The 56662-nt window shown below is 64.8% G+C and carries 57 protein-coding genes (2 of these 57 running past the window's edge); 40 read left to right on the forward strand and 17 right to left on the reverse strand.

Annotated features, from left to right (window positions below; translation table 11 throughout):
• On the forward strand, positions 1-424 hold the final stretch of the coding sequence (locus ACVWY6_RS08985) for a serine hydrolase (protein ID WP_317713797.1). Its footprint begins 449 nt before the window's first position; the window shows 424 of its 873 coding nt (coding positions 450-873); its start codon lies off the left edge, out of view; its stop codon occupies positions 422-424.
• Positions 425-528: 104 nt separating this feature from the next.
• Positions 529-2325 carry a penicillin-binding transpeptidase domain-containing protein gene (locus ACVWY6_RS08990; protein WP_457537498.1) on the forward strand — a complete coding sequence of 599 codons (1797 nt, stop codon included), beginning with the start codon at positions 529-531 and terminating at the stop codon, positions 2323-2325.
• A 14-nt stretch (positions 2326-2339) separates the two neighbouring features.
• Here ACVWY6_RS08990 and ACVWY6_RS08995 read toward each other — a convergent pair whose 3' ends face one another.
• Together ACVWY6_RS08995 and ACVWY6_RS09000 are read right to left on the reverse strand one after the other, a co-directional pair.
• A complete protein-coding gene (locus tag ACVWY6_RS08995; RefSeq protein WP_023957437.1) occupies positions 2340-2753 on the reverse strand; it encodes a thiol-disulfide oxidoreductase DCC family protein in 414 nt (137 codons plus the stop codon).
• A gap of 69 nt (positions 2754-2822) precedes the next feature.
• Complete coding sequence (locus ACVWY6_RS09000; RefSeq protein ID WP_457537500.1) at positions 2823-5381, reverse strand: hypothetical protein; 2559 nt, start codon at positions 5379-5381, stop codon at positions 2823-2825.
• A gap of 174 nt (positions 5382-5555) precedes the next feature.
• Here ACVWY6_RS09000 and ACVWY6_RS09005 point away from each other — a divergent pair, with 174 nt between their 5' ends.
• Entirely contained in the window at positions 5556-6164 is a 609-nt protein-coding gene (locus ACVWY6_RS09005) for a hypothetical protein (RefSeq protein ID WP_457537502.1), read from the forward strand.
• Between the two features lie 156 nt (positions 6165-6320).
• Here the strand turns inward: ACVWY6_RS09005 and ACVWY6_RS09010 are convergent, their stop codons facing one another.
• The 3 genes from ACVWY6_RS09010 to ACVWY6_RS09020 all read right to left on the reverse strand — a co-directional run bounded on the left by ACVWY6_RS09010 (position 6321) and on the right by ACVWY6_RS09020 (position 8925).
• Positions 6321-7787: a multicopper oxidase family protein gene (locus ACVWY6_RS09010; RefSeq protein WP_457537504.1), complete on the reverse strand. Its 1467-nt coding sequence runs from the start codon at positions 7785-7787 to the stop codon at positions 6321-6323.
• Positions 7780-8304, reverse strand: coding sequence for a hypothetical protein (locus ACVWY6_RS09015; protein ID WP_457537506.1), 525 nt, complete (start codon positions 8302-8304; stop codon positions 7780-7782). Before ACVWY6_RS09015 ends, ACVWY6_RS09010 begins: the two co-directional genes overlap by 8 nt.
• A 126-nt stretch (positions 8305-8430) precedes the next feature.
• Complete coding sequence (locus ACVWY6_RS09020; protein ID WP_457537508.1) at positions 8431-8925, reverse strand: hypothetical protein; 495 nt, start codon at positions 8923-8925, stop codon at positions 8431-8433.
• A 164-nt stretch (positions 8926-9089) separates the two neighbouring features.
• Here ACVWY6_RS09020 and ACVWY6_RS09025 point away from each other — a divergent pair, with 164 nt between their 5' ends.
• The 4 genes from ACVWY6_RS09025 to ACVWY6_RS09040 all read left to right on the forward strand — a co-directional run bounded on the left by ACVWY6_RS09025 (position 9090) and on the right by ACVWY6_RS09040 (position 12870).
• Positions 9090-9479 carry a RidA family protein gene (locus tag ACVWY6_RS09025; RefSeq protein ID WP_457537510.1) on the forward strand — a complete coding sequence of 130 codons (390 nt, stop codon included), beginning with the start codon at positions 9090-9092 and terminating at the stop codon, positions 9477-9479.
• Positions 9476-10660 carry a winged helix DNA-binding domain-containing protein gene (locus tag ACVWY6_RS09030; protein WP_457537512.1) on the forward strand — a complete coding sequence of 395 codons (1185 nt, stop codon included), beginning with the start codon at positions 9476-9478 and terminating at the stop codon, positions 10658-10660. The genes ACVWY6_RS09025 and ACVWY6_RS09030 overlap by 4 nt, the downstream gene beginning before the upstream one ends.
• Positions 10661-10750: 90 nt before the next feature.
• Positions 10751-11449, forward strand: coding sequence for a response regulator transcription factor (locus tag ACVWY6_RS09035; RefSeq protein ID WP_030173401.1), 699 nt, complete (start codon positions 10751-10753; stop codon positions 11447-11449).
• Between the two features lie 74 nt (positions 11450-11523).
• Entirely contained in the window at positions 11524-12870 is a 1347-nt protein-coding gene (locus tag ACVWY6_RS09040; RefSeq protein ID WP_457538557.1) for a sensor histidine kinase, read from the forward strand.
• A gap of 13 nt (positions 12871-12883) precedes the next feature.
• On the opposite strand, the gene ACVWY6_RS09045 is transcribed toward ACVWY6_RS09040, so the two are convergent.
• Positions 12884-13309, reverse strand: a complete 426-nt coding sequence (locus ACVWY6_RS09045) for an HIT family protein (protein ID WP_030173396.1) — start codon at positions 13307-13309, stop codon at positions 12884-12886.
• A gap of 192 nt (positions 13310-13501) precedes the next feature.
• Between ACVWY6_RS09045 and ACVWY6_RS09050 the strand changes: the two genes are divergently transcribed.
• The 4 genes from ACVWY6_RS09050 (at position 13502) to purD (ending at position 19595) form a co-directional block, all read left to right on the forward strand.
• Positions 13502-14776: a glycosyltransferase gene (locus ACVWY6_RS09050; RefSeq protein WP_457537515.1), complete on the forward strand. Its 1275-nt coding sequence runs from the start codon at positions 13502-13504 to the stop codon at positions 14774-14776.
• Positions 14773-16947, forward strand: a complete 2175-nt coding sequence (locus ACVWY6_RS09055; protein WP_457537516.1) for an ArnT family glycosyltransferase — start codon at positions 14773-14775, stop codon at positions 16945-16947. The genes ACVWY6_RS09050 and ACVWY6_RS09055 overlap by 4 nt, the downstream gene beginning before the upstream one ends.
• 81 nt (positions 16948-17028) lie before the next feature.
• Entirely contained in the window at positions 17029-18318 is a 1290-nt protein-coding gene (locus ACVWY6_RS09060) for a low temperature requirement protein A (RefSeq protein ID WP_457537518.1), read from the forward strand.
• A gap of 26 nt (positions 18319-18344) precedes the next feature.
• Positions 18345-19595, forward strand: a complete 1251-nt coding sequence (gene purD / locus ACVWY6_RS09065) for a phosphoribosylamine--glycine ligase (protein ID WP_457537519.1) — start codon at positions 18345-18347, stop codon at positions 19593-19595.
• 18 nt (positions 19596-19613) lie between these two features.
• Here the strand turns inward: purD and ACVWY6_RS09070 are convergent, their stop codons facing one another.
• Positions 19614-20579, reverse strand: coding sequence for an alpha/beta hydrolase (locus ACVWY6_RS09070; RefSeq protein WP_457537521.1), 966 nt, complete (start codon positions 20577-20579; stop codon positions 19614-19616).
• A gap of 90 nt (positions 20580-20669) precedes the next feature.
• Here ACVWY6_RS09070 and ACVWY6_RS09075 point away from each other — a divergent pair, with 90 nt between their 5' ends.
• The 7 genes from ACVWY6_RS09075 (at position 20670) to ACVWY6_RS09105 (ending at position 25594) form a co-directional block, all read left to right on the forward strand.
• On the forward strand, positions 20670-21821 hold the full coding sequence (locus ACVWY6_RS09075) for a pyridoxal phosphate-dependent aminotransferase (protein WP_457537523.1): 1152 nt from the start codon (positions 20670-20672) through the stop codon (positions 21819-21821).
• Positions 21822-21905: 84 nt separating this feature from the next.
• Entirely contained in the window at positions 21906-22505 is a 600-nt protein-coding gene (locus tag ACVWY6_RS09080) for a TetR/AcrR family transcriptional regulator (protein ID WP_084247990.1), read from the forward strand.
• 58 nt (positions 22506-22563) lie between these two features.
• Positions 22564-24012, forward strand: coding sequence for an adenylosuccinate lyase (gene purB, locus ACVWY6_RS09085; RefSeq protein WP_457537525.1), 1449 nt, complete (start codon positions 22564-22566; stop codon positions 24010-24012).
• Between the two features lie 279 nt (positions 24013-24291).
• Positions 24292-24639 carry an ArsR/SmtB family transcription factor gene (locus ACVWY6_RS09090; RefSeq protein ID WP_457537526.1) on the forward strand — a complete coding sequence of 116 codons (348 nt, stop codon included), beginning with the start codon at positions 24292-24294 and terminating at the stop codon, positions 24637-24639.
• Positions 24636-25085 (forward strand): SRPBCC family protein, encoded by a 450-nt coding sequence (locus ACVWY6_RS09095; RefSeq protein ID WP_457537528.1) that lies wholly within the window; start codon positions 24636-24638, stop codon positions 25083-25085. The genes ACVWY6_RS09090 and ACVWY6_RS09095 overlap by 4 nt, the downstream gene beginning before the upstream one ends.
• Positions 25082-25246 carry a hypothetical protein gene (locus ACVWY6_RS09100; protein WP_457537530.1) on the forward strand — a complete coding sequence of 55 codons (165 nt, stop codon included), beginning with the start codon at positions 25082-25084 and terminating at the stop codon, positions 25244-25246. Before ACVWY6_RS09095 ends, ACVWY6_RS09100 begins: the two co-directional genes overlap by 4 nt.
• 18 nt (positions 25247-25264) lie before the next feature.
• On the forward strand, positions 25265-25594 hold the full coding sequence (locus ACVWY6_RS09105; protein WP_457537532.1) for a hypothetical protein: 330 nt from the start codon (positions 25265-25267) through the stop codon (positions 25592-25594).
• Between the two features lie 67 nt (positions 25595-25661).
• Here ACVWY6_RS09105 and ACVWY6_RS09110 read toward each other — a convergent pair whose 3' ends face one another.
• Positions 25662-25952 (reverse strand): SelT/SelW/SelH family protein, encoded by a 291-nt coding sequence (locus tag ACVWY6_RS09110; protein ID WP_457537533.1) that lies wholly within the window; start codon positions 25950-25952, stop codon positions 25662-25664.
• Between the two features lie 87 nt (positions 25953-26039).
• On the opposite strand from ACVWY6_RS09110, the gene ACVWY6_RS09115 reads away from it, so the two are divergent.
• Genes ACVWY6_RS09115 through ACVWY6_RS09125 form a run of 3 tightly spaced genes read left to right on the forward strand, consistent with a single transcriptional unit; the run spans position 26040 to position 29490 of the window.
• A complete protein-coding gene (locus tag ACVWY6_RS09115; RefSeq protein WP_457537535.1) occupies positions 26040-26426 on the forward strand; it encodes a DUF1304 domain-containing protein in 387 nt (128 codons plus the stop codon).
• Positions 26427-26479: 53 nt separating this feature from the next.
• Positions 26480-27373: a phosphoribosylaminoimidazolesuccinocarboxamide synthase gene (locus ACVWY6_RS09120; protein WP_023957410.1), complete on the forward strand. Its 894-nt coding sequence runs from the start codon at positions 26480-26482 to the stop codon at positions 27371-27373.
• Positions 27370-29490: a S9 family peptidase gene (locus tag ACVWY6_RS09125; protein WP_457537537.1), complete on the forward strand. Its 2121-nt coding sequence runs from the start codon at positions 27370-27372 to the stop codon at positions 29488-29490. The genes ACVWY6_RS09120 and ACVWY6_RS09125 overlap by 4 nt, the downstream gene beginning before the upstream one ends.
• Positions 29491-29573: 83 nt before the next feature.
• On the opposite strand, the gene ACVWY6_RS09130 is transcribed toward ACVWY6_RS09125, so the two are convergent.
• Both ACVWY6_RS09130 and ACVWY6_RS09135 read right to left on the reverse strand, forming a co-directional pair.
• On the reverse strand, positions 29574-31037 hold the full coding sequence (locus ACVWY6_RS09130; RefSeq protein WP_023957408.1) for a DHA2 family efflux MFS transporter permease subunit: 1464 nt from the start codon (positions 31035-31037) through the stop codon (positions 29574-29576).
• Positions 31038-31067: 30 nt separating this feature from the next.
• The gene (locus ACVWY6_RS09135; protein WP_457537538.1) at positions 31068-31595 is read right to left on the reverse strand and encodes a MarR family winged helix-turn-helix transcriptional regulator; all 528 of its coding nucleotides are present in this window, start codon (positions 31593-31595) and stop codon (positions 31068-31070) included.
• Between the two features lie 117 nt (positions 31596-31712).
• Between ACVWY6_RS09135 and ACVWY6_RS09140 the strand changes: the two genes are divergently transcribed.
• From ACVWY6_RS09140 to ACVWY6_RS09160, 5 genes are all read left to right on the forward strand, one after another.
• Complete coding sequence (locus ACVWY6_RS09140; protein ID WP_099381367.1) at positions 31713-32201, forward strand: glutathione peroxidase; 489 nt, start codon at positions 31713-31715, stop codon at positions 32199-32201.
• 100 nt (positions 32202-32301) lie between these two features.
• Positions 32302-33006, forward strand: a complete 705-nt coding sequence (locus ACVWY6_RS09145; RefSeq protein WP_062795300.1) for a DUF2334 domain-containing protein — start codon at positions 32302-32304, stop codon at positions 33004-33006.
• A gap of 120 nt (positions 33007-33126) precedes the next feature.
• Positions 33127-33375, forward strand: coding sequence for a phosphoribosylformylglycinamidine synthase subunit PurS (purS, locus tag ACVWY6_RS09150; protein ID WP_030173357.1), 249 nt, complete (start codon positions 33127-33129; stop codon positions 33373-33375).
• The gene (gene purQ, locus ACVWY6_RS09155) at positions 33372-34052 is read left to right on the forward strand and encodes a phosphoribosylformylglycinamidine synthase subunit PurQ (protein WP_457537540.1); all 681 of its coding nucleotides are present in this window, start codon (positions 33372-33374) and stop codon (positions 34050-34052) included. Before purS ends, purQ begins: the two co-directional genes overlap by 4 nt.
• Before the next feature lie 8 nt (positions 34053-34060).
• The gene (locus ACVWY6_RS09160; RefSeq protein ID WP_457537542.1) at positions 34061-35332 is read left to right on the forward strand and encodes a M18 family aminopeptidase; all 1272 of its coding nucleotides are present in this window, start codon (positions 34061-34063) and stop codon (positions 35330-35332) included.
• Between the two features lie 85 nt (positions 35333-35417).
• Here the strand turns inward: ACVWY6_RS09160 and ACVWY6_RS09165 are convergent, their stop codons facing one another.
• From ACVWY6_RS09165 to ACVWY6_RS09175, 3 genes are all read right to left on the reverse strand, one after another.
• A complete protein-coding gene (locus ACVWY6_RS09165) occupies positions 35418-36737 on the reverse strand; it encodes a VOC family protein (RefSeq protein ID WP_457537544.1) in 1320 nt (439 codons plus the stop codon).
• Complete coding sequence (locus ACVWY6_RS09170) at positions 36734-37243, reverse strand: RNA polymerase sigma factor (RefSeq protein ID WP_457538559.1); 510 nt, start codon at positions 37241-37243, stop codon at positions 36734-36736. Before ACVWY6_RS09170 ends, ACVWY6_RS09165 begins: the two co-directional genes overlap by 4 nt.
• A gap of 120 nt (positions 37244-37363) precedes the next feature.
• On the reverse strand, positions 37364-38632 hold the full coding sequence (locus ACVWY6_RS09175; RefSeq protein WP_457537546.1) for an outer membrane protein assembly factor BamB family protein: 1269 nt from the start codon (positions 38630-38632) through the stop codon (positions 37364-37366).
• 75 nt (positions 38633-38707) lie between these two features.
• On the opposite strand from ACVWY6_RS09175, the gene ACVWY6_RS09180 reads away from it, so the two are divergent.
• On the forward strand, positions 38708-39724 hold the full coding sequence (locus ACVWY6_RS09180) for an esterase/lipase family protein (RefSeq protein ID WP_457537547.1): 1017 nt from the start codon (positions 38708-38710) through the stop codon (positions 39722-39724).
• Between the two features lie 16 nt (positions 39725-39740).
• On the opposite strand, the gene ACVWY6_RS09185 is transcribed toward ACVWY6_RS09180, so the two are convergent.
• Positions 39741-40667, reverse strand: coding sequence for an AraC family transcriptional regulator (locus ACVWY6_RS09185; protein ID WP_457538561.1), 927 nt, complete (start codon positions 40665-40667; stop codon positions 39741-39743).
• 71 nt (positions 40668-40738) lie between these two features.
• Between ACVWY6_RS09185 and ACVWY6_RS09190 the strand changes: the two genes are divergently transcribed.
• The 3 genes from ACVWY6_RS09190 to ACVWY6_RS09200 are packed head-to-tail and all read left to right on the forward strand — an operon-like array spanning position 40739 to position 42062.
• On the forward strand, positions 40739-41590 hold the full coding sequence (locus ACVWY6_RS09190) for an NmrA family transcriptional regulator (protein WP_457537549.1): 852 nt from the start codon (positions 40739-40741) through the stop codon (positions 41588-41590).
• The gene (locus ACVWY6_RS09195) at positions 41587-41904 is read left to right on the forward strand and encodes a hypothetical protein (protein ID WP_457537550.1); all 318 of its coding nucleotides are present in this window, start codon (positions 41587-41589) and stop codon (positions 41902-41904) included. Before ACVWY6_RS09190 ends, ACVWY6_RS09195 begins: the two co-directional genes overlap by 4 nt.
• 8 nt (positions 41905-41912) lie before the next feature.
• Entirely contained in the window at positions 41913-42062 is a 150-nt protein-coding gene (locus tag ACVWY6_RS09200; protein WP_457537552.1) for a hypothetical protein, read from the forward strand.
• Between the two features lie 54 nt (positions 42063-42116).
• Here ACVWY6_RS09200 and ACVWY6_RS09205 read toward each other — a convergent pair whose 3' ends face one another.
• Complete coding sequence (locus ACVWY6_RS09205; RefSeq protein ID WP_116917755.1) at positions 42117-42476, reverse strand: winged helix-turn-helix transcriptional regulator; 360 nt, start codon at positions 42474-42476, stop codon at positions 42117-42119.
• Between the two features lie 76 nt (positions 42477-42552).
• Between ACVWY6_RS09205 and ACVWY6_RS09210 the strand changes: the two genes are divergently transcribed.
• Positions 42553-43290, forward strand: a complete 738-nt coding sequence (locus tag ACVWY6_RS09210; RefSeq protein WP_457537554.1) for an NAD(P)H-dependent oxidoreductase — start codon at positions 42553-42555, stop codon at positions 43288-43290.
• 18 nt (positions 43291-43308) lie between these two features.
• Here the strand turns inward: ACVWY6_RS09210 and ACVWY6_RS09215 are convergent, their stop codons facing one another.
• Positions 43309-44163, reverse strand: coding sequence for an alpha/beta fold hydrolase (locus ACVWY6_RS09215; RefSeq protein ID WP_457537555.1), 855 nt, complete (start codon positions 44161-44163; stop codon positions 43309-43311).
• A 59-nt stretch (positions 44164-44222) separates the two neighbouring features.
• Between ACVWY6_RS09215 and ACVWY6_RS09220 the strand changes: the two genes are divergently transcribed.
• Both ACVWY6_RS09220 and ACVWY6_RS09225 read left to right on the forward strand, forming a co-directional pair.
• Positions 44223-44828 carry a TetR/AcrR family transcriptional regulator gene (locus ACVWY6_RS09220; RefSeq protein WP_023957392.1) on the forward strand — a complete coding sequence of 202 codons (606 nt, stop codon included), beginning with the start codon at positions 44223-44225 and terminating at the stop codon, positions 44826-44828.
• A gap of 283 nt (positions 44829-45111) precedes the next feature.
• Complete coding sequence (locus ACVWY6_RS09225; RefSeq protein ID WP_062795310.1) at positions 45112-47652, forward strand: ATP-dependent Clp protease ATP-binding subunit; 2541 nt, start codon at positions 45112-45114, stop codon at positions 47650-47652.
• 75 nt (positions 47653-47727) lie between these two features.
• Here ACVWY6_RS09225 and kstR read toward each other — a convergent pair whose 3' ends face one another.
• Positions 47728-48381 (reverse strand): cholesterol catabolism transcriptional regulator KstR, encoded by a 654-nt coding sequence (gene kstR, locus ACVWY6_RS09230; RefSeq protein ID WP_062795870.1) that lies wholly within the window; start codon positions 48379-48381, stop codon positions 47728-47730.
• Between the two features lie 235 nt (positions 48382-48616).
• On the opposite strand from kstR, the gene ACVWY6_RS09235 reads away from it, so the two are divergent.
• The 7 genes from ACVWY6_RS09235 to ACVWY6_RS09265 all read left to right on the forward strand — a co-directional run.
• Complete coding sequence (locus ACVWY6_RS09235; protein ID WP_457537558.1) at positions 48617-50821, forward strand: acyl-CoA dehydrogenase; 2205 nt, start codon at positions 48617-48619, stop codon at positions 50819-50821.
• A gap of 93 nt (positions 50822-50914) precedes the next feature.
• The gene (locus ACVWY6_RS09240; protein ID WP_116917751.1) at positions 50915-51973 is read left to right on the forward strand and encodes an acyl-CoA dehydrogenase family protein; all 1059 of its coding nucleotides are present in this window, start codon (positions 50915-50917) and stop codon (positions 51971-51973) included.
• Positions 51974-51975: 2 nt separating this feature from the next.
• On the forward strand, positions 51976-53139 hold the full coding sequence (locus ACVWY6_RS09245) for an acyl-CoA dehydrogenase family protein (protein ID WP_116917750.1): 1164 nt from the start codon (positions 51976-51978) through the stop codon (positions 53137-53139).
• A gap of 5 nt (positions 53140-53144) precedes the next feature.
• Positions 53145-54179 carry a bifunctional MaoC family dehydratase N-terminal/OB-fold nucleic acid binding domain-containing protein gene (locus tag ACVWY6_RS09250; protein ID WP_317713432.1) on the forward strand — a complete coding sequence of 345 codons (1035 nt, stop codon included), beginning with the start codon at positions 53145-53147 and terminating at the stop codon, positions 54177-54179.
• Entirely contained in the window at positions 54176-54646 is a 471-nt protein-coding gene (locus tag ACVWY6_RS09255) for a MaoC family dehydratase (RefSeq protein ID WP_457537561.1), read from the forward strand. Before ACVWY6_RS09250 ends, ACVWY6_RS09255 begins: the two co-directional genes overlap by 4 nt.
• Positions 54643-55818: a lipid-transfer protein gene (locus tag ACVWY6_RS09260; RefSeq protein ID WP_030173297.1), complete on the forward strand. Its 1176-nt coding sequence runs from the start codon at positions 54643-54645 to the stop codon at positions 55816-55818. Before ACVWY6_RS09255 ends, ACVWY6_RS09260 begins: the two co-directional genes overlap by 4 nt.
• Positions 55819-55828: 10 nt before the next feature.
• Positions 55829-56662, forward strand: partial view of an AMP-binding protein gene (locus ACVWY6_RS09265; protein WP_457537562.1) — the 5' portion only. Its footprint extends 789 nt past the window's final position; 834 of the gene's 1623 nt are visible here — the first part of the coding sequence; the start codon lies at positions 55829-55831; the stop codon falls past the right edge of the window.

Here is a 56662-nt window from a genome sequence, read left to right on the forward strand (position 1 = left end):
TGTGGTGGAGGCGTTCTCGGTGCTCGCCGACGCAGACCGGACGATGACCGTCACGGCCTACGACCCGGCGCTTGCCAGCGCGACGACGCCCCGCGACGCCACACGTCTGTTGCAACTCATCTGGACCGATCAGGCGGTGTCGGCACAGATGAGCGAATTCGTTCGGTCAACGATGCGTAAACAGGCCTGGCAACAACGTCTTTCGTCGGGGTTCCCGTTGGGCGTGGCAACCATCGCGGGTAAGACCGGCACACTCGGCGCCATCCGCAACGAGATCGCTGTTGTCGAATATCCCGGCGAACACCCGATCGCGGTTGCCGTCTTCACGCTGGCAGCCAGGGCCGAACTGTCGCTGCCGACGGTGGAGGCAGCCGTCGGGCGAGCTGCGCGAATCGCGGTGACAGCAGTGCGGAGCCCGCTCTGACACGGTGATCGTCACGGGCTCTGCCACGCCCGATAGCGATTCGCTATCGGCTGCGGAGGCGACGCGACATTGCCGGGTCGCGGCCCGCCTGCTTGAGTCGGGGCGTGGACGAAAAACACCGGTCGCCCTACTTGCGTCGAATCATTCCGTTGATCCTGTGTGCTCTTGTCGGTTCGAGCTGTTCATGGCTGAGTGACCACCCCGAAGACACTTTCGGCGAGTTCGCCTCCGCCCTCAGTGGGCGGCACGTCGACGACGCCGCCGAACTGACCACCGATCCTGCCGCGGCAACCACTGCGATCAACGACATGTTCGAGGGGCTCGGCGATGGGGCGGAGGTGGTGGTCACCGCGGACGACGTGGAGTCCGATGGGAGCGACGGGCGTCTGACCATGGCGTGGAATTTCGGGCCGGGTAAGGATCTCCGGTACGAAACACGCGGCAGGACAGTCGAATCCGATGGCGACCGGAAGCTGGTCTGGGATCCGACGCTGCTGCACGACAACATGCTTCCCGGTTCGACATTCCGGTATTCGGACGACAAAGATCTGATGACACCGGTGGTGGACCGCGGTGGAGCGGCGCTGCTCGAGTGGCAGACGGTCGGAGTGGTAACCGTGCGACGCGATGCCGTTGACGCAGCATCCACCGCGTTGGCCAGGGCCCTGCGCAGGTTCGATGCGTCCATCACGGAGACGTCGATCCGGACGGCTGCGGAGCAGCAGCAGGGCGATGCCGTCACCGTCATCACGCTCAGGGAACATGACGTCGAGGCCGTTCGTGCGCAGCTCGAACCGATCGAGGGCGTCACGATCGTGGACCAGGGAAAGTTGTTGACCACCGACCGCGCCTTGCGGTCACCGGTTCTGGGCGACATCGAACGCACCTGGAACGATGTGATCACCGAACGCGCCGGATGGTCGGTGTCGTTGGTGGATGCCGAGGGCGACGCCATTGATCAGCTCACGGCGGTGCCACCCAGAGCGACCGAGCCACTACAGCTGTCCATCGACCGACGTCTGCAGCTTCTCGCGCAACGGGCTGTGGCAAGCCGATCCGAACCGACTGCGCTGGTGGCTATTTCGACAAACGCCGGAGGAATTCTCGCGGTCGCACAGAATGCCGCGGCGGATCGGGAAGGTGCGATTGCGCTGAGCGGCCTGTATCCACCGGGTTCGACGTTCAAGACGGTGACCACCGCGGCAGCGTTGTCCGAGGGGATCGCGACACCGCAGACACAGCTGCCGTGCCCGGGTCGGGCCACCATCGAAGGCCGGACCATTCCGAACGAGGACGACTTCGATCTCGGGACGGTGCCCTTGGCCACCGCATTTGCCCGGTCCTGCAACACCACCATGGCGGGGCTCTCGAATCGCCTCGGGTCCGACGCGCTCCCGGCAACCGCCACCCGGTTCGGCATCGGCGTGGACTTCGTGGTCCCTGGGATCACCACGGTCACCGGGACGGTGCCACGTGCCGACAGCGCTGCTCTGCGGGTGGAGAACGGTATCGGTCAGGGCAAGGTCACCGCCTCGCCGTTCGGCATGGCGGTCGCCGAAGCGAGTCTCGGACATGGATCGATGGTTCTTCCGACCCTCATCTCCGGTCGATCGACAACGGCCAGCGTGAAGCCGGAGCCACTGGATCCCGAGGTTGTCGAAGCCTTACGGGCGATGATGCGCCAGACCGTGGCGACGGGTACTGCCTCCGAGCTCGGCGACATAGACGGCTTGGGGGGTAAGACCGGTACCGCGGAGTACGGCGACAACACCCGTTCTCACGGGTGGTTCGCCGGGATCGCAGGCGACATCGCCTTTGCGTCGCTTGTCGTCGGCGGGAACAGCTCTGCCCCGGCCGTGGCGGTTGCCGGCGAATTCCTTCGACCTGCAACCGGTCGGTGACGAACCGGCCGGTCCTAGTCCAGGAATCTCGCGCGTACTTCAGGAGAGGGGAGCGGGCACGTGTCGAGCTTCCCGAACACTCGGTATCGGATGGCCGCAAAGCCGTCATACAGCCGGTCTCGCACGGGGCGGGGGATCACCCGGGCGACCTTCAGCCACCGCCATGGCCGGTCGGCATGGGTGATCACGCGCAGTGCGGCGTCGGACCGCATCGACACACGCTCACCCTCCGTGCCCGGGTTGTCCACGTAGACAACCGAATCGACCCCTGCCAGTTCCGGGTGCCGTTCGATGACACCGCGCGCGAAGTCGCCTTCCAGCGCGGCGAAGCGTAGTTCCTCTCGACGGTCGACGCGGAGGAGGAATTGCACTGCGTGGTTGCAGAATCCGCAGACCCCGTCGTACAGGACCACTGGTTGCTCAGGCATCGGGCCCTCCTTCGAAACGACACAGGCCGGCAGGGTCGACCCTACTGAGTCGTCACCTGGACCCGTGCCTCAGTACAGGTTGCACTTCTCCGCGGCGTCGTTTGCCTGGTGCATCGTCGGTCCGAAGTAGCGGGGGCTCATGAAGTCGTAGAGATTGATGCCCAGCTGGTCTCGACCGGTACCGAACATGGTGTTGGCAGTGTCGGGTCCGATGAAGTCCGGGGTCCAGTTGCTTCTGTCGGTGGTCGGTCGCTCCCGGGTGAAGAACATGTTCCATCGCATCGGCCCGCTGCCGTCGAAACTCCACGTGGCCTGCATCTGTGCGATGCGCGGCATCGAACTCCATGGGCGGTGTTGCTCCATGGTCACGCCCCAGTCCGTGTAGTTGCCACAGCTCAGGCCGTTCACGTCACCGGGTCCGACCGGCGGGGGTGTGCCACGGATCAGCCACGGATACGTGGTCGCCAGGAGTGTGGTCGCAAACCAGGTGCGCAGGCCCCTCGTCAAATCGCTCAGCAGTTGACCCGGCTGGGTCGGCGCAACCCAGCGTTCTTCCATGATCTCTGTGTTGGCAGCTTGGAGTTTGCCGTAGTCGGAAGCCATGATGAGGGCAACGGTGCTGAATGCGTAGGTTGCCGCAGACAGGGAATCCTCGACCTGTACACCCAACTGGTCGGCACGTACCCGCGTCTTGTTGGCCAGTGAATTGGCGTTCGCATTCGCCTCGCCTTCACCGCTCACGTAGGCGCCGAGTCCGAGGAGAGTGGAGATCGGTCCCCATACGGCCTTCGATTCCGGTGCGACCAGCGTGACTACGCTCATGATGACGTTGATCAGTTTCAGACCGTCCGCCAGAGCTGTACTCGCGGGCGGCGGTGACACCTCTCTGACCATGTCGTTGCCGATTTTCGTGACGTTCAGTTTCGCGTCACCACGGACAAGTCCCATCGACGCCTGCAGAGTGTCGTAATAGGTTTTGACTGCAACAAATGACGTGACTTCTGTGCGTAGCTGCGTGAGGGCTGCGTTGAATTCTGCGGCGGTGAAGGAAGCCCCGTCGGTGGGCATGGTCACCGATGTTGCGAGCTCCTGTTTGATCGATGTCCAGGCCGCGTTGTAGTTGGTTCGGTACTTCTCCCGAATGTTGCAGGTGGTGGCAGTTGGTGACGTGCACCCGGGAACATTCGCTTTCCACCCGATGTACGTCTCCGCAGCGGCGTTGATGGATGGAAAGTTCGGGGCTCGGTCAGAACCACCCTGGAAGGCGGGTTGGTACATGATGGCGTTCTGCTTGAGGTCCACGCCGCCGAGCGGGCCCGACTGCAGAGGCAGAAACGAGGAGTCGTGGCCGCGGGAGATCAAACCTGTTGCGGGACCCGGCTTACCGAGAATCGTGCCCATCTCGACCACGGATGATCCGGCGGCTGCTCCGCCGACGAGGGTGTAGTCGCTTGTACCGCCCAGACCGAGGAATGACAGTCGTGACCCGCCCAGCCGAACGATGGCGTCGGCGCCGTCCTGCCACGCTCCGGTCGGCTTCGGGCGGCCGAAACTCTGGACGATGACAAGAAGCGGACGTCCACCGGCATCGACTTCCGCAGCCGCCGCAACGAGTTTGGTACTCAGTTCCCGATTGCCCGCCTCGTTGGTGGTGACCACGGTGGCCTCGTACGAGGGTGCGAGAGTTTGGCTGTCGAAGCCGCGGATGACGAAGCCGTCTGGGCCGCTCGGCGTCGACGTGTAGGTGGCTGCGCCGACCGTCATGGTCACAGTGGATCCACCGCCCGCTTCCTGCCGGGTCGTGAAGGGTATCGGCGCCGGTGGCGTGAAGTCATAACGCTGTCCCAAGGCACTCCAGCGGAGCAGTCCGGTGATGTTGGCACCCGCGCGGTCGCCCACGTCTGCGCCGACGCGTGTGAAGGCTGTGCCGTCGGGAGCTCCGGTCTTGCCGACAATGGAAAACGGCGCACCGGCTTCCATCCGGTTCAGGTCGCCGCGGCTCATGGACGACGCCCCCAGAGCTCGCAAGAGATCGGCAACGGCCGGTTCGCGGCCGGCATTGGTCATCCCGCGGTGGCCGCTGACGACAACAATCGTGTCATTGCGGTTCCGGAAGCTCTCGGTGATCGACGTGAGCACTCGGACGCCGTCGGCGTTGTTTGGGGCTGTCCCCGAATTGAGCCGGGCGTGGGTGCGGGCATCCAGGACGGCCAAGAGGAGGTTCTGTCGATCGGATGCGGCGGGCATGCCCTCGCCGTTGACGATGATGGAGGCCGCCGGGTTGTCCGAGAGCGTTTCGATCGGGACCCCGAGCACTGGCTCACCGGCGTTCGGGGACAACAGTTGCAACCCGCCTGTTCCAGGTGTGTTCGGCTCAGGTGTGGGATTGTCTGGTCCGGTCGATCCTGACGATCCGGTGTCCGCCGGTGCGCCATCGGATGATCCGGCTCCCGGGAGGTCGAAGGGGAATGTGGGCTCGTCCGCGCCCGCCACCCCTGCGTTGTGGAGGGTTGCGACAGCGACGGCCGAGACGAGCAACACCGTGCCCGCTCTGAACCGGGTCCTGCTGCTGCGGCGTGAGAACAATTCGATGGCTCCTTTTACACAGGCAGGAATGGCTGCGGCCATACCCGCATCGCAACCTAGGGGTCGAATGCATATTTTTTGCAACGTGGAGAACCCGGAATTGTGTGGACGACGACGGGAAATGATTGCAAAAACCATGCGGCGCAGGTGAATAGTGAGCTTGTCCGCCTCTGGGCCGAAGAAGTACCTCGTGTCGCAACCGTAAGGACTTGCACCATGCTCTCTCGCTTCCGACGATTCGCCGCCATCCTGGTGGTGGGCGCAGCACTGTCGGCCGGGGTGCTCGTGCCATCCGGCTCAGCGTCGGCGCACCCTGTTGCGCCGGGGGCACACTTCAAATATTTCAATATTCATATTCGCTCGACCGACGGAGGCGCAGGTGGCGTCCACTGCGTCAAAAACCAACCCTTCGGACGCGAAGGCAGTCGATGTGATGCACACGGCTATTACGACGACAGTCAAGCCGCGGGATTCGTGAACGTCGATGGTGGGGTTGTCTACGACAGCGACGGCCACGGCGGCACGTACCTCAAGTTCTATACCAAGGCCGGCGAAGTGATCGAGGGAAACATTCCGTCCCGCAGTTCCGCCGACTTCACGATCTCGAGTTTCAACTCCCCGGCATTCGGCGTCTTGGCCCGCACCGGGCAGAAGTTGTACCTCGATGTGAGAACCACCGATCACGGCCAGACCACCGGTGACCGGTGGGTCGACTTCTATCTTCATGGCGACCTCGTGATCAACACCCCGGTCGGCGGCAGCTATCTCGAGGGTCTCCTCGATGACTTCCTGGAAGGCGTCAGCGGCGCATTCGGTAGCAGCTGAGCGCGGCACCCCGTGGGCGTGGGGTCTGCGGCCATCACGTCGAACTCGAGTCACGTGAGGGGTCGATGCTCAGAAGTCGAGGACGACCAGCGCCACCAGGACGTTGACCAGTGTTGCCGACTGCGCGCTGGCCTCGGCGGTTTCCGGCGGCGTCGGTCATGCTTGTTTTCCAACCACTTCCAGCAACTGCATCATGCCGTGGTCCTCGTGGAAGAGGATGTGGCAGTGCATGACGAACTGGCCCGTGAAGTCCTCGAACCGGTGGCGGATGGTGAGTGTTCCGAACGGCGGCAGCATGGCCGTGTCCCGGTAGTGCTGCTGATCGACCGGTTGGTCGTTGATCGCCACCACCTGAAAGTCGTTGACGTGAATGTGAACTGGGTGAGGCTCGTAGGTGCGGTTGATGAAATGCCACTCCTCGGTGTCGCCGAGTGTCATCGTTTCGTTGACCACATGGTGGTCGAACATCGCGCCGTTGATGTAGTACATGAAATGCTCGGTGTCGCCGGTCCCGCGCGGTTCCATCTCCTCGAAGACGAACTCCCTTCGGCGGTCGATGGCAGCGTCACGCAGGTCGTCGAAGGGGAGCAGTGCGCCCGGAAGGGGTTCGGGTGTCTGTGTGTCCCCTTTCGACACCAGGTTCAGCAGGGGCATCTGTGCGGGCACCATCGACGAGTAGAAGGGGCCGAACTCATCCCAGCTCAATGACCGCATCTGGTAGGTGCCGATGTTGGCGCCTTCGATGAGTACATCGGCGCGCCCACCCGGCACCACCTCCAGAACGTCGACGGTGGACACCGACGTCCGGGCGGAACCGTCGATGCCGATCACATGCATCGGATGTTCGTCGAGCTGTAGACGCAGGAACAATGAACTCGCATTGATGATGCGCCACCGTTGCACTTCACCCGGCGCGATCTCGGTGGTGGGCTGGAAGGTGCCGTTGACCAGTGTCTGTTGCAGGCTGTTCGAGCTCTTGTCGCCCGGAACCATCTTGCCGTCTTGCATCTCGGTCTGACTCAGGACCAGGAGGCGTTCGGGGCGCCCCTTCACGCCGGGCAGTTCATCGAGCTCGCCGCGCACGATGAGGGCCCCGAACAGACCCCCGAAAACCTGTGTGTCACTGATGGTGTGCTGATGCGAGTGGTACCAGAACGTGCCCGCGGAATGGTCAGCGGGAAGGTCGTACGAGTAGTCGAAGGTCTCACCGGGCTCAATGGCCATGAGAACGTCGTCGCTCGGCTGTTTCGGCGAGACGTGCCATCCGTGTGTGTGCAGGTTGGTGGGCTCGTCGATGTCGTTGATCAGCGACACCTCGATGCGGTCACCCGGCCGCACGTCCAGCGTCGGCCCGGGGTAGCTGCTCTCGTAGGTGACCGCCGAGACCTTCCCGCCGCCCATGGCCACATCGCTGCGAGCGACCTTCAATTGTGTTTTCAGCGAACCGTTCTCGCTCGCCCGGACGCTCGGCTCGAACCAGGTGACCCCGCCTGCGTTGTCTTTGCCCGAGGCGCATGCGGTGAGGACTGACCCGCCGAGCAGGGGAAGGCCGACGAGCGCTGCGGCTCCGGTGAGAAAACGTCGGCGATTGACCGCTGCGACAGGCATTTTCGGCTCAGCCATCGGTGGGCTCCTTGGTGATGGTGACGGTGCGTGAGGTGGAGCCGATCCCGTTCGCGGTCCAGGTGACGTCGATCGTGTGTTGCGCCGGTCCGTCGCACGCGAAGACCACCGATGCCCCGATCCCGGTCGGTCCTCCGGCAGGCACCTGGAAAGGAACCTGGTCCTTGATGCCCACGGGGAGCAGTTGGCCGTCGAGGCGCAGTTCCACCCCGGTGGCCGATGGTGCGCGCCACCCGACGGTCACCACAGACCGCGGGGGAGTGTCTTTCAGACACGTGAACGTGGGGAGGACGGTGAAGTCGTCCACCTGTAGTGCGCCGCCCGGATCTGTTGCCGGCACCACGGACGCCGTCGGTGGCGTGGTCCGTGTCGGGATCGGCGCCAGCCCGTCGCGGCTGTCCGACGAAGACGAATCGTCGTCATTGCATCCGCCGAGCACCAGCAGCAATGCTGCAGTTGTCACCAGCGCGCCCGTCACACCGGTCCGGGGTGGCAACCGCCACGAGGTACCGCTCATGACTTCGGTGCCGTTGCCGGCAGAGTTCTAGCGTGTTTCGCGCACATGGGGATACTTCACCGGCAAGGTGCATATTTTTCGCATAGGCACCCTTGTCGCCGAGTTCCGGTGCGTCGCCGGGAAGTGTCAGCGAGCCCGCACGGGAAAGACACGCTGTGACATGACCGGTGCGAACCACAATCGGGACAGATCCATGGTGTCGGTCCGCTTGGCGCTGCTGGGCACGAGGCCGTGCTCCACCCCGCCGGGTGACCAGTGGTCGTGCAGATCCTCGGCAGCAAAGATGAACGGCAGCCAGTCGGTCATCTCTTCGGGGCGGGTGAACCCGCCCGCGATGGCCCACAGCACGTCATCGGTGCGGTAGGTGAGGAAGTGTTCGCCGTAGGCAGGGCCGAGCCCGTCGCCGATCAGGGCCGTGAGCACAAACCACTCGGTGGCGGCCAAGACGTGCTCAGAGGTGTTCGACCGAGCCAGCTCGTAATGTTCGTCGACCGAGGCAACCGCATAGTCTTCGTCGAAGAACACCTGGGCCTGACTGATGTCGCGGCCGGCTCCGACTCGAGCATGGTCGGGCATCCCGAGGACAAAGTAGGCGCTCTGCGGTGTCACCTCATCTCCCATGGACGCATTGTGTCAGTGCTGCGGCTGCTGCGCCCGCAGGCGCGAGGGTGAGTGGCCACGGCGCCATTCGCTCCACATGCCGCCGCCCGCTCCGCGTGCAACCGGCTCGTATGCGAGCACGTGGAGCGAATCTGGGCGTCGGAGCGGACAGTTACGATGACGCCATGTCATCAGTGCAGATCAATGGGTCCTCGGGTGGACACACCAGCAGTGCAACCGTCTCGCCGGGGGCGTTGATCTTCACCGCCGGTGCCGCACCCATCGATGCCGAGGGGGCGACGGTCGAGCCGGGTGACGTCACCCGGCAGGCGCACCAGTGCATGGCGAACCTTCGCGACGCCCTTGCCGATGCGGGCGCCGAACTGACCGACGTCGTGAAGGTCACGGTGTACGTCGCGGAGAAGCTGCAGGCCGATCTGGTGGTTGCGTGGGACGCGGTCACCGAGGAGTTCGGCGACCACAAGCCGGCAGGCACCCTCCTCGGGGTGACTGTTCTGGCCTACGACGACCAGCTCGTCGAGATCGAGGCCGTGGCGGTTCGCCCGGGCTCATGACCCGGTTCGCGATCGGCACCGAGCAGCGTCGCGCACGGTTGATGCGCCGACATCGGCTGCTCCCGGCTGTCCACGCAGGCTCGCCCGAGGAGGTCGCCGAAGCGGTGGTGGGTCTGCACGCGACCACACCGTCGACCGTCTACATCTCGACATGGGCGCGGATGGCGCACTTCGACATCACCGACATGGAACGTGCGCTCTACGTCGACCGCACGCTGGTCAAGCAACTGGCGATGCGCCGGACCCTATTTGTGTTCCCGCGGCCGACACTGGCCGACGCGGTGAGTGCGATGGGCACGAGGGTCGCGGCAAGCGAACGCACCAACATGCTCAGAGACCTGCGCCGCGACGACAACTTCCCCGACCCCGAGGGGTGGATAGCCGAGGCCCGCGCGGCGGTACTGGGTGCCCTCACCGACGGGCGGTCGGCCTCGTCGACTGAACTGCGCAACGAGTTGCCCGCGCTCGCCGGCGCCATCCGGCACGGTGAAGGCAAGTCGTGGGGCGGGGTATCCCAGATGGGGCCCCGCGTTCTCAGTCATCTGAGTGCAGCAGGCGACATCGTGCGCGGTCCCAATGACGGCAACTGGTTGCGCTCCAAGCCTCGATGGATCTCGATGCAGGACTGGCTCGGTGAACCCCTGCCGATCGAAGACGCGGCGACCGGGCATCGCAACCTGATCCGGCGATGGCTGCGGCAATTCGGCCCTGGTACCGAAACCGACATCGTGTGGTGGCTGGGATCGACGAAAACTGCTGTCCGAAAAGCGCTGTCGGAGCTCGACGTGGTGGAGGTGGAGCTTGATGACGGCTCGACCGGGTTCGTGTTGGCCGACGACCTCGACGAGGTGGAACCTGCGCCACCGACTGCGGTGCTGCTACCCGAACTCGACCCCACCCTGATGGGTTGGAAGCAGCGCGACTGGTATCTCGGTCCGCATGCGGGGCACCTCTTCGACAGCAACGGCAACGGCGGGCAGACCGTGTGGTGGGATGGCCGCATCATCGGCGGCTGGCATCAGCGGCCCGACGGGTCGATCGGCTTGCATTTGCTCGAGAAGGTCGGTCGAGCCGCCGTCGACGCGGCAAAGGCGAGGGCACGCGACCTCGAGCTGTTCCTGGGGGAGGCCCGCCCGAAGCCGGGGTATCCAGCGCCTTTTCACAAAACACTCGGTGGATGACGAGGCTCTCGGTGCGATGGTTGCCGGTTCACAGGAAGCTCCCAGCTTGCTGGCAGTTTCTCAAAAGTATGGGTCGGCAGAGTAGGTGCCATGAGTGATCAGGGTGCGCGAGTGCTGGTGGTAGACGACGAACCGAATATTCTCGAACTGTTGTCGGTGTCGCTGAAGTTCCAGGGTTTCGATGTCCAGACGGCGCCGGACGGCCCGCGTGCCATCGACCGCGCCCGGACCTTTCGGCCGGATGCCCTCATCCTGGACGTGATGATGCCGGGGATGGACGGTTTCGGTCTGCTGCGTCGGCTCCGGGCCGACGGTGTGGAGGCGCCCGCGTTGTTCTTGACTGCACGCGACTCGTTGGAAGACAAGGTCACCGGGCTGACCATCGGGGGAGACGATTACGTCACCAAGCCGTTCAGTCTCGAAGAGGTGGTCGCGCGTCTGCGAGTGTTGTTGCGGCGCGGAGGTTTCGGTGAGAAGCCGGCGCAGAATCCGCGAATCTCCTTTGCCGACATCGAGCTCGACGACGACACCCACGAGGTGTGGAAGAACGGGGAGCTGGTCTCCTTGTCGCCCACCGAGTTCACGCTGTTGCGCTACTTCATGATCAATGCCGGAACCGTCCTGTCGAAGCCGCGAATCCTTGACCATGTCTGGAATTACGACTTCGGTGGCGAGGTCAACGTCGTCGAATCGTATGTCTCCTACCTTCGCCGCAAAGTCGACACCGGCGACCGGCGGCTCATCCACACACTGCGGGGCGTGGGTTACGTGATGCGCGAGCCACGGTGACTGCGGCGGCCACAGTCCCACGCCGCGGGGTACCCCTGCGGGTGTCGCTGGTGGCGCTGACGCTGGTGCTGGTCATGCTCGGACTGTTGGTGTCCGGTATCGCCGTGACGTCGGCGATGAAGAACAACCTGATGGACCGGACGGACAAGTCGTTGCGGGAGGCCTCGCAGACCTGGGCGAGGCCGAAAGAGTTGCCCCCGCAACTCCCCAGGCCCGACGACGTTCAGATCGGCCGTCCTCCAACGCCCTACTTTGTGTACGTGCAGCGCGCCGACGGAACCGTGCTGAAGATCAACGACTTCGGCGGTCAGCCCGACATCACCGATCTGGGCAAGTTGGGGCCAGATCCCGTGACCGTCACGTCGGCCGGCGGCGGCGACCCCCACTGGCGGGTGATCATGACATCCTCACCGACGGGAACCGCCATCGTCGCCATCAAACTGACCGACGTCGACGACACGGTCACGCGGCTCATCTGGCTGCAGTTCGGGATCGGCGTCGGGGTGGTACTCCTGGTCGGAGCATTGGGATACCTGTTGGTGCGCAGCAGTTTACGGCCGTTGCAGCGAGTCGAGAACACGGCTATGGCGATCGCAGCCGGCGACCTCGACCAGCGAGTACCACCGGCTGCACCCAACACCGAGGTCGGCAGACTCGGTGCATCGCTGAACACCATGCTCCACCAGATCCAGAACGCGTTTGCCGCGACCGCTGCATCAGAGGAACAGGCTCGTCGCTCCGAGGACAAGATGCGCAGATTCGTCGCCGACGCCAGCCACGAACTCCGCACACCTCTGACGTCGATCAAAGGGTTCTCCGAGCTCTATCGGCAGGGCGCGATGACCGACCCGGCGCAGTTGATGTCGCGGATCGAGACCGAAGCCGGACGGATGGGACTGCTTGTCGAGGACCTGTTGATGCTTGCCCGGCTTGATGCGCATCGCCCGATCGAGCATGCGTCCGTGGACCTGCTCGCGCTCGCCTCCGACGTGGTGCACAGCGCGCGGGCCACCGCACCAGATCGGGACATCTCGGTGCAAGTGCTCGATGGCCCCGGCCTTCCGGAAGTGCAGGGTGACGCCGACCGCCTGGCCCAGGTGCTGAGCAATCTCATCGGCAACGCCATCCGGCACACCCCGCCGCATGCCACCATCACCGTGCGGGTCGGCACCCGCGGTGATGACGCGGTTCTGGAGGTTGCCGACACGGGACCGGGCCTACGCGACGAGGACAAAGCCCAGGTGTTCGAGCGCTTCTACCGGGCCGATGCCTCGCGCCACCGCACCGAGTACTCCTCGGGCAGCGGTCTCGGCCTGTCGATCGTCGTAGCCCTGGTTGCCGCACATGGTGGAACCGTAGGGGTGGACGACACACCGGGTGGCGGTGCCACCTTCTGGGTCCGGTTGCCGCGCGAGCGCTGAGGAAGCCGGTGAGTCAGTCGGCCACCTGATCGGTATGACCGAGTTCGCGTAGCTTCGCCCGGATCTTGTCGGCAACCGCATCCAGGGCCGCGGGGTCGGGGTCCTTGTCGGCGGTGGCGAGGTCGAAGGTCTCGAGCTGCCAGGCCGGGAACACGTGGACGTGCAGGTGCGGAACCTCCAGTCCGGCGATGAGCAAACCCATCCGCGGCGCGTCGAACGCTTCCTTCACGGCCTGACCGACGGTCTGCGCCACCGTGTTGATCTTTCCGAACAGCTCAGGATCAACGCTTTCCCAGTGGTCGACCTCCTGGCGCGGCACCACCAGCAGGTGACCGTCGGTGACGGGGTTGATGGTCAAGAACGACACCACGTCGTCGTCCTTCCAGACGAACCGTCCGGGGATGTCGCCGTTGATGATCATGCTGAAAACAGATGCCATGGCTGGAGTTTATTGCGCGCTTCGCTCGCGTGAGGGGTGGCCCCTACTGACCTGGCCGGATGCGGGTCAGATCGGAGGTGTGGCCGCGGTTGATCTGGACTGCCGACGAACGAGCGGAGCGAGCAAGACAACACAGCTTCTTGACAGCTACGCCCGAGGTTTGCGGCAGGTCCGGATTCCAGAGTGTGTGCCATGACAGCAGACACCCTCGACGATGCGCCGAGCGAGACCGCCGCAATCGTGTTCGACCACACGCCGCCAGGACCGGTTCTCGACATAGTCGTCCCGGTTTTCAATGAGGAGTTCGACCTGGGCAGGTGCGTGCAACAGCTCGCCGAGTACCTGAACACCCAGATGCCCTACTCGGCCAGGATCACCATCGCGGACAACGCCAGCACCGATGCCACGTTGCAGATTGCCTGCCGCCTGGCTGCGGTGATCGATGACGGGCGGCGGGTGCGGGTGGCGCATCTCGACGCGAAGGGGCGGGGCCGGGCGCTCAAGGCGATGTGGCAGGACAGCGACGCACGTGTGGTCGCGTATATGGACGTCGACTTGTCGACCGACCTCAATGCGCTGCTGCCGTTGATTGCGCCGCTGGTGTCGGGACATTCGGATCTGGCGATCGGCTCTCGGCTGACCCGCTCGTCGCGGGTGGTTCGAGGACCGAAGCGAGAGTTCATCTCTCGTGGCTACAACCTGCTGCTCCGCACCACGATGGGGGCGAGATTCTCGGACGCCCAGTGCGGATTCAAGGCGATTCGCTCCGACGTGGCTCGGCGTCTGCTGCCGATGGTCGATGACACCGGCTGGTTTTTCGACACCGAGATGCTTGTCATCGCACAGCGGGCCGGGCTCCGGATCGCCGAGGTGCCGGTGGACTGGGTGGACGATCCGGCCAGCAAGGTCGACATCGTGAAGACGGCCACCGAGGACGTGAAGGGTTGTTGGCGTGTCGGACGAGCTCTCGCGAGTGGACGGTTGCCGGTGTCGGATCTCCGGGACAGCCTCGGCCGCAACGATCCCGGACCGCAGGTGATCGGGGTGCCGCGTGGGATGGTGGGTCAACTGGCCAGGTTCTGTGTGGTCGGGGTGGTCTCCACCATCGCCTACGCGGTGCTCTACCTGGGTCTGCATTCGATCGCCGGGGCGCAGACGGCCAACTTCCTGTCATTACTCATCGCGGCCGTGTTCAACACCACCGCCAACCGCGCGTTCACCTTCCGGGTGCGCGGACTTGACGGTGCCGCCAAACACCATCTCCAGGGGATCGCGATCTTTACGTTCGGGTGGGGCCTAACCGCCGGATCGCTTCTTGTGCTACACATCTGGGCTCCGGATACGTCCAAGCACGCCGAGTTGCTCGTGCTCGTTGTGGCCAACCTCGTTGCCACGATCCTGCGCTTCATCGGCCTCCGCTGGGTGTTCCGCACATCGCACCGCACTGTGAAAGAGGTCTCGGCATGACCGTGCTCATCGACCTACCACCGGCCAACCCGGCGCCCGATGCCCCTGATTCATCCTCAGGGGCATCGGCCCGGCCGCGGTGGGAATGGCCCGCGTTCGCGATCCTCGTTGTCGCGACCGGCGTGCTCTACCTGTGGAACCTGAGCATCAATGGGTGGGCCAATTCGTTCTACTCGGCGGCCATCCAGGCCGGCTCACAGTCATGGGAGGCGTGGTTCTTCGGGTCATCCGATGCCGCAAACTCGATCACGGTGGACAAACCGCCGGTGTCGTTGTGGATTCCCGGTATTGCCGTACGCATCTTCGGGTTGAACTCGTGGTCGATCATCGTTCCACAGGCGCTCATGGGTGTTGCGTCGGTAGCGCTGCTGTACTGGATCGTACGCAAGCGATTCGGTCCGGCGGGTGGACTGATCGCCGGTGCGGCGCTTGCGCTGACACCGGTGGCGGCGTTGATGTTCCGGTTCAACAACCCCGACGCGTTGCTGGTGCTCCTGATGATCGCGGCGGTGTGGGCGACACTCAAAGCCATCGACGACGGGCGGATACGCTGGATGATCCTGACGGGCGTGTTCGTCGGCTTCGGGTTCCTCACCAAACAGATGCAGGTGTTCCTGGTGATACCGCCGCTCGCGCTGACCTACATCGCGTTCGGGCAGAAGACCTGGCTCAAGAGACTCGGCCATCTCTTCGCAGCACTCGGCGCCATGATCGTGTCGGCGGGATGGTGGGTGTTGGCCGTGGAACTGTGGCCGAAGGACTCACGGCCCTACATCGGTGGATCGCAGAACAACTCCATTCTGGAACTCACATTGGGCTACAACGGTTTCGGACGTCTCAACGGAAACGAGACCGGTAGCGTGAGCCCTGGCGGAGGCGGAATGGCCGAACGGTTCGGTGCCCCGGCCACCGGAGGCGTCAATGAACTCGCCGCGCCCGGTGGAGCTACATTCACCGGCCCCGGCGGAGGTGGCGGGATGTGGGGTGACACCGGCATCACCCGGATGTTCGAATCAGGCCAAGGTGGTCAGATCGCCTGGCTGATCCCCGCTGCGTTCATTCTGGGAATCGCTTCGATCGTGTTGCGCGGCAGAGGGTCCCGAACCGACAGTCGCCGCGCAGTGCTGGTCGTCTGGGGGTTGTGGCTGATCACGACGATGGCGGTCTTCAGTTTCATGGCGGGGATCTTCCACGCGTACTACACGGTGGCGCTTGCGCCGGCCGTTGCCGCTCTGGTGGGCGCCGGCGCAGTGGAGTGCTGGCGCCGACGCGAGAAGCGCTGGGTACCAGTAGTCCTCGCTGCGGCGGCGCTGGCTGCCGGCGTCATGTCTTTCGTATTGCTCGATCGATCCGCCGACTTCATGCCGTGGCTGAGATATGTCGTCCTCGTCGGCTCGATCGTCTCTGCACTGGGTCTGCTCCTGTCGAATCTGCGGAACACCGCGGCGCGGCGCGGCGCGGTGGTCGCGGCGCTGGTCGCGGTCTTCCTCGGACTCGCGGGTCCGGCCGCGTACGCCATCGACACAGTGAGCAGCGCACGCTCGGGATCGATCCCGAGCGCAGGCCCCTCCTCGCAAGGAGGGTTCGGTCCAGGTGGCGGTATGCGAATGGGCCGGGGTGCGGCAGACGGCGGCATGCCTCCCGGCATGTCGAACAATCAGGGCACCGTGCCGGGGATGCCCAACGGTCGGGGCCGCACCACGAACCCCGGGCAAGTGGGCGCCCAAGTGCCGCAGAACGGTACGTTCGAGCTGTTCGGTGGGATGGGAGGCATGGGCGGTGCCGGCGGCGGTCTGCTGCAGGGCTCGCGACCGAGCGATGAGCTGGTGGCGTTGCTGAACACCGATGCCGACGACTACACGTGGGTCGCGGCCGCCATCGGCTCGAACAGTGCCTCGGGCTACCAGCTCGCAACCGAGCGTTCGGTGATGCCGATCGGCGGCTTCAACGGCAGCGACCCGTCTCCGACGCTCGCGGAGTTCCAGAAGTACGTGCAGGACGGCGAGATCCACTACTTCATTGCCACGGGCGGCGGCATGATGGGCGGCATGAGCGGCGGGGGCATGAGGGGCAGCGGCACCGGATCGGACATCACCGAGTGGGTTGAGGCCAACTTCGCCAGTACAACAGTGGACGGCGTGACGCTCTACGACCTCACCGCGCCCGCCTGATCAACGATCTGAAGGCACCTTCTTCTAAGCTCTCAGTGCTGTTCAAGAAAGAAGACAGCCTGACAGAGAAGGTGCCTTTAGATGAGCGAGCCAGAAGGTCACAACCGTCCAGCCACCGCGGCAGTCGCCCAACTCAGGCACCGGGTGACCCGGATGACTGGCCGCGACCCGCATGAGGACGGGCGAGCAGCGACCAGCCTCGAGCTGTTCTTCGACCTCACATTTGTGGTCGCCTTCGCGTTTGCCGGAAGCGAAGTTGCACACTTCGTCGCCGAAGGGCACTACAAGACCGCAGTGATCGGTTTTGTGTTCTGCACGTTCGCGGCGGTGTGGGCCTGGATCAACTTCACCTGGTTTGCTTCGGCATTCGACACCGACGACTGGGTGTATCGCTTGACGACGATGCTGCAGATGGTCGGTGTCCTGATCCTCGCCCTGGGCATCGAGCCGCTGTTCGCGTCGGTGGACGAGGGCGGTGTCGTCGACAACCGGGTGCTCGTCCTCGGGTATGTGGTGATGCGCCTGGCCATGGTGCTCCAATGGGTCCGCGCCGCCCTGAGCAGCCCGGACTACCGTCGGACCTGCCTCACGTACGCAGTCGGCATCAGTGTTGTGCAGATTGCCTGGATTGGGGCCATCTTCCTCGACACCACCCTTCTGCAGACCCTGCTGGTGATCGGGGTGCTGGTCGTCTGCGAGATGGCGGTGCCGGCGATCGCCGAGAACATCGGCGATGAGGGCACAACGCCGTGGCATGCCCATCACATCGCGGAGCGGTACGGTCTGCTCGCGATCATCACCTTGGGCGAAGGCATCGTCGGCACCACCGTGGCGCTGCAGGCGGTGGTCCACTCGGCCGGATGGACTCTGGAGACGGCGATCCTCGGCCTCGCGGGAGTCGGCATCACGTTCGGCATGTGGTGGGTCTACTTCATCGTTCCGGCCGGCCACGCCCTGCACCTTCAGCGCGGCAAGGCGTTTGTCTTCGGGTACTTCCACATCATCGTCTTCATGTCGATCGCGATGATGGGGGCGGGACTTCACGTTGCGGCACTGTTCATCGAACACAAGGCGACGATCAGCGAGTTGGCCGCGGTGGTGTCGGTGGTGCTGCCCGTCGGGGTATTCATCGGGTCGGTCTTCCTGCTGTACGGATTCCTGCTGGGCTTCGATCGAACCAATGTGGCGTTGGCCGTCGGGGCGGGCGCGATCCTCGCGGTCGCGGTGGTGCTGGGAGCAAATGGGGTGTCCGTGGTGACGTGTCTTGTGGTGATCGCCCTGGCGCCGGCACTCTGCATCGTGGTCGACGAGCGACTCGGCAGTGAAGGACGCAAGAAGGCACTCGAGGCTTTGGTGGCCGGTTCGCGCTGATCGCGGCGGACGGTAAGGTCTGGCACGTGCGAGTACTCGTCATCGGATCGGGCGGCCGCGAACACGCCCTCGTATTGGGCCTGGACCGCGACCCCTCGGTCACCGATCTGCATGTTGCCCCCGGCAATCCCGGCACCGCAGCTGTGGCCACCAATCATGCGGTCGACATCGTCTCGTCGGACGCCGTGGTGGCGCTGGCCCGCGAGATCGAGGCAGACCTGGTGGTCATCGGCCCCGAGGTCCCCTTGGTGGTCGGCGTTGCGGATGCCCTGCGGACAGCCGAATTCGCAACCTTCGGGCCGGGTGAGCAGGCAGCAAAGATCGAGGGCTCCAAGGCCTTTGCCAAAGATGTGATGGCCGCTGCCGGGGTGCGTACGGCGCACAGTGAGATCGTCGACAGTCCGGCCCGGCTCGATGCCGCCCTCGACCGGTTCGGTCCCACCTGGGTTGTCAAAGACGACGGCCTTGCCGCAGGTAAGGGCGTGGTGGTCACCGCCGACCGCGTTGCCGCCCGCGCCCACGCGGCCGAACTTCTCGAGAGCGGCCACCCGGTGCTGCTGGAGTCGTTCCTCGACGGCCCCGAGGTGTCGCTTTTCTGCCTGGTCGACGGTGAGACGGTGGTTCCACTGTTACCTGCCCAGGACCACAAGCGGGTCGGCGATGGCGACGCGGGGCCGAACACCGGTGGCATGGGCGCCTATACGCCGTTGCCGTGGCTGCCCGAGGAGATGACCACGCGCATCGTCGACGAGGTCGTCGCGCCGGTCGCGGCGGAGTTGGCCCGTCGCGGGATCCCGTTCTCGGGACTGCTCTATGCCGGTCTGGCCATCGGCGCAGACGGACCGGCAGTGGTCGAATTCAATTGTCGCTTCGGCGATCCCGAGACACAAGCCGTCCTGGCTCTGCTCAAGTCACCGCTGGGCGTTGCCCTCAACGCCACCGCGACAGGGCACCTGGACCAGCTGCCGCCCCTGGAGTGGGAGCCCGGGGCCGCTGTCACCGTGGTGCTGGCAGCCGAGAACTACCCGGGTCGACCCCGTACGGGCGATCCGATCACCGGTGCCGACGCGGAGGGCGTTCTGCACGCCGGTACCGCATCGGTCGACGGATCTGTGGTCTCCAGTGGCGGGCGCGTGCTCAGCGTTGTCGGTGTCGGAGGAGACCTGGCAGCCGCACGGGCCCAGGCTTACGAGCGACTGTCGGGAGTCAAGCTGGCGGGTGCGCACTACCGCAGCGACATCGGCCTGGCCGCCGAAGAAGGCCGTATCTCGATCTGATTGCCGGCGGCACGCAGGTCAGGCCGCGAGGTTTCGGCCGAGAAACGCGATCTGCCCGGGCAGGACGCCGCGCCAGTATCGGTTGGTGTGTCCGCCGGGCGAGGTGCCGAAGGCCGGTGGTGGACGCAGGCCCGCCATCCACTGCCGGGTGTAGGTGAAGAACTGGTCGCTGGATCCACACTCGATCAGCAGGGGGATCTTCATGAACGAATCCTGTTGCCCGAAAAGTGAATTGGCCTGGTAGTCGGCGAGACTGTCGAACGCTCGCGGGGGAAAGGTCGCGGGGTCGCCCCACAGCGCGGGGGAGCTGACGGCGATGGCCGATACCCGCGGTGCGCCCAGCAGTGCACCCAGGCGCAGTGCGCCGTAGCCGCCCATGGACCAGCCGAAGAATCCGATGCGATCGGTGCGCAGCTGGAGTTCGGGAGTGCCGTCGAGCAGTGGCAGGAACTCGTCGAGCACCATCGCGCCGCCGTCGGTGCCATCGACGCGGGGGTGATAGTAGCTGCGCGCGGCATCCACGGCGGCCAGCGCGAACGGCGCATTGCCCTGGTTCACCCAGTCCTGCATCAGGTTCTGCATCTCCAGACCCCCGCCGAAGGCGGCCCTCTGGTCGGTGTTCAAGGCGTGCAGCACCACCACCACCGGCAACTCGCCGGTGACGCCGGCCGGCCGTGCGACGATCCAATTGGTTTGACGTCCAAGCATTTTGGCGGAGATGAAGCTGCCACTGAACATCTCGGCCGTCCCACTCTGCGGAACAGTCGGCGCAGTGGAGGTGGTCTTGGGCTCGTCCGCGCGGGCCGGCTGAGGTGCCACGCGCTTCGACTCGTCGCCCGACCCGCACGCTGCCAGCAGCCCCATGGCACCCAGTCCGGCACCGGCCGTGAGCAGGGAACGACGGGGTATCGCCAGATCGGCGAGTCCGGAAGTGCCGCCGTCGTTGCTTCCGGGTCGCTGGAAGCGGTTGCCTGTGGTAGTCATTGCGAGATACACGGTACCTGCGGCGCGGCGCCGAGCTACCGTTCGACCCTCTGACGCGATGTCGTTTACGGCAGGCGCTAACTTCGACAGATGCGGTCGCAATCGGACAGATCCCAGGTCGAGATGTTCCATGTGATGGACGTGCTGGCAGCGATCGCCAAGCGACGGGCTCGCGGCCTCGACGTCGTGTCGTTGGCCGCCGGTCAGCCTTCCACCGCGGCTCCGGCGCCGGTTCTCGAGGCCACCGCGGCCGCCTTGCATGCCTCTCCGCTGGGTTACACCGAGTCGCTCGGTATCGCGCCGCTACGCGAGGCGATCGCGGCGCATCACCGCGACACCTATGGAGTGGAGGCGAGTGCGGACGACGTCGTGATCACCACGGGCTCATCCGGTGCATTCACCCTGATCTTTCTCGCTGCTTTTGATGCGGGCGACACGGTGGCCATGGCCCGGCCGGGTTATCCGGCATACCGGAACACGCTCTCGGCGCTGGGTTGCCAGGTACTCGAACTCGATTGTGGTCCCGAAACGCGGTTTCAGCCGACGGTCGACATGCTCGAACAACTCGACCGGCCGCCGGCCGGATTGATCGTCGCCAGCCCGGCGAACCCCACCGGGACAATCCTCGCGCCCGAGGAACTCGCCGATCTCGCCGCCTGGTGCGACGCCCACGGCACGTTGCTCATCTCGGACGAGATCTATCACGGCATCAGTTACGGGCGGCCCACGTCATGCGCATGGGAGACGTCGCGCCAGTCGGTGGTGATGGGTTCGGTGTCGAAATACTTCTGTATGACCGGCTGGCGACTGGGCTGGATGTTGGTGCCGGAACCTCTGCGTCGGCCCGTCGAGCGACTCACGGCGAACATGACGATCTGTCCACCGACCATCAGTCAGCACGCTGCCGTTGCAGCGTTCACCCCCGAGTCACGTGCCGAACTGGACGGGCATGTGCGGCGCTACGCGCGAAATCGTGAGTTGTTGGTGGGCGGCCTCGCCGCGCTCGGCATCACCGACGTTGCACCTCCCGACGGAGCGTTCTATGTGTACGCCGATGTCGGTGCGATCACCGACGATTCGCTGGGCTGGTGTGAAGGCGTGCTCGAGCAGACGGGGGTCGCCATGGCGCCGGGCCTGGACTTCGACACCCGCAAGGGACACCGAACCGTGCGGATGAGTTTCGCCGGCGCGACCGACGAGATCGAGCGGGCGCTGCAACTCCTCCGTCCGGTTCTCAGCTGATCGAGCATCACTGAAATCCTTGCCGGAGGTCAGTTTTTTGCCGAAACGATCCCGCCGCCGCGTGCCCTTTGCCACCATGACGGGGTGAGAGCAGCAGCGACCCCCAAGGGGACGCGCCGAAGGGCGCGATTGATCGCCGCCGCCGGGGAATTGTTTCTGGAGGGCGGTTTTGACGCCGTCCGACATCGGGCGGTGGCCGACCGAGCGCAGCTTCCGCTTGCCTCCACGACGTATTACTTTGCCTCACTTGAGGATTTGGTTGCCGAGGCAGTGGCGTCCGCCTGTGCGAATGATTGCGATGCGATCATCGAGAGGGGCCGGGGGCTGACCCGGCGTCGCCGCGGGGCCGAGGCGACGGCCGAAGTACTCGCCGATGTGTTCATCGGGGAGGACACGTCGCGAGAGCGTCTGACCTGCCGGTTCGAGTCGGTTGTTCTCAGTGCGCGAGTGCCGCGACTGCAACAGGTTCTCATCGACCATCGAAACACGTTGCGCAACACTCATTTCGAGGTTCTCGAGAAGTCGGGCCGCAGCACCGATCCCAGTGGGATCGAGCAGTTGATGGCTGTCGAGGACGGTGTGGTGATCGGGGCCCTGGCCGACTCGGTGGAGGACGTGGTCAAGGTGACCCGCACCGCCCTGAGCGAGGTCATCGACCAACTCGCACCCGTCGCCGCGGTGTGATGCGCCGGTCGTGACCGCCATGTGAGGGCGCCGTGGCGGACATGTCGCATAATGAGGCGTGTCTGAAACAAAATCGCCGACCGAGAAACCGCGCGTCTCGAACGTCCTGGCCGGTCGCTATGCGTCGGCAGATCTGGTGCGGTTGTGGTCCGCCGATCACAAGATCGTCCTGGAGCGGCAACTCTGGGTCGCAGTCCTCAAAGCGCAGCAGGAACTGGGCGTCGATGTGCCCGATGAGGCGATCGCCGACTACGAACGTGTGCTCGATCAGATCGACCTGGCCTCCATCGCCGACCGTGAACGGGTCACCCGCCACGACGTGAAGGCGCGCATCGAAGAGTTCAACGCCCTCGCCGGCCACGAGCACATCCACAAGGGGATGACCAGCCGCGACCTCACCGAGAACGTCGAGCAATTGCAGATCCTGCGGTCGCTCGAGCACGTACACGCACATGGTGTTGCCACCGCGGCGCGCTTGGCCGACCGGGCCGCCCAGTACTCCACGCTGGTGATGGCCGGTCGCAGCCACAACGTCGCGGCGCAGGCCACCACCCTCGGCAAGCGGTTCGCGTCGGCGGCCGACGAATTGCTCATCGCGCTCACCCGCTTGCGCGAGCTGATCGACCGCTATCCGCTCCGCGGCATCAAGGGCCCGATGGGCACCAGCCAGGACATGCTCGATCTGCTCGACGGAGACGTCGACAAACTGTCCCAGCTGGAGTCGAAGGTGGCCGACCACCTCGGGTTCTCTAAGTCGCTGACCTCGGTGGGTCAGGTGTACCCGCGATCGCTCGACCACGACGTGGTCTCGGCGCTGGTCCAGGTGGCTGCCGGCCCCTCGTCGTTGGCTCACACCATCCGCCTGATGGCAGGCCATGAGCTGGTCACCGAAGGTTTCCAGGCAGGACAGGTCGGCAGTTCGGCGATGCCGCACAAGATGAACACCCGCAGCTGCGAGCGGGTGAACGGGCTCGCCGTGGTGCTCCGCGGCTACGGATCGATGGCTGCGGAACTGGCCGGCGCGCAGTGGAACGAGGGCGACGTGTTCTGCTCGGTGGTGCGCCGCGTGGCATTGCCAGACGCCTTCTTCGCGATCGATGGACTGCTCGAGACGTTCCTGACGGTGCTCGCCGAGTTCGGTGCGTACCCCGCGGTGATCGCAAAAGAACTCGACCGATACCTGCCGTTCTTGGCGACCACAAAGGTCCTGATCGCCTCGGTTCGTGCTGGCGTCGGTCGCGAGGTCGCGCACGAGGCGATCAAGGAAAATGCCGTCGCCGTGGCACTGGCCATGCGCGAAGACGGTCGCGATCCCGACCTGCTGGACCGACTGGCCGCCGACGACAGGATCCCACTCGACCGCGCCGGGCTCGACGCCGCGCTGGCCGACAAATCGGCATTCATCGGCGCAGCAGAGCACCAGGTGGCCGCTGTCGTCGCTCAGGTGGGCACACTCGTCGATCAATATCCCGACGCCGCCGGCTATGCGCCGGCCCCTATTCTCTGACCGTTTCGCCTGCTGGGGGAGCAGACCCTCCGACTTCGTGGAGTTCCTCCGGTTGCAACCGGAGTTTCTAGCCGAAGGCGGAGGTTCTGCTGTGGGCCCGGGCTGCTGGTTGGGAGACCCTCCGACGTCGTCGACTTCCTCCGGTTGCAGTCGGAGGTTGTGGCTGGAGTCGGAGTTCATGCGCGGCCTTGCCGGCCTCAACAGGTTGACAGCCTCTCTCAAGTCCGTAGTATTCAACCTACTGGTTAATAACCAGTCGGTTGAATAAAGGAGAACGACGTGTCGGACGATCAACTCAGTGCCGTGTTCGCGGCGCTCGCCGACCCCACGCGACGGGCTCTGCTGGCTCGGCTCGCGGAAGGGGAGGCGACGGTGTCGGCGCTGGCCGAGCCGTTCGACATGAGTTTGGCGGCCGTGTCCAAACACCTCAAGGTTCTGGAACGTGCCGGACTCATCTCGCGGGGCCGCGACGCGCAGTGGCGACCGTGTTCCCTCGAAGCCGAGCCGTTGGCGGCGGCCAGCGACTGGCTGGCCGGCTATCGCCGTTTCTGGGACGGCAGTTTCGACCGTCTCGAACAACACATCAACCGGATCGCCGGGTCCGGCCAGGGAAAGGAAACATCATGACAGACACGGCAACTCGCGAGTTCACGATCGTCAGAGAGTTCGCTGCCACTCCCGAGGTGGTATTCAACGCCTGGGTCGACAACGACCAGGCTGCGCAATGGATGGGCCCCGAGGGTTTCACCATGCCACGTGATCGCATGCATGGCGATGCACGACCAGGCGGCAGCTATGGCGGAGTGATGATCAGCCCTGACGGTGAGGAGTTCGCCACAGGCGGTGTGTATCAAGAGGTCTCGGCACCAGACCGCCTCGTATTCACCTGGGGCGACCCGACCAACACCGACAGCGTCTCCGTCTGCACCGTGACCTTCGAAGAAACAACGCCGGGCACGACGACCATGACCTTCCACCTCCTCGCACCGGGACCGCTGAGCCCGGAAGACGGTGCCCGCGGTGGATGGAACAGCTGCTTCAACAACTTGCAAAGGCTGGTGGAAGTCCGGTGACAACCTCGGCGCACATCGACCCGAATGAGCTCCCGCCGGGCGACATCGGTCTGCTCGAGACGGACGTGGCTCGCGAACTCCTCAGCCTCGCATCGCCTGCTCGGCTCGCTTATGTGGCGGCCGACGGCAGCCCGCGCGTCTTCCCGATGAATCACTGGTAGACAGGTATCGAACTGGTCATGGCCACGTTCACCGGTGCCGCAAAAGTTGCAGCGCTTCGTAGGCGACCGGCAGTGGCGATCACGATCGACACGGTGTCAGCCACACCCCACGTCCTGCTGCTGCGAGGCGATGCGGTGGTCACCGACGTCGACGGCATCGTGCCCGAATACGAGCTCGTCATGCGCCGGGATATGCCACCGGCACAGGTCGATGCCTACTTCGACGGGTTGCGTGCCGATGGCGCGACCATGCATCGCATCGGGGTGATTCCGACCTGGGTGGGTGTACTCGACTTCGAGACGCGTTTTCCAGGAGCGGCCCCGGCCGCGATGAGCGCTCCGAGTTGAGGTCGTCGAAGGCTCCCGGAATGATTGGGAACGTGCTTTCGAAGGCGGGCTCAGGCGATGTGGAGTACTACTCGGCCGCGGTATCGGCGTGCCCGAGGCTCCAATCCGGCACCGCGATGTCGCGCACGAGCTTCTTCAGGGTGACGACGTCCGGAAAGCCGTTGTCGCGCTCGCGCTCCCATATCAACTGTTCGTCGACTTCGATGGTGAACACGCCGCCGGTACCTGGCACCAGGGTCACCGACCCCAGTTCGGTACCGAAGGTGTTCAGCAACTCCGTTGCCATCCATGACGCCCGAAGTACCCAGTTGCACTGAGTGCAGTAAGTGATGGTGACCGATGCAGCCGATGTGCTCACCGGTTCATTGTGGCAGTCTTCGCAGTCGGCGGATATTCATGCCGACAGCGGTAGCGGAGACCACATGACTTCGGACGGGACGACGACGTGACGGTAGTAGGCCTTGTATTCACCGCGATTGCGGCACTCATCCACGTGTACATCTTTGTGCTCGAATCGCTGCGGTGGACGTCACCGGCAACCCGCAAGACCTTCGGAACCACAGCCGAGGAAGCCGAAGCGACCAAGGAGATGGCCTTCAATCAAGGGTTCTACAACCTGTTCCTGGCGATCGTCACCGCTGTCGGGATCGTGTTGACCCTCGTCGATCACGCCGATGCCGGAGCTGCGTTGGTGTTCGCCGGCGCTGGGTCGATGGTTGCCGCGGGTCTCGTTCTGCTGATCTCGTCGCCCGAGAAGGGGCGTTCGGCGCTGATCCAGCTGACGCCGCCCGCAATCGGCGTCGCGGCTCTTGCTGCCGGCCTGGTGTTCTAGCGCCACCCGCCCTGAACGTCGAAAGGCGTGCCCGCCCGACTAGCCTGAAAACCATGCGTCCGAGCCTGGAGTCCTACGAACATCTCGCGGCCGGAAAGGTACGTGACCTCTATTCGATCGACGAGCAGACGATGCTGATGGTGGCATCCGACCGCATCTCTGCCTTCGACCACATCTTGCCCACGCCCATCCCTGACAAGGGCCGGGTTCTCACCGCGATGAGCGTCTACTACTTCGGTGCGCTGGGCGTTCCCAACCATCTGGCGGGCGATCCGACCGACAGTCGTATCCCCGCCGAACTGGTGGGCCGAGCGCTCGTGGTGAAGAAGCTCGACATGCTCCCCGTCGAGTGTGTCGCGCGCGGGTACCTGACGGGATCCGGCCTCCTCGACTACATCGCCACCGGCTCGGTCTGCGGTATCGCCCTCCCGGAGGGGCTCGAGGAGTCGAGCAGACTCCCCGAGCCGATCTTCACCCCCGCGACCAAGGCAGACATCGGCCAGCACGACGAGAACGTCAGCTTCGACGCAGTGGTCGCCACCGTCGGCGAAACGCTCGCGCAAAAGCTCAGAGACCTCACCCTCGACATCTACTCGCGGGGATCTGAGCTGGCGGCAGAGCGTGGAATCATCCTCGCCGACACCAAGTTCGAGTTCGGACTCGACGATGAAGGCACTGTTGTCCTCGCCGACGAGGTCTTGACACCGGACAGTTCGCGGTACTGGGACGCGGCGAACTACCGGGCAGGCATGGTGCAGCCCAGTTTCGACAAACAAATCGTCCGCAACTGGCTCACCGGCCCCGACTCCGGGTGGGACCGCGATGCAGACAATCCGCCCCCGCCGTTGCCGGACGACGTCGCGCAACGTACCCGTGACCGCTACATCGAAGCCTACGAACGTATTTCAGGTCTGTCATTTGATGACTGGCCGAAGGGAGAGCAGTGACCGACACCTCGCAGGACGCAGCAGCAGGCGCGCCGCCCGTCGCGAAGAAGATCCCGTTCGAGCGCAAACACCACGGAGACACCGTGATCGACCACTACGAGTGGCTGCGCGACAAAGAGGATCCCGAGGTCATCGCATTCCTCGAACAACAGAACGAGTACACCACCGCGCACACCGCCGACCTCGCAGATCTCCGCGCGGACATCTACAACGAGATCAAGGGCCGCACCCAGGAAACCGACATGTCGGTGCCGACGCGACGCGGTCAGTACTGGTATTACGCACGTACCGAAGAGGGCAAGCAGTACGCACTCAGGGCGCGGTGCCCGATCGCCGGCCCCGACGACTGGACGCCGCCGACGGTCGAGCCCGGTCAGAATGTGCCGGGGGAGGAGATCCTCCTCGACTCCAACGTCGAGGCCGAGGGCACCGACTTCTTCAGTCTCGGTGCGCTCTCGGTGAGCGAGGACGGCAATCTGCTGGCGTACAGCGTCGACACAGCTGGTGACGAGCGGTACACCATGCGGTTCAAGGATCTTCGCACCGGCGAACTGCTCGCCGACGAGATCCGTGACACCGCGCCGGGCGCACTGTGGTCGCTCGATGGCAACCATGTCTTCTATCAGACCGTCGACGAGGCATGGCGGCCCGACACCGTCTGGCGTCACGATCTCGGTGCAGGTACGCCCGACGTCAAGGTGTTCCACGAGCCCGACGAGCAGTACTGGGTGGGGATCGGTGGAACCCGCAGCGACAAGTACCTGATGATCACGCTCGGTTCGAAGATCACCACCGAAGTCCGGATCCTCGACGCTGCTGACCCGACCGGCGAGTTCACCGTGGTGTGGCCCCGTGAAGAGGGAGTCGAGTACGGCGTGGAGCACGCCGTGATCGACGGACGGGATCGCTTCCTGATCCTGCACAACAAGAACGCCGAGAACTTCGAGCTGCTCGATGCGCCCGTGACCGATCCCACCGACACCCGGGTGCTGGTCCCGCACGACCCGGAGGTCCGGATCGAGGATGTCGACGCCTTCGCCGGCCAACTGGTCCTGAGCTACCGGCGAGAAGCGTTGCCGCGGTTGTCCATCGCGCAGCTCAACGGAAGCGGCACGCCGGAGTTCGTCGAGGTCTCGTTCGATGAAGAGCTCTACTCGGCCGGACTCGGCGGCAACCCCGAATGGGCGGCGCCGCGGCTGCGCATCGGGTACACAAGCTTCATCAACCCCACAGAGGTGTTCGATCTCGACGTCGCGACCGGCGAACGGACACTGCTGAAACGTCAGCAGGTGCTCGGCGACTTCGACCCGGCCGACTATGAGCAGTACCGCGACTGGGCCACGGCGAGCGACGGCACCAAGATCCCACTCTCGGTGATCCGGCGCCGTGAACACGCCGACGGGCCCGCGCCCACGTTGCTGTACGGATACGGCTCCTACGAATCGAGCAACGACCCAGGGTTCTCGATCTCACGGTTGTCGCTGCTCGACCGCGGCGTCGTGTTTGTCATCGCCCATATTCGCGGTGGCGGTGAGATGGGCCGGCATTGGTACGAGACAGGTAAGACCCTCACCAAGAAGAACACCTTCACCGATTTTGTTGCCGCTGCAGAACATCTGATCGAGACCGGTGTCACCACCCCCAAGCAGTTGGTCGGCGAGGGCGGCAGCGCCGGCGGCCTGCTGATCGGAGCGGTCGCGAACCTGGCGCCCGAGCTGTTCAACGGCATACTCGCGGTGGTCCCGTTCGTGGACCCGCTGACGTCCATCCTCGATCCGTCGTTGCCACTCACCGTCATCGAGTGGGACGAGTGGGGAAACCCGTTGGCAGACAAGACGGTCTACGAGTACATGAAGTCGTACTCGCCGTATGAGAACGTCGACGCCAAGCCGTACCCGCAGATCCTGGCGGTCACCTCGCTCAACGACACCCGCGTCCTCTACACCGAGGCGGCGAAATGGGTTGCCCGGCTGCAGGACAGCACAACCGGAGATGCGCCGATCCTGTTGAAGACCGAGATGAAGGCCGGACACGGTGGTGTCAGTGGCCGTTACAAGCAGTGGGAAGAAGTCGCCTTCGAGTACGCGTGGGTACTGCGTCAGACCGGCGCCGTCTGACATATCGAGCGCAACAAAAGGCGCGACCCGGCGGATGCCGGGTCGCGCCTTTCTTCTGCCCTGAACTGTGTGGTTCAGAGTGATCAGTGCATGATCACAGGGGTCTTCGCCTCGGTGTCGGCATCGACCGCGTCGTGCACTATCCGCTTGCGCGGCAGGAAGAACGCGGGGATCAGCGTCAGCACGATCAGTCCCACCGACACGATGAACGTGTCACCGAAGGCTCCGGCGATGTCGCCGCCGCTCTCGACCGCGCCCTTGACGTTGTTGGCCAAGATCACCGAGATGACCGCGGTACCCACCGACCCTGCCGCCTGCTGCACAACGTTCATGAGTGTCGAACCGTCGGGAACCTGAGCCGGATTGAGCGTCGCCAGTGCGGCGGACATGATCGGCATCATCGTCATACCCATGCCGAGGCCCTGGACGAACAGAGCCGCGCCGAGGAGCCAGTACGAGGTGTCGGCGCCGATGAAGATGAAGACGCCGAGTCCGATTGCGATCAGGACGATGCCGGGGACCACCATCTTCCCTGGGCCGTGTTTGTCGGTCAGCCGACCGGCCATCGGCATGGTGAGCATCGCCCCGATGCCCTGAGGTGCGATGAGCAGCCCGGTCAAGAGCGTGGTCTCGCCGCGGACGCCGATGTAGTACTGCGGGAACAGCAACATCGCACCGAAGAACGCGATCATGAACAGCGACATGGTCACCACCGACCACGACAACTTGCTGTTGGTGAACAGTCGGAGGTCCAGCAGAGGGTTGCGGGCACGCAGGGCATGCACGATGAACCCGGCAACCAGGATTGCTCCGATCACGGCCGGTATCAGCACCTTTGCGGTCATAAAGGTGCCCTCTTCGGTACTCGAGGAGATGCCGTAGAGGAACAGCGCCAGACCGGGAGACAGCAGGAGCAGTCCGACGAAGTCGAACGTCGGGCGCGACGTCTCGTTGTCCTTGGGCAGGATCCAGTAGGAGTACGCGAAGGCGAGTGCACCGATCGGGACGTTGATCAGGAAGATCCAGTGCCAGCTGGCGTACTCGATCAGGGCGCCGCCGATGATCGGCCCGAGGATGGGGCCGAGGAGCATCGGGATGCCGAGCACTGCCATCACCGACCCGACCCGAGCCGGGCCTGCCGCCTTGGTCAGGATCATCATGCCGACCGGCATCAGCATGCCGCCGCCGAAACCTTGCAGCACCCGGAAGATGACCAGGGTGCCGATACTCCAGGCCAGCGCACACAGCACCGAGCCCAGGACGAACAGCACCAGCGACGTCAGATAGACCTTCTTGGTGCCGAAACGTGCGGCGGCCCAGCTCGACAGCGGGATGACCGCGGCCAGGGCCAGCGTGTAACCGGTCATCGTCCACGCCGAACCGGCCTGGTCGGTGCTGAACTCATCCTGGAATGTGTTCTGCGCCACGGACACAACCGTGGTGTCGAGAATCGACATGATCGCGCCGAGCACGACCACGGCAGCGATCTTGATCACTGCCGGATCGAGCTTGTCGCTCGCACTCGACGTAGTTGACGGTGAGGTCATGGGGTCACTTTCTCGATCGTGTTCGAATGTCTATCGGGCGGCGGCCGAGGTGGCGGCCGCCAAACCGTGTGTGGCAGAACCAGTGCGGACATCGTCCGAGTACGTCGGCGTGCTCAGATAGTCACCGGCGAGGATGGGGAGCAGTGCACTGTTGAGATCAGCGCGCAAGTCATTCGGAAGTTTCGCGATCACATCACGCACCGAATTTTCTCGACGCCGGATGCTCAACGCAACTGCTTTTTCGCCACCTTCGGCGAGCGAGACCCTCTTGATCCGGCGGTCGTGCTCGTCTTCGCGTCTCGACACCATGGAAAGACCGACCAGCTTGTCGACGGCGCGTCCGGCGGCAGCGAGGGACAGGTGGAGCTCGTCTGCCAACTCGTTGACCGACAGCGCATTACCGTGCCGGCTGAGGATCAGCAGAGCCTTGTAATGGGTGAAGCCCAAGTCTGTCTCGATGAGGTCATCCATCGCGTCGGCGTCGAGCGCGCAGGACAACCGGGTGAGGAACTCGTGCACTGTTCGAAAGGTCTCTTCGACCCCGCCTGATTGTGACACTGGCTAACGGTAACGCCGACGCAACTATTGACACCAGCGCAACCAACTGTGTTTTCGGTTACATGGGCTGCGCCCGACTGCCGCCACCGGAAGCCGTCATCGTCGTAGCCTGTGTGAATGACCACCGACATCAAGAACATTCCCCTGCGCACACTGTCCGGCGACTCGACCACTCTCGGAGAGTTCGGGGGCCCCGTCCTCGTGGTGAACGTTGCCAGCAAGTGTGGTCTGACGCCGCAGTACGCCGGCCTGGAGAAGTTGGCCGAGAACTACCGCGATCGCGGCCTGACCGTGGTGGGTGTGCCCTGCAACCAGTTCATGGGGCAGGAGCCCGGCACCCCCGAGGAGATCGCCACGTTCTGCTCGACGACCTACGGAGTGACGTTCCCGCTGCTGGAGAAGACCGACGTCAACGGCGACGACCGCCACCCGCTGTACTCCGAACTCACCAAGGCGTCAGATGCTGATGGCGAAGCCGGTGACATCCAGTGGAACTTCGAGAAGTTCCTGCTGAGCGCGGACGGAGAGGTTGTCGGACGGTTCCGCCCGCGTACCGAGCCAGAGGCGACCGAAGTTGTCGAGGCCATCGAGCGCACGCTCGGATAGCGGTACCGGGCGTGTGCCGGGGCGGTCGCCGGCGCTGATTTTGCGTGTTGTCCACCTGAGGGCAACCGGCTGACCACCTGTGCCCGCAATACTGGGCGCCGTGGCAGGACAACTGATCGTGTCGGTTTCCGGTATCCGTGACACCACCCTTGCGCAGGTCCAGGCCTTCGCCGATGAGGTGGCCACGCGGGATGTGCCGCTGTCGTTCCTCGCCGCGCCTCGTCTCAAGGGCGGCTACCGCCTGGCCGAGGATGCCGATACCTGCGCATGGCTACGCGAACGACGCAGCGGCGACGACGCGATCGTCCTGCACGGGTACAACCAGGTACCCAGCCGCCGCCGGCGAGCCGAATTCGCCGAACTCGGAGCGCATGAGGCCGGTCTGCGTCTGCTCGCCGCCGACAGGATGCTCGAGCAGATCGGGCTACGCACCCGGATCTTCGCCGCACCCCGGTGGAATGCGTCGCCGGGGGCTCGTTCCGCCCTGGCCGGTCGCGGATTCCGTACCAACCTGGGCTTCACCAGCATCGAAGACGTGATGACCGGGACGTCCACCAAGGCGCGAGTCCTCGGTATCGGCGACGGCTTCTCGGCCGAGTCATGGTGGTGCCGGCTCCTCGTCCGCAACACCGTCCGGGTGGCGCGCCGCGGCGGAGTGGTCCGGCTCTCGGTGGCGGCCAAACACCTCGGCGAGCCGGTGACGGGCAAAGCCGTTTTCGACTGCATCGACCTCGCCTTGCTCCACGGCGCGCAGCCGGTGACGTACCGCAACCTGACGTCGACCGCGCTGCGACGGGCTGCCTAGGACAGGAAGTCGACGCCGAGACTCCAGGGCCAGTTCGAGCCGGGAACCTCCGGGGCCGGTCCATCAAGCGATTGCCGGTAGAGTGACGGCTGAAAACCGCAGCTGAAGAGGAGCGCCCAAGTGGCTCGAGTGGTAGTTGACGTGATGCCCAAAGCCGAGATCCTGGATCCGCAGGGTCAGGCGATCAGCGGCGCGCTGGGCCGATTGGGGTTCGACGGCATCGCCGACGTGCGCCAGGGCAAGCGTTTCGAACTGGAAGTGGACGATTCGGTGGATGACGAAGCGCTCGACCGCATCGCGGCAGAGTTGCTGGCCAACACCGTCATCGAGGACTACTCGGTGACCCGGGTGCAAGAGGCCGCATCGTGACGGCCCGCGTCGGGGTCATCACGTTCCCCGGGTCGCTCGACGACATCGATGCCGCGCGCGCGGTGCGCCTGGCCGGTGGCGAGCCGGTGGAACTGTGGCACGGCGACGGCGACCTGCAAGGCGTGGACGCCGTAGTGGTTCCCGGTGGCTTCTCCTACGGCGACTACCTGCGCGCCGGGGCGATCGCCAGGTTTGCCCCCGTGATGGGTTCTCTGGTCGAGGCTGCAGGCAAGGGAATGCCGATCCTCGGAATCTGCAACGGCTTTCAGGTGCTGTGCGAAGCCGGGCTGTTGCCGGGGGCACTCACCCGCAACAACGGACTGCACTTCCTGTGTCGCGACCAATGGCTGAAGGTCGAATCGACCGCTTCGTCGTGGAGCAGCCGTTTCGAGCCGGGCGCAGAGATCCTCATCCCGCTCAAATCGGGTGAAGGCCGTTTCGTCGCCTCAGAGGCAGTGCTCGACGAACTCGAAGGTGAAGGCCGCGTGGTGTTCCGTTACGCCGGCGACAACCCGAACGGCTCGATGCGCGACATCGCCGGAATCGCCAGCGCCAACGGGCGCGTGGTGGGCCTGATGCCGCATCCCGAACACGCCACCGAAGCGCTGACCGGACCGAGTGACGACGGCCTCGGGTTGTTCTACTCCGCTCTCGACGCAGTGCTCACCACGGCCTGAGCAGAACCATGGTGACCACCTCGGCCGACGCGGCCGGACTGGGTAGCTTCGTCGACGCATCGCCATCGCCGTTCCATGTGTGTGAATCGGTGGCCAAGGCGCTGGAGGCGGCAGGTTTTCGCGAGCTGAGCGAAGAGCATCAGTGGCCGAGCAAACCCGGGCGGCACTACATGATGCGCGGGGGCTCGATCGTCGCCTGGGACAGCAGTGGACTGGGACGCAGTTTCCGGATCGTCGGGGGTCATACCGACAGTCCCAACCTCCGGGTGAAGCAGAACCCCGGTCTCCGCTCGGCCGGCCTGTCGATGGTGGGTTTGGAGAAGTACGGTGGCGCACTGCTCAATTCGTGGCTCGACCGCGATCTGGGCATATCCGGCCGACTGGCGATCCGGGACTCGAAAGGGCTCCGGCGCCGACTGATCAAGATCGACGAACCTGTACTGCGGGTCCCGCAGCTCGCGATACATCTCTCCGAGGATCGGGCCGGTGTGACGCTCGATCCGCAGCGGCACGTCAACGCCATCTGGTCGGTGGGTGAGAGCGGTCCCGGCTTCATGGAATGGATTGCCGCACAGGCAGAGGTGGGCGTGGACCAGCTCCTCGGTTGGGAGTTGATGACCCACGACCTGGCGCCGAGCCGAGTGGTCGGGGTCAATGACGACCTGCTGAGCGCACCCCGCCTGGACAACCAGGGAACCTGCTACGCCGGTACCCGCGCGCTCGTCGATGTTGTCGAAGGTGGCGTCGGACAGTACATTCCGGTGCTCGCCCTGTTCGACCACGAAGAGGTCGGCAGTGGTTCGGATCGGGGCGCCGCGTCGGAATTGCTGCCCACGGTGCTCGAGCGAATCGTGTTGGCGGGCGGTGGTTCTCGTGAGGACTATCTACGGTCGATGTCGATGAGTGCGTGCGCCTCCGGTGACATGGCCCATGCCACCCATCCCAATTACCCCGAGCGCCACGAACCGGCACATCAGATCTTCATCAACGGAGGGCCGGTGCTGAAGGTCAACCAGAATCTGCGCTACGCCAGCGATGCCGAAGGCGAAGCGCTGTTCGCGGTGGCCGCGGAGCAAGCCGGCGTACCACTGCAGCGCTACGTGCACCGCGCGGACCTGCCATGCGGGTCCACCATCGGCCCGATCACCGCCACCCGAACCGGTTTGACCACCGTTGATGTCGGTGCCCCGCAGCTCGCGATGCACAGCGCCCGCGAGCTGATGGGAACGGCCGACGTGGGAATGTACTCGGCCGCACTGGCAGCCTTCCTGAACCCCTGACGGCCCAGATCCTCCGACTCCGGCCAGATCCTCCGGTTGGAGCCGGAGGATGAGGTCGAAGTCGGAGGGTGTGTGACCAGCGAGGTCAGTACTGCGCCAACCAGAACGGGCTGCCCTGGTCGTCGAGGCATTCGGCGGAGATGGCGTAGGACTGCCGAGCGGGGCCTTCGATGACCATGCCGCCGGCCGCGCGAACTCGTTCGACGGCGGTTTCGATGTCATCGACCACCCACATCGGCACCGACAGCGAATGGTCCTGTCCGCCGGCGACGCCCGTCATCGGGTGGCCGTCCACCACTTCCCAGCCGTCGTCGATCGTGCCGCCGGCGAAACTCCAGCCCAGCACCCGACCGTAGAAGTCGCGCCACCGAGAACTGTCCGAGGTGTAGTGGGTCATGTAGGTCAGTTCGCCATGATCTGTGCCGTTCACCGGAGGACGCGGATCGTCGCCGTTCGGTCGGTACACGGCAAAGGCGACTCCCTGGTTGTCGACGGCGTCGACCAGTTCGCCGAAGGGGAGCTGTTGCACCTCGCCGGTGGAACCGCCGGCGGCGGCGATGTCTGCCCGGGCCCTGTCCAGGTCGTCGACCGCGTACGCGCACAGCATCGTCGGATTCCCGGGAACAGAGGAAATGCCCAGCCGCTGCGCGAGGTTGGTGACCTGACCCGTCTCCGAGTCGAACTCCCAGCCAAGGACCGAATTGTAGAAGCGGGCGGCCCGATCGACGTCGGTGGTCCACAGCGAGCAGTAGCCGAGATCGCCGCGTTGGATCCCCTCCACCGGGTTCCGTTCCGGGACAGGGGACGTGGAAGGGCTCGACAGCATCCAGCGGTGGCCGAACGGGTCGATAATCGATCCGGTCCGTGATCCGTAGCCTTCGTACGGTTCGCGCTGCACGGTTGCACCACCGTCGGCAGCCCGGCGCACCGCGACATCGGTGTCGGGCACCGGCAACATCAGCGAGACCGAGACAGATTGTGGCGCAGGGGCCTTGAGGCCGAGCTCGGCGAACTCGCCGGCAAGGTAGATGACCCCGCCGCCGATCAGGAGTTCGGCGTGGCCGATCTTCCCGTCGTCCATCACGATCGGCTCACCACGCAATTGCGCACCGAGATGCTCGGTGTACCACTCGATGGCTGCGCCGGGGTCGGCGACGGTGAGGTAGGGCAACGCGCCGGGACGCTCGACAACCGAAGGCGTTGTAGGACTCCGAGATTCGTCGACACCGACGGACTCGGCGGCATCGAGGGGTTCGGGCAAGACATCTGTGGACATGGTCACTCCTTCGGGTAGGTCCAAGCCCCGTTCGAGCCGCGTTCGCAATCGGCGGGCGAAGGCGGGGTCGGGCGCGACCGGAACATCGTCTGCGGCCAGTGCGGTGAACGGGTCGAGGTCTGGGTTCATGACCGGCCTCCTCTCGGTCGCAGCGACGTGGGACTGGGATCGTTGGTGTCGGGATAGGCCGTGCGGAAGGCCCGCTTGGCCCGGGTGAGCAGCGCCTCTGTGGCCGCGACGGTGCGGCCCAACAGCTCCGCGCATTGACCGACCGTGCAGTCGTCGACGTACCGCAGGGTCAGCACTGCCCGGTGCGTGGTCGACAGCTGGGCGAGGGTGTACTCGGCCACCAAACGGTCCAGATGAACGTCCCATTCGTCGTCGGCCGGGTCGTCGCGCACCTCGTCGACGGGTGTCGGGGTGCGCTGCATGCGACGCCAGTGATCTGCCAGTTTGTGTCTGGCGACGCCGATGAGCCATGGGATGGACGGTTCGGAAGCGTTCACACCACGTGCGTTGTCCATCGCGGCCAGAAACGTCTCCGAGGTGAGATCTTCGGCCACGCTGGTGTCACGTGTTCGCCGCAGCAGGTACCCGTAAACGGCCGGCAGCGCCTCGTCGTACAGGTCGAGCAGAGTTCGCCCGGCCGACGGTGGTCCACCGTCCGGCCGATTCGACGTGCTCCCCGCTGTGCCGCTCACATCCTCATAGTCGTCCCGGCGGGGCGTTTTCCGACGGCCTCTGGCGAAACTTCTTTACGACGGCGCCAGGAGCGAGAGGGTGGTGCCCTCCTCGAGCACGAGATATCCGTCGACGATGGCGGCTTGCCCACCGACTACCGACCGCTGCCAGGCAACGGATCCGTCACCGATGTTGAAGGCCGTGAGCTCACCCGCGTTGCCGAACACTGCGGTGTCCTCGCCCTGGCCGACGCACGTGAGGTAGTCGATGTTGGTACCGGGCTGTCCCGGTTCGGGGCGCGGGACCTCGCCCACCTTCTCCCCGGTCCGCAGGTCGAGGATCGACCGACTTCCGTCTTTGCGGGCGAAAGCGACCACGGAGCCGCACGGGCGCGAGGCCACCTTCGACAGCTCGGGATCGGTGACCTGCCACAGTTTGTCCTTCTGAGCGGGATCGAAGACCGAGTAGGCGCCCTGGGTCTGCATGACCTGCCCCGGGCCGGACCCGGTGGTCACAGCGAGGACTGCCGGTCCCGACACCAGCTGTTGCCCCTCGTTCACGGAGGTCCGGGTTCCGCCACGCGTATAGAACTCGACGCGAGGGGATCCGGCATCGGTGAACTGCAGGGCCACACCGGTGGGATAGATGCGCAGATCGCACGACGCGCAACCGAACTTGTCGGCCCCTGTCGCCGGATCGATGACGTGCTTGGAACCGTCCGACGCGCTGATCACCACGAGTTCGCCGTCGACCTCTGTCTTCGCCGCCGCCGCAAATGAGCGGGCCCAGAGCTGTGTGCCGTCGGGCTTGTTACGGGTGACCTGATAGCCGGACCCGTTGACCCGGAGGAAGTCCGGCCCCACACCCGCCACCGACTGAGTGTCGTTGTCGGGCGAGAAATCCCGCAGTTGGCCGGTTGTCAGGTCTGCGAGATAGAACCCGTCTGGCTGGTCCGCCAGATTCAGGGCGCATCCCACCTCGCCGCTGCCGTTGATCGCGCAAGAACCCAGCCCGGCGTCGATCGGCGTATCCCACAACTGTTCACCGGTGCGGTGGTCGATTGCCGAATAGGTGTTGCCGAGCCCCGACGGATAGGCCACCAACCAGACGTCACCGAATGTGCCCACCACTTCCGGGGTGTCGCCCTCCCCGTAGGTCTGCATGCTGGTGAGGTCCAGGCTCCACCGCTCTTCTGGTGAGTTCGGGTACGACCGGAGCTGACCGTTGCCGTACGCCGTAACCGTCGGGTTGACCGAGAACACCAGACCGACGGACACAACCATCGCGACGGACAGCAGGAACACAACGGATCCGATTCCGGGCATGGATCGGCGTTTGGGCATGTCGTCCATCCAATCACGACACCCATACCGACCAGGGTGAACATCGGCCCACGACACACCCTTTAACCTGGACACATGCCCAACAATGCGATCGGTCGCCTCCTAGGCGACGCGATGACGGTGCCGCTACGCGTGGGTGGGATGCTCCGGGGTCGTGTGCAACCCAAGGCCGGCGCTTTGAACGGGCTCGCAGGCGTGTCGAATCCTGCCGCGGCCGCCACTGCGCAGGAACGTAAGGTCGCCTACAACTTCTTCTCCGGTATCCCGTACGAACTCCGAAATCCGGGCGGTCACCTTCCCGGTGCGAACGACTGGGACAAGCCGCTGAGCCGCGACCATCCGAATCCGGTGGTCCTGGTCCACGGCACCGGCGGTGGGGCGCAGACCAATTGGGGCACCTATGTGCCGCTGTTGCTCAACGAGGGTTTCTCCGTTTTTTCGCTGACCTACGGCGCGATCAAGGGTGTGCCGTGGCCGCTGTCGGCAATCGGTGGAATGGCGAGGATGGAGGACAGTGCAGCCGAGTTCGGGGAGTTCGTGGACAAGATCCTCGATGCCACCGGCGCCGACAAGGTCGATGTGGTCGGACATTCACAGGGGACGCTGATGCCCAGCTACTGGGCGAAGTTCCTCGGCGGACACGACAAGATTCGCAAGTATGTGTCCATCGCTCCGTTGTGGCAGGGGACGTCTGCCTTCCAAGGTGTGCTGCAACGAATCAATCTGCCGCTCGGTCTGGATCCGACAAAGGTCCTGCCCTGCTACTCGGCGCCGCAGATGATGGCAGGGTCGGATTTCATCTCGAAGATCAGCGCTGACGGCGGACCCTATCTACCCGGTATCGACTACATCAACATCTCCACGAAGTACGACGAGTTCGTGGTGCCGTACAGCAGCGGCCAGCTCCCTGGCGGTGAAGACAGGTCGGTCACGAACATCGTTGTGCAAGAGAATTGTTCACATGATTACAGCGATCACCTTGCGATCTGCGGCTCGCAGCGGGCGGCGCTGTACGTCCTCAATTCGCTCGACGATCAAAGGGACGCACGAGACGTTCCGTGTATGTTCGTGCCGCCCTTCTTCGGTTCATGACAGTCACCGGAGCTGATCACCCGGCAAGTGATCTGCGGTAGTCGCGCGGGCTCATTCCACGAACGCGTTTGAACGCGGCGCTCAGCGCAAAAGCGCTGCCGTATCCGACCTCTCGGGCAACTGCCTCGAGAGTGTGATCGCCCGATGCGAGTAGATCGGCCGCCATGGACAGCCGCCACGTCGTCAGATAGGTCATCGGTGGTTCCCCGACGAGGTCGTTGAACCGCCGTGCGAGTGCTGCGCGGGATACAGCGCATCGGCGGGCCAGGTCGGACACGGTCCAGGGATGCTCCGGATTGTGGTGGATCAAGGAGAGCGCCTGGCCCACCACCGGATCCGATTCCGCCGCGATCCACGTCGGCCCCGCCGATTCAGGCCTCGAGAACCACGCTCGCAGGGTGTCGATGAGCAGGAGGTCGAGGAGGCGGTCCAGCATCACTTCCTGGCCCGGTGCTCGCCGCGTCATCTCGGCTGCGAGGAGCGCCGTCAGCGCGGCGTTGCCGTGCACCGTGATCAGCCGGGGGAGTGCGGCAAGTAGTCGAGCCGAGACCTCGCCCGTCGCGCCGTAAGTCCCCACGAGTGACACCGAATCGCCGGCGGCGTCATTGCCCCATGTGCGAACACCGAGATTCATCTCGTCGACCAGATCGGTACCGTCGGCGCGGACGCAACGCTGGCCCGGTTGGATGAACGCGGCCGGCGGCGCCTCCACGTCGCCGTAGACGTACGGGTCGGGGCCGCGGAGGACCGCGACATCGCCCGGGTACATCGACATGGTCTCGCCGTCGTCGAAGCGCACCGCGGCGGTACCGCTGACCGCCACCACCACGGTCAGAGGCGCTTCGTCTTCGATTCGCACCGACCACGGCGGTGTCATCACCACCCGCAACAGAAAGGCATTGGCGGCGCGAGGACCGTTGAGCACACTTCCGAGCGCATCCATTGGGCGATTACACATGAAAGTGAGCGTTCAGGCCATGGAAAGGCTCAACGTCGAGGGCTGTACTCGGATGTATGACAACCACAAAGCACACCCAACGTCCAGTTCTCATCATCGGCGCCACCGGCAAGACCGGTCGGCGGGTGGCCGGCCGCCTCGCCGGCCTCGGAGTACCGACCCGACTGGCGAGCCGCTCCGGTGCGACCAGATTCGACTGGACCGATCGCACGACCTGGAGGCAGGCACTCGATGGCGCCGGTGCCGTGTACATCACCTACCAGCCGGACCTCATCGTCGAACGTTCTGCCGATGATCTCAGGGTGTTTGTCGAGGTCGCACGAGATGCGAACGTCGACAAGCTGGTCCTGCTGTCGGGCCGTGGAGAGCCCGAGGCACGCGCATGCGAAGAGATCGTGCTGCACTCGGGCCTGGTGTCAACGGTGTTGCGCTGCAGTTGGTTCGCACAGAACTTCTCCGAATCATTCCTGGCGGACGGGGTGCGTGAAGGAGCGGTGGTGCTGCCTGTGGACGCAGTGGGGGAGCCGTTCATCGATGCCGACGACATTGCCGACGCTGCGGTGACGGTGCTGACGAAGTCAGGTCACGACGGGAGAGTGTACGAGTTGACCGGCCCCAGGCTCCTGACATTCGCCGAGGCCACTGCCCAGATCGCGGCGGCTGCGAATCGTGAGATCGATTATGTGACAGTGTCTCTGGAAGACTACCGGGCGGGAATGGCAGAAGCTGGTGTGCCCGACGACTACGCCGACATGGTCATCTCGTTGTTCGGGACCCTCTTCGATGGGAGGAATGCAACCACCACTGACGGGGTGCGTGAACTGCTGGGCCGTGCGCCCAAGGATTTTGCCGACTTCATCGAGAAGTCGGTTGCCGAGGGCGCCTGGTTCGACGGAGCTTCGGCATGACTGCGTTACGCGAGTCGCTCCTCATCGCAGCGGTCCTGGCCGTCGGTCTGATCGCAGGACTGTTCTGCGCCTTCGCTTATGCGGTGATGCCAGGACTGGCTCAGACAGACGATCGGGTCTTCGTCTCCTCGATGCAACGCATCAACGTGGTGATCGTCAATCCACTGTTCCTGCTCCTCTTCTTCGGCGGTCTGGTTTTCACCACCGCGGCGGCAGTGTTCTACCGCGGCGAGCCGATCTTCTGGTGGATCGTCGCCGGGGCGGTGACCTACGCGGTCGGGTTGCTGATCACGATGGTGTTCAACATCCCCTGAACAACGACTTGGCCGCCATCGGTGGACCTTCGGGCATCACCGATCCGGCAGCAGCCAGAGCAGCCTTCGAAAACGCCTGGGTGCGCTGGAATCTCGTTCGCGCGGTGGTGCACACGGTGGCGTTCGCCGTCCTCCTCGCAGGCCTGGTGACCAGGTGAGGTTTGGCCCGCTTGTCGTCGTGCCGTTCCGGATCCACGCCTCGAGGCCGTGGATCAGGTGGGGGCCTCGGACTCGGAAGGTGCACTGACCTGATCCAGGTAGCTCGCCCCCCAATCGTTGAGTGCACGGACCATCGGTGCCAGGGTCTCGCCGAGCGGAGTCAGCGAGTATTCGACCTTGGGGGGTACCTGGGAGTACACGGTGCGGAGCACGATGCCGTCGGCTTCCAACTCGCGAAGTTGCCGGGCGAGTACGCGAGGGGTGACTGCGCCGACGGCCCTGCCCAATTCGCCGAACCGCAGGGTGCCCTCGGTCAGGTGCTTGACGATGGTCATCTTCCACGACCCGCCCAGAACGGCCACGGCCACTTCGACGGGGCAGACCTCCGCTGCCTTCCTGATCGCTTCACGCATGACACTATCCATTCAGTCCCTATGGACAAGATTGTGCGTACTGTTCGCTGCGCACCTTTGGCTGCACACTAAGTCCGTGGCAGAGAACAACGCAACCAAAGTCCTGTGGGTCCATGGACATCCCGAGTCCGACTCGCTGAATCACCAGCTGATGGAAACCGCGTCCCGGAACCTGCGCTGCCGTGCGGAGGTCACCGTGGTCGACCTGTACGAGCTCGGCTGGAATCCGGTCCTGGATTCGGGGGAGCTCTCCGGGACCGGTGGCCCAGCGCCCGAAGTGGTTGCGCAGCAGTACCTCCTGTGCGAGGCCGATCTGCTCATCATCCAATTCCCACTCTGGTGGCATGGGATGCCCGCCATCGTCAAGGGCTGGTTCGACCGCGTTTTCTCCCACGGGTTCGCGTACGGGATCAAACACCCCGAGACCGGTCGAACGTTGAAGTACGGAGACGGAGGCCTGGCCGGGCGCAGAGCGCTCACGATCGTCACGGCCGGTGATCGGCAATCGTCGTTCGACCCTCGGGGGATCAACGGCGATATCGAATTACTGCTGTTTCCGTTGCTTCACGGAACCCTGTGGTACTCAGGCATATCCGCGTTGAGGCCGCACCTCATCGCCGGAACGGACGTCCCCGGCTGGGCTGGCGCCGACGACGAGTGCCGGCGGTTGCTCGACCGACTCGACACCGTCTTCGACGAACAGCCGATTCGCTACCGGGCATTGGAGTCTGGTGACTACTGCCCTGACAGGACGCTGGCACCCGAGCATGTGTGGGAGTCGGAGGGACTCGCCATGCACATCCGTGCCGATTGAGTCCGTCGGAGGGAAGCCTTAGCTGGACGATTGTGCCGATGCCGAGATGTTCTCCACCGCACGCACAACTGCATCGGGTTCATCAAGGGATACGAACGTTCTGGCGTCCGGCACCTCGGTGAACGTCGCGTTCGGGAACTGCGCGGCGAGCCGCCGCCCGAGCGCTGGTTTGAAGCACTTGTCCTTCATCCCCCACACAACGGACACCGGCTTGTCGAAGGTGCCGAGGCGGCGCGTCACCTGGTCGAGTTCGGCAGGCTTGATCGTGCGCGCCAACGCAGCCAGATCGGCGCGCACCGCGTCGGATTCACGCGCCGGCGTCAGCCATGACCTGGTCAATTCCGGGTCGGGGCGGGTGGCAAGGAGCCCGAATCCGATGGCGGAGTGCCGTATCGCAGTCGCCGAGAGTGCAACGGCGAAAGGTTTGAGGATCGGTTTGAACCTGCCGAGGGCAAAAAGGGCATTGAACGGGAACGGCGGGAACGTGTCGAAGGCATCGCAATTGGTCAGTACGAGCCTGCCGACGAACTCCGGATGTGCGTCGATCGCGAACTGGCACAGCGCTCCACCGGTGTCGTTGCCGACGAGGGTGACGTCGTCGAGATGGAGGGCGGCAGCGAAGTCCCGGATCATCGTTGCGAGTCCGCGCGGGGACAGATCGGCGGTGGGGCCTGCAGGTATCCGTTGGGAGCCCAGCGGCAGTGTCGGCAAGATGCAGCGGTATCCCCGCGCCGCGAGCGAATCGGCGACCGAATCCCAGAGGCGCCCGTCGACCAGCGCCCCATGGACGAACAGCACCGGCGGGTGGGATGAATCCACTGGACCGACGGCCCGGTATTCGAGTGTGCCGTGATTCAGCTCGATGGTCTCCATGGCGGTACCCTTCTGTTGCTATTTACGTACACCTAGCATGGAAGTTACATACAAGCTGCATGGAAGTCAATCGTCGTACTCAGGCCGAGCGCACCGCCGCGACGCGGGCTGCGCTGATCGCGGCCGGGCGCACCCTGTTCGCCGAGCACGGATTCAGCGGGGTCGGCACGCAGGCGATCGTCGCCCAGGCCGGCGTCACCCGAGGTGCGCTCTATCACCAGTTCGCAGACAAGGACGAATTGTTCGTCGCGGTCTTCGAGCAGGTGGAGGAAGAGGTGATGGGCAAGGTCACCGAGGCCGTCGTCGCGGCCGGCGTCGATGGCCCACTCGAAGCGATGGAGGTGGGCGTCCGGGAATGGTTGGAATTGTGCGCCGACCCCGAGGTGCACCGGATCATCCTGCTCGAGGCCCCGGTGGTGCTCGGCTGGGAAGCGTGGCGTGAGGCAGGCGCCCGCTACGCGATGGGACTGATCGAGTCGCTGATCGAACAGGCGATCGCCGATGGCACTGCGCCGGCGCAACCGGTACGGCCTCTCGCACATGCGATGATCGGCGCAGTGGACGAGGCGGCGATGTATGTGGCGAGGTCTGCCGAGCCCGAGAAAGCCCGAGTCGAGATGCTCGATGTCGCCCGTAGACTGATTCGCGCCATCACGATCGAATGAGCGAACGCGTTCGCTGACGGCGTATCCCCAGCGCAAACACCCTTGCAAGCTGCGACGTTGACCATTTGTGACCCTCGATCAAGGGGTGCCATCCGAGGCCTCGGCGACACATCTGCGGTGCCGGTGACCTGCGGCCATTACAGTGGGAGCAAGGCTGTTGCAGGTGAGCTATCGGTTCATCGTCGACACTGCCAACCCTGGGAAGACCGGAGCCTGTCGACCAGACACACTGGGAGACGAAGCCGAAGGCCGAGCTCGACCCATAGAAATGTAAGGGAGAACAATGTTCGAACGGTTCACCGACCGCGCTCGCCGGGTTGTCGTCCTGGCCCAAGAAGAAGCGCGGATGCTCAATCACAACTACATCGGCACCGAGCACATCCTGCTGGGTCTGATCCACGAGGGTGAAGGCGTCGCCGCCAAGTCGCTCGAGTCGCTGGGTATCTCCCTCGAAGGCGTCCGCAGCCAGGTCGAGGAGATCATCGGCCAGGGCCAGCAGGCTCCCTCGGGCCACATCCCCTTCACCCCGCGCGCCAAGAAGGTCCTCGAGCTCTCGCTGCGCGAAGCACTGCAGCTCGGCCACAACTACATCGGCACCGAGCACATCCTGCTCGGCCTCATCCGCGAGGGTGAAGGCGTTGCCGCCCAGGTTCTGGTCAAGCTCGGCGCCGACCTCAACAGGGTCCGTCAGCAGGTCATCCAGCTGCTGTCGGGCTACCAGGGCAAGGAGCCGCAGGAAGCGGGCACCGGTGGCCGCAGCACCGAGGCGGGCACACCGTCCACCTCCTTGGTGCTCGACCAGTTCGGCCGCAACCTGACCGCTGCTGCCGCCGAGGCCAAACTCGACCCGGTGATCGGGCGCGAGAAGGAAATCGAGCGCGTGATGCAGGTGCTCAGCCGCCGCACCAAGAACAACCCGGTGCTCATCGGCGAGCCCGGTGTCGGTAAGACCGCCGTCGTAGAGGGCCTGGCACAGGCCATCGTCAACGGCAACGTCCCCGAGACCCTCAAGGACAAGCAGCTCTACACCCTCGACCTCGGGTCGCTGGTTGCCGGTAGCCGGTACCGCGGTGACTTCGAAGAGCGACTGAAGAAGGTCCTCAAGGAGATCAACACCCGCGGCGACATCATCCTGTTCATCGACGAGCTGCACACCCTCGTCGGCGCGGGCGCCGCCGAAGGTGCCATCGACGCGGCCAGCATCCTCAAGCCGAAGCTGGCCCGCGGTGAGCTGCAGACCATCGGTGCCACCACCCTCGACGAGTACCGCAAGTACATCGAGAAGGATGCCGCCCTCGAACGCCGCTTCCAGCCGGTGCAGGTCGGCGAGCCCAGCGTGGAGCACACCATCCAGATCCTCAAGGGTCTGCGTGACCGCTACGAGTCGCACCACCGCGTCTCGATCACCGACGGTGCGTTGGTCGCCGCCGCCACCCTGGCCGACCGGTACATCAACGACCGCTTCCTGCCGGACAAGGCGATCGACCTTATCGACGAGGCCGGCGCCCGGATGCGCATCCGCCGGATGACCGCGCCGCCAGACCTGCGCGACTTCGACGACAGGATCGCCGACGCCCGCAAGGAGAAGGAATCTGCGATCGATGCGCAGGACTTCGAGAAGGCGGCAAGTCTGCGCGACAAGGAGAAGCAGCTCGTCACCGAGCGCGCCGAACGTGAAAAGCAGTGGCGCAGTGGCGACATGGACATCGTTGCCGAGGTCGACGACAACGAGATCGCCGAAGTTCTCGGCAACTGGACCGGCATCCCCGTGTTCAAGCTGACCGAGGAAGAGACCACCCGTCTGCTGCGGATGGAAGATGAGCTGCACAAGCGGATCATCGGCCAGACCGAGGCGGTCAAGGCGGTCTCCAAGGCGATCCGCCGTACCCGCGCCGGTCTGAAGGACCCCAAGCGTCCGTCCGGTTCGTTCATCTTCGCCGGCCCGTCCGGTGTCGGTAAGACCGAGCTGTCCAAGGCGCTGGCGAACTTCCTGTTCGGCGAGGACGACGCGCTCATCCAGATCGACATGGGCGAGTTCCACGACCGCTTCACCGCGTCGCGGCTCTTCGGTGCTCCTCCCGGTTACGTCGGCTACGAAGAGGGCGGTCAGCTCACCGAGAAGGTGCGCCGCAAGCCGTTCTCGGTGGTGCTGTTCGACGAGATCGAGAAGGCTCACCAGGAGATCTACAACACGCTGCTGCAGGTCCTCGAGGACGGCCGTCTCACCGACGGTCAGGGTCGTACGGTCGACTTCAAGAACACCGTGCTGATCTTCACCTCGAACCTCGGTACCGGCGACATCTCCAAGGCCGTGGGTCTGGGCTTCTCGCAGTCGAATGCGGAGGGCTCGAACTACGAGCGGATGAAGCAGAAGGTCAACGACGAGCTCAAGAAGCACTTCCGGCCTGAGTTCCTCAACCGTATCGACGACGTCATCGTGTTCCACCAGCTCACCCGCGACGAGATCATCAAGATGGTCGACCTGATGATCGCCCGCGTGGAAACCCAGCTGCGGAACAAGGACATGGCACTGGAGCTGACCGAGAAGGCCAAGAGCCTGCTCGCCAAGCGTGGATTCGATCCCGTGCTCGGCGCCCGTCCGCTGCGTCGCACGATCCAGCGCGAGATCGAGGACCAGCTCTCGGAGAAGATCCTCTTCAACGAGATCGGTGCCGGCGAGATCATCCTGGTCGACGTGGAGAACTGGGACGGCGAAGGCGAAGGCGAAGACGCCAAGTTCACCTTCGTCGGGTCGAAGAAGCCGATTGCTCTGCCGGACACCCCGGTCGAGCTGGCCAAGACCGGTGAGTCCACCGACAGCTAGTCACGACAGCCAAAAGGGGCGCAACCACGAAAGTGGTTGCGCCCCTTTTTGTGTGCTTGTGCAGAGGGTGCGGGGTCAGTCCCTGATCTCGGGGTCCTGATCGCGGCCGGCGAGCAGCAGAGTGATGGTGAGCTCCAGACGGTTGGTGACGTCGGTCGCGGACGCACGGCGGGTCAGCCACTGCACCAGGTTCGACATCCACACGTCGGAGACCACACGGGCGATCTTGAGATCGAGATCGGTGGGTTCGCCCTCGACCATCGCATTGGCCAGGAGGCGGTCGATGATGGTCGCCACCTTGTCGACTTCGGCGGCCGCTGAGGCGTCGGCGAACATGAACGCGCGGGTCATCGCCTCGGTCAGCAGCGGATCGCGCTGCATCGCCATGGTGATCATGTCGAGCACGTGGCGCAGGCGTTCGAGTGACGTGGTGCCACGAAGGCGTGACTTGTCGGCGCGACTCTCGACTGCCTCGAACTCGCGGGCGAGTGCGGTCACCAGTAGGTGCACCTTGGAGGGGAAGTAGCGGTAGAGAGTTCCCACGGCCACGTCGGCACGGTCGGCGACAGCTCGCATCTGTACGGCGTCGTAGCCGCCCTTGGAGGCCAGGGCCAGCGTGGCGTCAAGGATGCGTCGACGTCGTTCGCGTTGTGCATTCGACCCGAGGTCGACCTCCGAGCCGACGGCGGCATTACTCGCCGGGGTTCCGGTCGGGATCGGGCTTGCCATCGAGGTCCCACTTTCGTTCAGGTCGACTTCTCGCGTCGGTCGGTCATGTAGGTCATCTGGCAACGACACCTTTGCCATGTCGAAACCGACCAAGTACACGGTAATCGCTCATGCCGGAAAAGCGACTTCTCCGACTTTGCGACACGGGCCCCTTCATTCTGCCCCCTGGGACGTGCAATATTAGAACAGGTTCTACTACGCACCGACAATCCCGAGCAGGCAGGATCCGATCTCCGTGACCATTGCTTCCACCCCAGAACATACCGCCGTCGCCGACGCAATTGGTCAATGGTCCAAAAAGGTGTCGGTCATCACCTCGGTCCGGCGTGGCGACGCCGAGGCGAACGGCACCGGCGAAGCCTGGCCTGCGCTGTTCCCGGACTTGGCCGAGCTCGGTGTGTTCGGCGCTGCTGTCCCGGAGCACTGCGGCGGCATGGATGCCCAGTTCGCCGACCTCGCCGTGATGCTCGAGCAGACGGGCTACGACCTGGTACCCGGACCTGTCGCGGCGACCGCGGTCGGCGCCCTGTTGTCGGCCGTGTCCGGGGCCCCGAACGAGAACGCGTTACTCGCGCAGCTGATCGCCGGTGAGGTGGGCGCCGCGGTGGCCACCTCGGTGCTGTCCGGCGGTCAGGCGCCCACCGCCCACGAACCGCGCCGGGGCGTCCTGTCGGCGAGCGGCGAGCTCGGGTTGGTCGCCGGATACGTACCCGGGGCGGCGTTGCTCGCCCCGATCGACATCGCCGGAAGCCACCGCTGGGTGCTGCTCGAACCGGGAACCGACGGCATCATCTCCGATTCGGTTGACGCTCTGGACTTCTCGATGGAGCTGTCGACGGTGCGATTGGACGAGGTGGTGATCCCCACGCGCGACGTGCTGCACCTGTCGGACACCTACGTGCGAGCCACCCTCATCGCAGCCATCGCCGCCCAGGCCTCAGGCGTCGCACGCTGGACTCTCGACACCGCGGTCGAGTACGCCAAGGTGCGCGAGCAGTTCGGTGCGCCGATCGGCAGCTTTCAGGCGGTCAAGCACATCTGTGCCGAGATGCTCTGCCGCAGCGAGCAGGTCAGTGCGGCCGCCTGGGATCTGGCCGGAGCGATCGACGACCTCACCGAAGCCGAGGGTGACGAGCGGACGAGCGCCGCGCAGCAGGTGGAGATCAGTGCGGCCGTGGCCGCGGCGACGGTCTCCGATCTCACCGTCGACAACGCCAAGGACTGCATCCAGATCCTCGGTGGTATCGGATTCACCTTCGAGCACGACGCGCATCTGTACCTGCGCAGGGCTCTGGCGTGGCAGGCGCAGCTGGGCAGCGCGGCCACCTGGCGCGCGCGGGTGGCCGAGTTGAATCGGCAAGGTGTCCGCCGGGTGCACCGGCTGGACCTCGGTGATGCCGAGAAACGCCGGGCGCAGGTCCGCGCCGACGTCGACTCCATCGCTGCCGCCGACGACCAGCGGCATGCGCTCGCCGAATCGGGGTACCTCACTCCGCATTGGCCGGAGCCGTATGGACTGGCGGCAGAACCGGCGCAGCAGGTGCTGATCGATCAAGAACTCGACCGCGCCGGTGTTCGCCGCCCAGATCTCGTGATCGCGGGATGGGCGATCCCGACCATCCTCCAGTACGGCACCGACGAGCAGCGTGAGCGATTCGTCCGCGCCACCCTCGACGGCGAGATCATCTGGTGCCAGCTGTTCTCGGAGCCCGGCGCGGGCTCTGACCTCGCGGCCCTGCGCACGAAGGCCACCAAGGTCGACGGCGGTTGGAAACTGCAGGGGCAGAAGGTCTGGACCTCTCACGCACATACGGCCGACTGGGCGATCTGTTTGGCGCGTACCGATCCGGAAGCGCCGAAGCACAAGGGCATCACCTACTTCCTCGTCGACATGAAGTCCGAGGGCATCGAAACCCGGCCGCTCCGAGAGATCACCGGGCGAGCGCTGTTCAACGAGGTGTTCCTCGACGACGTGTTCGTGCCCGACGACTGCGTGGTGGGGGAACTGAACAACGGCTGGCGGCTGGCCCGCACCACACTCGCCAACGAACGGGTTGCGATGGGCGGTTCGGCCCTCGGCAAGGAGATGGAGGCACTGCTCGCGCAGATCGAGGGGCGCCGGCTCGACGCGGTCGAGTGTGCCGAACTGGGCGAGCTGATCGTGCAGGCCCAGCTAGGTCAGGTTCTCGATCTGCGCGCGGTCCTCGGGTCGATCAACGGCACCGACCCCGGAGCCGCCTCGAGCGTGCGCAAACTGATCGGTGTCCGGCACCGGCAGGCGGTGCCGGAGTTCGGTCAGCGACTACGTGGGCTGGACGGTCTGGAGTACTCCGAGACGGCTGACGAGTTCCTGCTCAACCGGTGCCTGTCGATCGCCGGCGGCACCACGCAGATTCTTGCGACCGCGGCCGCCGAACGGCTGCTGGGACTGCCGCGCTGAGTGCTGGACCGGGTGTCGACAACACGTAGCTGACGCGCGCCCGACTCTGATACAACTAGAACAGGTTCTAATTCACTGAAGAGGTGCAAAACGGTGGACTTCACGCTCGATTCGACAGCCCAGACTGTGAGCGATGTCATCGCCTCCGTGCTGGAAAGGCACGAGTCGGTGTGGGACGCCTCACTGTCCGACACCGGCGGCTTCGAGGGTTCGTTGTGGTCGGCCCTCGCCGACTCCGGACTGCTGGCCCTGCCGCTACCCGAGGCGCAGGGCGGTGACGATGTCGCAGTCGGGGGACTGACCCCGGTACCGACCGCGCTCGGCCGCGCTGCCGCGATAACTCCCGCGATCGGAACGTTGCTGTCCGGACTGGCACCGCTGGTGCAGCGTGCGCCCGACATCGCGGCGGACCTGGGCGCCAAGGTGCAGGCGGGTGGCTGGCTCGCAGCCGCGATCAACGAACCCGGCGCCCCGATGACCTCCACCCCGCACACCGCCGTTTCTGGTGGCAAGCTCTCGGGCGTCAAGACCGGTGTGCTGCACGCCGAAGGCGCCACCGCACTCCTCGTCGCCGCAGACGCGGGTGTTGTGGTCGTGTCACCCGGCGACGACGGCGTGAAAGTCACCCGCACCACGTCGTCATCGGGCTGGGGTGAGTACACGGTCGAGTTCTCGGATGTGCCGGCCGACATCGTCATCGGCGGCGACCCGGTGTGGCTCACGCAGCACCACGCCCTGGGAATCGCGGCCTATGCGGACGGGCTGATAGCCGGCGCGATGAAGCTGACCGCCACCCACGTGTCCGAGCGCATCCAGTTCGACAAGCCGATCGGGACGTTCCAGGCCGTTCAGCAGCAACTCGCGGACATCTACGTGGTGGCCCGATCGATGACCCTGGCCACCACGTCGGCGGGATGGCGTCTGAGTGAAGGTCTCGACGCCGGGACGGACCTGGCTTTGTCCGGTTACTGGCTGGCACAGGAGATCCCGGCAGCCATGCGCACCATGATCCATCTGCACGGCGGTGTCGGTGTCGACCTGACCTACCCGTTGCACCGCTACTTTTCTCTGGCCAAAGACCTTGCCCGCCTGGTCGGTGGGCCCACTGACCGACTCGACGCACTCGCCGAGCAGGTCGAGGCAGGAGCGTGACAATGTTCATCGATCTCACCCCCGAGCAGCGCGCGCTGAAGATGGAATTGCGCGAGTATTTCTCGAACCTCATCTCGCCCGAGGATGCGGTCACCATGCTCACCGAACGGCACGGGCCCACGTACCGCAAGGTGATCCGCCAGATGGGCAAGGACGGGTGGCTCGGCGTCGGATGGCCAAAGGAATACGGCGGCAGGGGCTTCGGACAGATAGAACAACAGATCTTCGTCAACGAGGCCGCTCGGGCGGACGTGCCGTTGCCTGCGGTCACCTTGCAGACCGTCGGTCCGACGCTGCAGGTGTACGGGACCGACGAGCAGAAGCAGCGTTTTCTTCCTGACATCCTGGCCGGTGAGGTGCACTTCGCCATCGGTTACACCGAACCAGACGCCGGTACCGACCTGGCGTCGCTCAAGACCACAGCGGTGCTGGAGGGTGACGAGTACGTCATCAACGGCCAGAAGATCTTCACCACCGGCGGGCACGACGCCGACTACGTGTGGCTGGCATGCCGCACCGACAAAGATGCTCCCAAACACAAGGGCATCTCGATGATCATCGTCGACACCAAGGATCCCGGCTACAGCTGGACCCCGATCATCACGGCCGACCACGCCCATCACGTCAACGCCACGTATTACTCCGATGTGCGCGCGCCCGCGAGCATGGTGGTCGGTGAGGTGAACGGCGGGTGGCGACTGATCACCACCCAGCTGAACCACGAACGGGTCATGTTGGGGCCGGCCGGACGGCTCGACGGTCTGCTGGCCCGCATCACCGACTGGGCCGGCCGGCCAGGGCCCGATGGCACGGTTCCCGGCAAACACACCGACGTCAAGCGGGCGCTGGCCGAGCTCCACGCCTACTACCGGATCAACGAACTGCTCAACTGGCAGGTCGCCTCCGGCGGTGACTCGATCTCCATGGCCGACGCCGCAGCCACCAAAGTCTTTGCCACCGAACGACTCCAACGGGTCCACCGCTTGATCGACGAAGTGCTCGGCCGGCATGGCGACTTCTCGGATCCCGCGACCGCCGAGCTCGCCGAGTGGTTCGACGTGCAGTCCAAGCGCAACGTCGTCATCACCTTCGGTGGCGGCGTGAACGAGGTGATGCGGGAGATGATCGCGACCGCGGGTCTCGGACTGCCGCGTGGAAAGCGCTGAGCACGATGGCATCTGATGCAGCCGCGATCATCGCGGCCACCGACGCGGTCCGCGCTGCCGGTACCAGTGCACCTATCTCAGGTCGCGATCCGATCAACACCCCGATGATCAACAACTGGACCGAGGCGCTCGGGGACACCAACCCCATCTACTCCGACGACGCAGCGGCCCGTGCGGCAGGCCACGACGGCGTTGTCGCGCCTCCGGCAATGGCCCAGGTGTGGACGATGCGGGGCCTCGGAGGCGTGCGCGCCGAGGACGATCCACTCGGCCAGGTCACCGAGATACTCGACCAGGCGGGCTACTCGTCGGTGGTCGCGACCAACTGTGACTCGACCTACCATCGCTACACCAGTCCGGGTGAGCACGTCACCATCGAGGCCGCGCTGACCGACGTCGTCGGCCCCAAGCAGACTGCGCTGGGCGAAGGCTGGTTCTTCACCACCAAGAACATCTGGAAGGTCGGCGACGAGGTGGTGGCCGAGATGGACTTCCGCATCCTCAAGTTCCGCCCCGCCGCGAAGGCGCCGTCAGCAGAGGCGCCGGCGCCCGAACAGGCTGCGGGCGAGGTGATCTCGTCTCTCGGGTCGAACACGGACGACTTCGAGCCGGCGAAGATGATGCGACCCACGCCATCCCTCGACACGCTGTTCTTCTGGGACGGCGTGCGTGCGCACGAACTCCGAATCCAGCAGCGTGCCGACGGATCGCTGCAGCACCCACCGGTGCCCGCATTGTGGAAGCCGACGGGCGAGACCACCGACTACGTGGTGTCGTCGGGCCGGGGCACCGTCTACAGCTACGTGGTCCACCATGCACCGCAGGTGCCCGGACGACGTGTGCCGTTTGTGATCGCTCTCGTCGAACTCGACGAGGGGGTGCGGATGCTCGGAGAACTCCGGGGAGTCGACCCGGCGCAGGTCGAGGTGGGCTACCCGGTTCAGGTGGAGTTCATCGACTTCCCGGCAGGTGAGGACGGAGACACCCAGGCATGGACGCTCTATGCCTGGCAGCCCGCGAAAGCAGGAGAACAGTCGTGAGTACACAAGTGGTACCGCCCGCCACGCCTCCCGACGTCAAGGAGGGGGACACGCTCCCCGAACTGACGATCGAGGCCACTCCGACCTTCGTGGTCTCGACCGCCTTGGCCACCAGGGACTTTCAGGACGTGCACCACGATCGCGACCTCGCGCATCAGAAGGGGTCGAAGGACATCTTCGTCAACATCCTCACCGACACCGGTCTGGTGCAGCGATACATCACCGATTGGGCCGGTCAGCGAGCGCAGATCAGGTCGATCAAACTGCGCCTCGGCGTGCCCTGGTACGCCTACGACACCCTCACGCTGACCGGGACCGTCACCTCGGTCGCCGACGGTCTGGTGGACGTCGAGGTGGTCGGGACGGACAGCCTGGGTAAGCACATCACCTCGCAGGCGTCACTGGTGATGGATCGCACCGTCGCCGGTGCGCTGCCGGAAACGAGCCGAGCGGGGGTTGCCGGATGAGCGGTCAATTGTCCGGCGCCGCAGCGATTGCCGGAATCGGCGCCACCGACTTCTCGAAGAACTCCGGTCGCAGCGAGTTGCGGCTGGCAGCCGAGGCGGTCACCGCGGCCATCGCCGACGCGGGTCTGGCACCCTCCGATGTCGATGGCCTGGTCTCGTTCACCATGGACACCAACACCGAGATCGCGGTCGCGCGTTCCGCCGGGATCGGCGAGCTGAAGTATTTCTCGCGTATCCACTACGGCGGTGGTGCGGCTTGCTCCACGGTGCAGCAGGCAGCCATGGCCGTGGCCACCGGTGTCGCCGATGTCGTTGTCGCGTACCGGGCGTTCAATGAACGGTCGGGGATGCGGTTCGGACAGGTGAACACCTCCCTGGTGGCACAGGACAATTCCTCGGGCACCGACAACGCGTTCAGCTACCCGCACGGGTTGAGCACCCCTGCCGCGTTCGTCGCCATGGTCGCTCAGCGATACATGCACGAGTACGGCGCCACGAGTGAGGATTTCGGCCGGATCTCGGTGGTGGACCGCAAGCATGCAGCGGTCAATCCGAACGCGTTCTTCTATGGCAAGCCGATCACCCTCGAGGACCACCAGAACTCGCGGTACATCGCCGAGCCGCTGCATCTGCTCGACTGCTGTCAGGAATCCGACGGTGGCGTGGCGTTTGTCGTGGTCTCGGCCGAGCGGGCCAAGGACTTGCCTCATCCACCGGCCGTCATCGCCGGTGCGGCATCGGGAAGTGGCAACGACCAATACATCATGACCAGCTACTACCGTGACGAGCTCGCCGGTCTTCCAGAGATGGGTCTGGTCGGCAGGCAGCTGTGGGAGCAGTCCGGACTCGGTCCGGACGACATGGATCTGGCAATCCTGTACGACCACTTCACCCCGTACACGTTGATGCAGCTCGAAGAACTGGGCTTCTGCGGCAGGGGAGACGCCAAGGACTTCGTCCGCGAACCCGGCGCGCTCGAGGTCGGTGGACGGTTGCCTCTCAACACCCACGGCGGCCAGCTCGGCGAGGCGTACATCCACGGGATGAACGGCATCGCCGAGGCCGTACGGCAGCTTCGCGGAAAGTCGGTCAATCAGGTTCCCGGTGCCAGTAAGGTCGTTGTCACCGCCGGAACTGGCGTTCCCACAAGTGGTTTGGTACTCACAGCTTAGGAGTTGCGCGATGGGGTTCAATCTGGCGGATGTCTTCGAGACCGTGGCGGACGCGGTTCCGGACACGGTGGCGCTCACCTACGAGGGCGTCGACCACAGCTACCGACAGCTCGAGGTCGAATCGAACAAGGTGGCCCACATGCTGACCGCCGCCGGTATCGGTGCGGCCGAGCATGTCTCGCTGTTCCTCAAGAACAGCGTGGAACACGTGACCACCATCCTCGGTGTGATCAAGATCCGCGCCGTACCGATCAACATCAACTACCGGTACACACCGGCGGAGTTGCTCTACATCTTCGAGAACTCCGATTCGGTTGCGATCGTGGTCGAGGAAGCCGAGCACCAGGACAATCTCGCCACAATCGTCGGCCAGATCCCCACGTTGCGAACGATCTTCGTGATCGGTGAGTTCACCGAACAGCTGTCGGTGGCCGCCGCGGACGCGGGTGTCGACGTTCGGTTGTTCGATCCGTCGGGTCAGTCGGACGAGCGAGACTTTGAGCCCAGGACCGGCGACGAGCTGTGGGTCCTCTACACGGGCGGAACAACGGGATACCCCAAAGGCGTCATGTGGCGACACGACGACTTCTTTCACAAACCTCTGTCCGGCGGCAATCCGTACGAGGACAAACCTCGCAAGGACCTTGCCGAGATCGGCGCTGCAGCCAAGGAGTTCCCCGGTCTGTCCTTCTTGATTGCGGCGCCACTCATGCACGGCGCAGCCCTGTACTCGCTGTTCACCTTCCTCACCTTGGGTGCCAGACTGGTGCTGATGCGTGCTTTCGATCCGGAGAAGGTCGTGCGGTCGATCGAGGCCGACAAGGTCAATGTGGTGCTGATCGTC

It is taken from the genome of Williamsia sp. R60 (genome assembly GCF_054063855.1).

Coding starts and splice junctions, on each gene's coding strand:
- ACVWY6_RS08995 (WP_023957437.1), bottom strand. CDS start 2,753: ATGCCTGAGCAACCAGTGGTCCTGTACGACGGGGTCTGCGGATTCTGC.
- ACVWY6_RS09000 (WP_457537500.1), bottom strand. CDS start 5,381: ATGGCCGCAGCCATTCCTGCCTGTGTAAAAGGAGCCATCGAATTGTTC.
- ACVWY6_RS09005 (WP_457537502.1), top strand. CDS start 5,556: ATGCTCTCTCGCTTCCGACGATTCGCCGCCATCCTGGTGGTGGGCGCA.
- ACVWY6_RS09010 (WP_457537504.1), bottom strand. CDS start 7,787: ATGGCTGAGCCGAAAATGCCTGTCGCAGCGGTCAATCGCCGACGTTTT.
- ACVWY6_RS09015 (WP_457537506.1), bottom strand. CDS start 8,304: ATGAGCGGTACCTCGTGGCGGTTGCCACCCCGGACCGGTGTGACGGGC.
- ACVWY6_RS09020 (WP_457537508.1), bottom strand. CDS start 8,925: ATGGGAGATGAGGTGACACCGCAGAGCGCCTACTTTGTCCTCGGGATG.
- ACVWY6_RS09025 (WP_457537510.1), top strand. CDS start 9,090: ATGTCATCAGTGCAGATCAATGGGTCCTCGGGTGGACACACCAGCAGT.
- ACVWY6_RS09030 (WP_457537512.1), top strand. CDS start 9,476: ATGACCCGGTTCGCGATCGGCACCGAGCAGCGTCGCGCACGGTTGATG.
- ACVWY6_RS09035 (WP_030173401.1), top strand. CDS start 10,751: ATGAGTGATCAGGGTGCGCGAGTGCTGGTGGTAGACGACGAACCGAAT.
- ACVWY6_RS09040 (WP_457538557.1), top strand. CDS start 11,524: ATGCTCGGACTGTTGGTGTCCGGTATCGCCGTGACGTCGGCGATGAAG.
- ACVWY6_RS09045 (WP_030173396.1), bottom strand. CDS start 13,309: ATGGCATCTGTTTTCAGCATGATCATCAACGGCGACATCCCCGGACGG.
- ACVWY6_RS09050 (WP_457537515.1), top strand. CDS start 13,502: ATGACAGCAGACACCCTCGACGATGCGCCGAGCGAGACCGCCGCAATC.
- ACVWY6_RS09055 (WP_457537516.1), top strand. CDS start 14,773: ATGACCGTGCTCATCGACCTACCACCGGCCAACCCGGCGCCCGATGCC.
- ACVWY6_RS09060 (WP_457537518.1), top strand. CDS start 17,029: ATGAGCGAGCCAGAAGGTCACAACCGTCCAGCCACCGCGGCAGTCGCC.
- ACVWY6_RS09070 (WP_457537521.1), bottom strand. CDS start 20,579: ATGACTACCACAGGCAACCGCTTCCAGCGACCCGGAAGCAACGACGGC.
- ACVWY6_RS09075 (WP_457537523.1), top strand. CDS start 20,670: ATGCGGTCGCAATCGGACAGATCCCAGGTCGAGATGTTCCATGTGATG.
- ACVWY6_RS09095 (WP_457537528.1), top strand. CDS start 24,636: ATGACAGACACGGCAACTCGCGAGTTCACGATCGTCAGAGAGTTCGCT.
- ACVWY6_RS09105 (WP_457537532.1), top strand. CDS start 25,265: ATGGCCACGTTCACCGGTGCCGCAAAAGTTGCAGCGCTTCGTAGGCGA.
- ACVWY6_RS09120 (WP_023957410.1), top strand. CDS start 26,480: ATGCGTCCGAGCCTGGAGTCCTACGAACATCTCGCGGCCGGAAAGGTA.
- ACVWY6_RS09130 (WP_023957408.1), bottom strand. CDS start 31,037: ATGACCTCACCGTCAACTACGTCGAGTGCGAGCGACAAGCTCGATCCG.
- ACVWY6_RS09140 (WP_099381367.1), top strand. CDS start 31,713: ATGACCACCGACATCAAGAACATTCCCCTGCGCACACTGTCCGGCGAC.
- ACVWY6_RS09160 (WP_457537542.1), top strand. CDS start 34,061: ATGGTGACCACCTCGGCCGACGCGGCCGGACTGGGTAGCTTCGTCGAC.
- ACVWY6_RS09165 (WP_457537544.1), bottom strand. CDS start 36,737: ATGAACCCAGACCTCGACCCGTTCACCGCACTGGCCGCAGACGATGTT.
- ACVWY6_RS09175 (WP_457537546.1), bottom strand. CDS start 38,632: ATGCCCAAACGCCGATCCATGCCCGGAATCGGATCCGTTGTGTTCCTG.
- ACVWY6_RS09180 (WP_457537547.1), top strand. CDS start 38,708: ATGCCCAACAATGCGATCGGTCGCCTCCTAGGCGACGCGATGACGGTG.
- ACVWY6_RS09185 (WP_457538561.1), bottom strand. CDS start 40,667: ATGGATGCGCTCGGAAGTGTGCTCAACGGTCCTCGCGCCGCCAATGCC.
- ACVWY6_RS09190 (WP_457537549.1), top strand. CDS start 40,739: ATGACAACCACAAAGCACACCCAACGTCCAGTTCTCATCATCGGCGCC.
- ACVWY6_RS09195 (WP_457537550.1), top strand. CDS start 41,587: ATGACTGCGTTACGCGAGTCGCTCCTCATCGCAGCGGTCCTGGCCGTC.
- ACVWY6_RS09205 (WP_116917755.1), bottom strand. CDS start 42,476: ATGCGTGAAGCGATCAGGAAGGCAGCGGAGGTCTGCCCCGTCGAAGTG.
- ACVWY6_RS09215 (WP_457537555.1), bottom strand. CDS start 44,163: ATGGAGACCATCGAGCTGAATCACGGCACACTCGAATACCGGGCCGTC.
- ACVWY6_RS09220 (WP_023957392.1), top strand. CDS start 44,223: ATGGAAGTCAATCGTCGTACTCAGGCCGAGCGCACCGCCGCGACGCGG.
- ACVWY6_RS09225 (WP_062795310.1), top strand. CDS start 45,112: ATGTTCGAACGGTTCACCGACCGCGCTCGCCGGGTTGTCGTCCTGGCC.
- kstR (WP_062795870.1), bottom strand. CDS start 48,381: ATGGCAAGCCCGATCCCGACCGGAACCCCGGCGAGTAATGCCGCCGTC.
- ACVWY6_RS09245 (WP_116917750.1), top strand. CDS start 51,976: ATGTTCATCGATCTCACCCCCGAGCAGCGCGCGCTGAAGATGGAATTG.
- ACVWY6_RS09250 (WP_317713432.1), top strand. CDS start 53,145: ATGGCATCTGATGCAGCCGCGATCATCGCGGCCACCGACGCGGTCCGC.
- ACVWY6_RS09260 (WP_030173297.1), top strand. CDS start 54,643: ATGAGCGGTCAATTGTCCGGCGCCGCAGCGATTGCCGGAATCGGCGCC.